We start from the raw sequence: 55,024 nt of genomic DNA on the forward strand, positions 1-55,024 counted from the left end.
GGCGTCGCGTATCGGTTGCAGGGCTTTGCCGATATGGGCATTGGCTTGCAAACGCACGGCCTTGACCATGTTCAGGGTTTGCTCGGCCTTGGCGGCGGCCCCAGGGACGTATTTGACTTTGCCCAGCAAAGTGTTGAGCAGGGCAATGCCCCGGTCGAAGGCGTGCAGCAACCTCAAGACGTCTATCTGGTTGCGCACCTTCTTGATGGCGTCAGCCAGTTCCTTGAACACCTGGCCCCATTTCATGCCACGCCAGTACTTCAACACTTCCTTTTTGCGCAGCAAGGTAATGACCCAGGTCATCGCCTCGTCCACGGCCTGCTCCACGGCATGGCCGCCCGAGCGGCGGATGAACAGGAAGAAGATTTTCAGCACGCCCTTGACCAGGGAACCGAGCACCGGAAACAGGCCGATCAGGGTCAGGCACAGGCCGACCCAGGCCCAGGTGTTGCTGTGGTCTTTTTGCAGTTCGCGGCAGTTGGCGACCAAGTCGCGCATGTCGCAGACCTGGTCCACCAAGGGCACCATGGAGACCGCCGCGTCGAAGGCGATTTGCCCGGTGCTGCGGTCTTGGTTGAAGTCCCCCTGGATCGCCTCCCACACCCAGAGGGCGGTATCGACACTGGCGTCGAAGAGTTTTTCCGGGGCGCCGGTGATGTACGCCAGGGCGACGCGCATGTTGTCGGCGGGAACAGTGGGTTCTGGGGTAGAGGATGGCGGCATGGCACGCACTCGCGCAGGACAAAACGCGATGCTAGCGAGGCAATTTATTGCGCGAAATCAGACCAAACGGACGCGATTGGTGGGAATCGGCCTACGACAATTTATGACCGCAGCGAGCGCCAGCCGTGAGGGGCGATAGCCTGGGGTGAACCCGCCTACTGCCCTGCAGCTGACCCGTTAACCCACTTGCCCCTCCCGCTCCCGCGCAAACGCCACCAGGATCTCGACAAATACCCGCGCCGCTTCGCTGGGCAGTTCGTCTTTGCGGGTGATGATGCCGTAGTCCTGGGGTTCGACCTTGAAGGGGGTGTCGAGGACCTTGAGCAAGCCGCTTTGCACCTGGGGTTGCACCATCGACTCGGGGAGCATGGCCAGCATCGGGCCCGATTGCAGAAGGTGCAGGAAGGTGGGCATGGAGATGGTTTCCACCGTGTCGGTGGGGGTGGGCAGGTTGAAGCGGGCGAAGGCGGCGTCCATTTGCCGGCGCAGGGGCGCGTTGAAGGGGTACATGACCCACGGCCAGTCGCTCAGTTGCGCGATGGCCACCGTGTCGAAACGCGCCAGCGGGTGTTCGCGGTTGACCACCAGGCAGAACGGTTCGTGGCCCAGGGGGCGGAAGTCGTAAGGGGTCTGGTAACGCTCGTCGGTGAAGCGGGCGATTATCAGGTCGAGTTTTTTGTGTTCCAGCATCTCCAGCAACTGGTTGCTGGTTTGTTCGATCACTTCGATGGACAACCGTGGCCGCTCGCGCTTGATGCGGGTGATGGCTTCGGGCAGCACCACCGAGGTGGCGGCGAAGATCGCGCCGATCTTCAAATGGCCGTGGCCGCCCTTGCGCACTTTGTTCAGTTGGTCGACGAACGACTGGGTGTCGTGCAACGTCATGCGGGCAAAGCGCACCACGAATTCCCCCAGTTCGGTGAGGGCCATGCTGCGGGTCTGGCGCTCGAACAAGGCAAAGCCCAGTAGCCGCTCGATGTCGCGCAGCATTTTGCTGATGGCCGGTTGGGTGAGGTTCATCAGCTCGGCGGTGGTGTGCATGTTGCGGGTCCGGGCCAGGGTGTCGATCAGCAGCAGGTGTTTGATTTTCAGCCACTTGCTGACGCTGGCGTAGGATATTTCGTCGTTTTCCATAGGGCACCCCGAGGCATTGATAACGAAACGATATCAAAGGTTGAAAATATGTCATTGGGATTTATCGGTGGGCTGCACTAGCGTGCCGGGGTCAGCGCTGCTGATAGCGGAAAAATCTAATAATAAGGCTCATACCATGACCCCAGAAAAGACACGATCAGACCACCTGGCTGCCATCGAAAGCGCCCTCGCCAAGTGCCGCTGGAAGCTGTTGCCATTCCTTGCCCTGATGTTCGCCCTGGCGATGATCGACCGTTCCAACGTCGGCTTTGCCAAGGCCGCGCTGCAAGCCGATATCGGCTTGAGCAACGCGGCGTTCGCCCTCGGCGCGGGGATTTTCTTCATCGGCTATGCGATTTTCGAGGTGCCCAGCAACCTCATGCTGCACCGGGTTGGGGCGCGGGTCTGGCTGAGCCGGATCATGATTACCTGGGGCCTGGTGTCGGCGGCGATGATGTTCACCCGCGACGAAACCACGTTCTACGTGCTGCGCTTTCTGCTGGGCGTGGCCGAGGCGGGCTTCTCTCCGGGCGTGATCCTCTACCTGACCTACTGGTTCCCGGCCCAGCGCCGTGGCCAGGCGATCGGCATCTACTACTTCGGCCTGCCACTGGCGCTGATGCTCGGCAGCCCGCTGTCGGGGTGGTTGCTGGAAATGCACGACATGTTCGGCCTGACCAACTGGCAGTGGATGTTCCTGGTCGAAGGCCTGGCCGCGGTAGTGGTGGGGATCATCGCGCTGTTCTACCTCAAGAGTAAGCCCGAGGAGGCCAACTGGCTGACCGCCCAGGAGAAAGCCGCGCTGAGCCTGGAGTTGCAGGCCGAGGACAAACTCAAGGTCAGCCACGGCCCGAAAACGTTGCTGGACCTGCTGCGCAACACCCGGGTGATGAAATTCATCCTGATCTACTTCAGCGTGCAGGTGAGTGTCTACGGGGTGATCTTCTACCTGCCCACGCGCATCGCCGAGCTGCTGGGCACCACGGTGGGGTTCAAGGTGGGCATGCTGATTGCCGTGCCCTGGCTGTGCGCGGCCATCGCCATGTACTTCGTTACCCGCTACGCCGACCGCCACGGTTCGCACCTGAAAATGGCCATGTGCATGCTCGCCCTGGCCGCCATCGGCATTGCCGCCTCGGCTTTGCTCAACAGCTTCGGCCCGGTGCTGTTGGCGTTCTGCTTTGCGGCGGCGGGGTTCGTCACCGTGCAACCGCTGTTCTGGACCCTGCCCACCAGTTACCTGGGCGGCGTGGCGGCGGCGGGAGGGATTGCCTTGATCGGTTCCATGGGCAACATCGGCGGTTTCGTCGCGCCGATGCTCAAGGCCAACATGGAGATCTGGTTCACCGACCCACGGGCGGGGATGTTGTCGCTCTCGGCCGCCGGTTTGGTGGGCGTCTACCTGCTGTGGACCCTGCGCACCCCGGCGCAGCCCGCGGCACAGGTACAAGGCGTGGCGACCAAGGCCTGATCGCCTACCGGCGCAGGCGCCAGGCCAGTGCCAAGCCCAGCCCCAACAGCACGGTGGCGCCGGTGAAGGTCCATTGCAGGCCTTGGCCGGCGCCACCGTGCTGTGCGGTGAGGGCATATACCGTGCCCATCAGTGACGCGCCGCTCAGCAGGCCCAGGTTGCGGGCCAGGTTGAGCAGGCCCGACACCACGCCACGTTGCGCGGCGGGCACATCCTGCATGACTGCCGTGTTGTTGGCCGCGAGGAACAACTGATAGCCCGGCGTCAGGATCGCCAACGCCACGAGGTAACCCACCACCCCCAGCCATGGCGCCAGCCAGCCCAGGGCCAACGCGCCCAGGGCCAGGGTGAATAAACCCAGGCGCAGCACCGCCAGCGCGCCCCAGCGGTCAACCAGTTTGCCCGCCGGCACCCCACTGAACGCGGCCATCAGCGGCCCCACCGACATCACCAGGCCCACGCTGGCCGGGGCCAGGCCCAGGGCGTCTGTCAGATAGAACGGGCCGACCACCAGGGTGGCCATCATCACCATCGCCACCAGCACGTTGAGCAGTAGGCTGGTACTCATCAATGGCGCCCGCAGCAGCGGCAAATGAACCAACGGCGCCGCCACCCGTGCCTCGACCCACAGGAACAGCGCCGCGCCCAGCGCCGCCGCCAGCAACAGCAGGGCATTAAGCAGGCCCAGGCTGCCGCGCCCCAAGGTCATGGCCAGAGCATAGGCGCCCAGCGCCAGGGCCAGCAGCAGGGTGCCGAAGGGGTCGAAGCCGCTGGGTGCGGTCCTGGGTGGGTCGGCGGGCAAGTAGCGATAGCCTAGGGCTAGGGTCAGCAGGCCCAGGGCAGCGCAGGGTACGAACAGCCCCCGCCAGCCGAACCCGTCGATCAACACGCCGCCCAGGGTCGGGCCCAGGGCGGTGCCGATGGCCGACAGCGTCCCGAGCAGGCCCATGGCGCTGCCGGTGCGGGCCTTGCCCACGGTGTCGCCGACCATGGCCAGGGTCAGGGCCATCATCAGCGCGGCGCCGACGCCTTGCAGGGCCCGTGCGCCGATCAATATCCCCAGGCTGGGCGCCACCGCGCACAGGGCCGACGCCAGGCTGAACAGCGCGACCCCGGCCAGCAGCACCCGGCGCCGACCCAGCAGGTCGCCCAGGCGCCCGGCGCTGACGATCAGGCAGGTGATGGCCAGCAGGTAGGCCAAAACCACCCACTGCACCTGGCCGAACGGGGCGGCAAAAGCCTGGGCCAGTGCGGGCAAACCGACGTTGGCAATGCTGGTGCCCAGGGCACACAGCAACAGGGTCAGCGCCAGGCTGGCGAGGGCGGGGGTCGGGTTCACATGGGGCTCCTGAGGCGCGCCCGGGGTGGGCGCATGCAGCAGCCTAAGGCGCGCCGGGGAGGGGCGGAAGACGCACGGGTTGCATATCACCTGTGCATGGGGCGCCATATCTCGATGGGCAACGTGCTATCGTCCGGCCATGACGAAACCTGATCTCAACCTGCTGTTCACCCTGGATGCCTTGCTCAGCGAAGGCAGCGTGACCCGTGCCGCCCAGCGCCTGCACCTGAGCCCCTCGGCGATGAGCCGGGCCCTGGCGCGCCTGCGGGCCACCACCGGCGACCCCTTGCTGGTGCGCGCCGGCCGCGGGTTGGTAGCGACGCCCCGGGCGTTGGCGCTACGCGAGCAGGTCAGCCAATTGGTGCGCGACGCCGAAGCGGTGCTGCGCCCGGCCACGGTGCTGGACCTGGGGCAACTGGCGCGCACTTTCACCTTGCGCAGCAGCGACGGTTTTGTCGAAACCTTCGGCCCGGCGCTGCTGGCCCGCGTCGCGGCCCAGGCGCCGGGGGTGCAGTTGCGCTTCGTCGGCAAACCGAACAAGGACAGCAGTGCGATGCGCGACGGCGATGTGGACCTGGAAACCGCGGTAGTGGGCCCCGGCACCGCGCCGGAGCTGATCGCCCAAGGGTTGTTCCGCGACCGTTTTATCGGCGTGGTCAGCCCTGAGCATCCCCTGGCCGAGGGCGTCGTCAGCGCTGCCCGTTACGCCCAGGGCCGCCACATCGGCGTGTCGCGCCCGGGCCTGCACAACGGGCCTGCGGCCATCGATCTGGCCCTGCAAACCCTGGGCTTGCAACGGCGCATCGTGACGGTGGTCGGCGGCTTTTCCACCGCCCTGGCCCTGGTGCGCAGCGGCGAATTGATCGCCAGCGTGCCCGAGCACCACACCACCGGCCTGCGCCAGGGCCTGCACAGCTTTGCCCTGCCGCTGGCGCTGGCGCCGATCACTGTCTCGCTGCTCTGGCCGCCACGGTTGGACGCCGACCCTGGCCACCGCTGGTTGCGCGGCTGTGTGCGTGAGGTGTGCGCCGGCCTGTCGCCAGCGGGGTCAAGTGAGGCATTAGCCTGATCTGGCGCAATAGCCGCCCTGATCGGGTCATTGCCGGTGTCTGTCGGCCGTCATAGCGGTGATAATGCCCGCCGCTTTCTTTCCTCCCCCTACTGGACGCCTTTGCCATGATGTTCGAGATCAAACACCAGGACCCCATCCTTTACCGGCGCGAAACCCGCCGCAGCACCCTGGTGATAGCCGTGGTGTTCGTGTTGCTGGGCCTGGTGCTGTCGGGTTTGGCGGTGAAGCTGTTGGGTGAGCCGGGCGGCGACAATTTCCGCTACAACCTGGGCGGTGTGATTGCTTCGGTGCTGGTGTGTGCGGCGCTGGTGCGTTTCAAGTTCTGGTCGCAGCCGTGGATGGCGTCTGCGGCCTATGGCTGGCAGCTCAAGCGCAACCTGATGCGGGTGACCAACGTCATGCACCACGTCACGGCCGGTGTCGCGGCGGGGGATGAAACGGCGATGAAACTGCTGCGCTTCTATCACCTGGGCCTGACCCAGATGCACCTGCTCGACGCCAACACCAGCGCCCTGAGCCAGTCGGTGCAGGAGATCGACCGCCACCGCGAGCGCATGCTGGAGCTGGGCCTGGAGCCCGAGCAAATCGCCCTGAACCCGCAGTGGCTGGCCCACGTCAAACAGATTCCGGCCGCCCGATAAAGGTGAACAGCGTGCTCGAACAGGGTTTTATCCTGACCCGCCATTGGCGCGACACGCCGGCCGGGACCGAGGTGGAATTCTGGCTGGCCACCGACCGTGGCCCGCGCCTGCTGCGCCTGGCGGTGCAGCCCTCGGTGGCGTTTGTCCTGGCCGAGCAGCGTGGGGCCTGTGAAGCGTTGCTGGCGGATGAGCGTGAGGTGGAGCTGCGCGAGCTGCAATTGGTGGACTTTCACCACCGCCCGGTGCTGGGCCTGTACTGCCGCCAGCACCGCCAGTTGATCCACCTCGACAAGGTGCTGCGCAAGGCCGGGGTGGAAGTCTACGAGGCCGACATCCGCCCGCCCGAGCGCTACCTGATGGAGCGTTTCATCACCGCGCCCGTGGCCTTCAGCGGCGTCGCCCAGGCTTCGGGCCTGCTCGCCGACGCTCAGCTCAAACCGGCGCCGGCTTATCGCCCGGCGCTGAAACTGGTGTCCCTGGACATCGAGACCAACGCCTTCGGCGAGCTGTACTGCATCGGCCTTGAAGGCTGTGGCGAGCGCCAGGTGTACATGCTCGGGCGCGGCGAAGACAACGACCCGGCCCTGGGCTTCAACCTGGCGTACTGCGAAAGCCGCGTGCTGTTGCTCGAACGCCTCAACCAGTGGCTGGCGCGCCACGACCCCGACGCCATCATCGGCTGGAACGTGGTGCAGTTCGACCTGCGGGTGCTTCACGAACACGCCCGGCGCCTCGGCGTGCCACTGCTGCTGGGGCGCAACGGTGGCGAAATGGAATGGCGCGAGCACGGCAACCGCAAAAACCACTACTTCGCCTCGGCCCCCGGGCGGCTGATTATCGATGGCATCGAGGCGCTGCGTTCGGCCACTTGGAGTTTCCCCTCGTTCAGCCTGGAAAACGTCGCCCAGACCCTGCTCGGCGAAGGCAAGTGCATCGACAACCCGTACCAGCGCATGGACGAAATCGACCGCATGTTCGCCGAGGACAAACCCTCCCTGGCCCGCTACAACCTCAAGGACTGTGAACTGGTCACGCGGATCTTCGCCAAGACCGAGCTGCTCACCTTCCTCCTGGAACGGGCCAGTGTCACCGGGCAACCGGCGGACCGCAGCGGCGGCTCGGTGGCGGCGTTCTGCCATTTGTACATTCCGCAGATGCACCGCCAAGGCTTCGTCGCGCCGAACCTGGGGACGTTGCCGCCCCAGGCCAGCCCCGGCGGTTTTGTCATGGACTCGCGCCCGGGCCTATACGAGTCGGTGCTGGTGCTGGACTACAAGAGCCTGTACCCGTCGATCATCCGCACCTTCCTCATCGACCCTTTGGGCCTGGTCGAAGGTTTGCGCCACCCCGATGACAGCGAGTCGGTGGCGGGCTTTCGTGGCGCTCGTTTCTCGCGCACCCGCCACTGCCTGCCGGCCATCGTCGCGCAGGTCTCCGAAGGCCGCGAAGTGGCCAAGCGCGAGCACAACGGGCCGCTGTCCCAGGCGCTGAAAATCATCATGAACGCCTTCTATGGCGTGCTCGGCTCCAGCGGTTGCCGCTTCTTCGACCCGCGCCTGGCCTCATCCATTACCCTGCGCGGGCACCAGATCATGCAGCAGACCCGCAAGCTGATCGAAGCCCAGGGCCATCAGGTGATCTATGGCGACACCGACTCCACCTTTGTCTGGCTCGGCAGCGTCCACAGCGAAGAGGACGCCGCGCGCATCGGCCAGGCCCTGGTGGCCCAGGTCAACCAGTGGTGGCGCGAGCACCTGCGGGCCGAAATGGGCCTGGAGAGCGTGCTGGAGTTGCAGTTTGAAACCCATTTCCGGCGCTTCCTCATGCCCACCATCCGCGGCGCGCAGGAGGGCAGCAAAAAGCGCTACGCCGGCATGGTGCGGCGCGCCGATGGCAGCGATGAGATGGTCTACAAGGGCCTGGAAACCGTGCGCAGCGACTGGTCGCCCCTGGCCCGGCAGTTCCAGCAGGAGCTGTACCTGCGCATCTTCAACCGCCAGCCGCACCAGGGCTATGTGCGCGATTTTGTGCAACGCACCCTGGCAGGCGAATTGGATGAATTGCTGATCTACCGCAAGCGCCTGCGCCGACGCCTGGACGACTACGAGCGCAACGTGCCGCCCCACGTGCGCGCGGCGCGCCTGGCCGACGCCTACAACGACCGCCAGGGCCGCCCGCGCCAGTACCAGAACGGTGGCTGGATCAGCTACGTGATGACCCAGGCCGGCCCCGAACCCCTGGAAGTGCGCACTGGCGCCATCGACTACGAGCACTACGTGGCCCGCCAGTTGCAACCGGTGGCCGACGCGATCCTGCCCTTTGTCGGCGACGATTTCTCGACCCTGGTGGGTGGGCAGTTGGGGTTGTTTTAAGCCGCGCCCCACCCAAGCTGCGGCCATCACTGTGGGAGCGGGCCTGCCCGCGAGGGTGGTCGCACAGCCGACATCTTCATTGCCTGGGCCAGCGTTATCGCGAGCAGGCTCGCACCAAAACCCACCGGCCCGCGCCCACTGACGGTGGGGCGGTGCTGGCTACAGGGGGGAGGCACTGGGGCTTAGGGGTTGAGGCGCTTTTGGAAGAAGTGCTGACAATGCCCTGGCGGGTAGTCGTCGATCTGGCCGTACTGGGTAAAGCCGAGTTTTTTGTAGAACTGCGGGGCCTGGAAGTCGAAGGTGCCGAGCCAGATGCCGGTGCAGTCCTTCTCCCGCGCCAGCTCTTCGACCATGTGCATCAAGCGCGTACCCACGCCCTGGCCACGGGCCTGTTCCGGCACGCTGAGCAGCTCGACGTACAGCCACTGGTAGGAAATCTTGGCATAGAGGCCGCCGAGGATTTCGTCGCTGTGTTCGTCGCGCACCACCAGGGCGAAGTTTTGAAAGTAAGGGTTGTTGACCTTGCTTTCGCTGTAGGCCAACAGCGGGTTGAGGATCGCCAGGCGATCTTGATCCGTGGGTTGGTCCAGTCGTTCGATACGCATACGCATCCTTGTTTTCTAGGGACGATGTGGCCGCCCAGAATGGCGCAGCGCGCGCCTTATGCCAAGGACAGGTTAAAGAGAAAAAATGCCAGGCTGACCCAGATCAGCAGCGCCAGGTGGGTCAGTTGCAAGCCTTCCTGGCGAATCCAGTAGCCGAACCACAACCCGCCCAGGTGCATGGCGAAGATGAACCCGGCGAACCCACTCAGGGCCAGGTTCAGCCAAGGCCGGGCGGCGGCCAGGTCGCCGCCCACCAACAACTGATAGGTGCCCACCAGGCAGGCGAGGGCGGCGAACACTTGCAGCGCCAGCACCCCCCCCAGCGCCAGGCGTGGCCACCACGGTGCCGCCAAGGCGCGGCCCAACAGCGGCGTATCGATGGCAGGGGCCTCTTTGAGCGGTGCCATCGACAGCGTGGCGCCCACCGCGCCGACGGAACCGGCAAAGCCTTTGCAGTTATTCAGCGCGGCGATCAGCAGCCACAGGCTCAAGCCTACGGCGTTGATTGCTTGGAATATCCAGACACTCAATTGCGTACTCATCTCAGCACTCCTTGGCCGTGGCCGCGTTGGTGGCCGCAGCCTTGGGGTTGATGCGCCGCGCCAGCACGAAGCTCAACACCGGCGCCAGGGCAAAGGTGGCGAACAACCATAGGGCGGCCGATTGAATACCGGCGACGCCGTTAGGGCCGTTGAGCCCGGCGGCGTTGGCCACCAGCCCGGCGACTGCCGCGCCCACCGCCATGCCATACAACTGCACCGTGGTGATCGCCGCCGAGGCCATGCCCTCTTCGCCGGCCGGGGCCAGGGTCAGGACGCGGGTCAGCAGGTGCGGCCAGCAAATCCCCACACCCGCGCCGGCACCGGCCAGGGCCAGGCCGCAAAGCAGGGTCACAATCGCTGGCGAAAACACCCCGGCCGTGGGCATCAGCAGCGCCAGGGCTGCCAGGCTCAGGGCGCAAAGGGCAGGGCCAACCCGCAGCAAGCGCTCGGCGCTGGCGCCGCTGCGCCCGGAGGAAAACACCGAAGCCAGGCTCCACCCACCGGCCATGGCAGCGGTCAGGTAACCCGCCGCCAGGGGGGTGTGGCCGTGCAGGGTTTGAAGGAAGTACGGCACGAAAATCTCGCAGGTAGTGCCCACCAGCAGCAGGGCGACACTGGCGTACACCGCGCCCAGTGGCGTGGTCAGCGCCGTGGCGCCGCGCGGCAGCATGCGCACCTCGGCGCGGCGGTCATGGCGCACCGCCGCCAGCCCCAGCAGCAAGCCGCCGACCACACCCAGCCCTTGCCAGAGCAGTTGTGGCGACAGGCTGCCCGCGGCAATGGCCAACACCGAAGCGGCGAGCAGGGCGATCTGCACAAAGGGAATGCGCACCGGGCCATCGCTGCCCCGGGCCTGGCCGGGTGCGGGGCGCAGTTGCAGCACGATCAGCAGGCCTTGCAGCAACGCCACCGGCAGCAGCGTCCAGAACGCCCAGCGCCAGTGCCCGGCCTGGGCGAACAGGCCACCGAGGGCCGGCCCGCACAGGGTGGCCACGCCCCACATGCCCGACACCAGCGCCACCGCCCGCGGCCACAGGCGCGGCTCGAACACCAGGCGGATCAGCGCATAACTGAGGGCCGCCAGCGTACCGCCGCCCAGGCCCTGCACGCTGCGCCCGAACAACATCCAGGGCATCGAAGGCGCCAGGGCGCAGATCGCCGAGCCCAGGGCGAACACCGCCAGCGCCGTGACACAGGCCCCGCGCTTGCCCGCCGCCGCCAGCAGCCACACCGAGAGGGCGGCGCCGATGATCGAGGCCACCACAAAGAGTGTGGTGTTCCAGGCGTACCAGGCGAGGCCGCCGATGTCCCGCACCACCGACGGCAGCACGGTGGTGACGATGTGCACGTTGATCGCGTGTAGCGCCACGCCGCCGACCAAAGCCAGGGCCAGCAGGCCATTGCGCCCGCTGAACAATTCGCCCCAAGTGGCGGTGGGGGTTGGGTCTGTGTGCATCAGGGTTTCCTCGACAGGTGAGCGGCCGGCGCCTAATATCCAAGCGTTGGCTTGGATATTAGGGGGATACATTGAGTTACACAAGTGAAAGCTTGGATAAAGCACAGGGGCAACCTACGTCAGAACGCATCCTGTTTCTGCTCAAAACCCGTGGCCCGTTGCCCAATGCGGCGATCGCCCAGGCCCTGGACATGACCGCCGAGGCGGCGCGCCAGCAACTGCAAAAACTCCTGGCCGCGGGGCTGATCGAAGGCCACCAGGACACCACCTCTGGCGTCGGCCGGCCACGGCAGAACTGGGCGTTGACCGAGGCGGGCAACCGGCGCTTCCCCGATGCCCACGCGCAGTTGACGGTGCAGTTGATCGGCTCGATCCGCCAGTTGTTCGGCGAAGAAGGCCTGGACCGCTTGATCGGCCAGCGCGAATGCGAAGCCCGTGCCACCTACCAGCAGCGCTGCAACGGCCAGACCCTGGCCGAACGCCTGGAGCAACTGGCGCGGGTGCGCACCGAAGAAGGCTACATGGCCCGGGTCGAGCGCGACGGCGACGCCTGGCGCTTGATCGAAGACCATTGCCCGATCTGCGCGGCGGCCCGCACCTGCCAGGGCTTTTGCCGCTCCGAGCTGCAACTGTTCCAGGAAGTCGCCGGCCCCCAGGCCCTGGTGCACCGTGAAGAACACCTGCTGGACGAATCCCGGCGCTGCGTTTACCGCATCACCCTATTACCCGCGTCGGTGTAGCACGCGGGCGAGCCCGGTTGCTACACCGACGCGGGGCGTGGCTTCTTGGCCGGGGTTTTGCGTTTGGGGCTTTTGCGTTTGTTTTTCCACGGCGTGGAACCGGGGCTGGCGGGGCCGCTGATGGTCAGGCTCAGGCCGGCGCAGCGGGCCACTTGCTTGCTCATCCAACCGGCCTGTTTGGTGACGAATTCCTCCAGGCTCATTTCCCCGCTTTGCACCATGTCCAGCGCCTGTTCCCAGATGGCGGTGGTGCCGGGGTCGGCGATGGCCCGGGGCACGGCATCGATCAGGCTGAACGCCGGCGCGGTGGCGGCCAGGGCCTTGCCGTGCTTGCTCAGGTAGCCGCGGTCCAGCAGGCCCTGGATGATCCCCGCGCGGGTGGCTTCGGTGCCGATGCCGGTGGTGTCCTTGAGCTTTTGCTTGAGCAGTGGGTCTTGCACCAGTTTGGCGACGTTTTTCATCGCTTTAATCAGGTCGCCTTCGGTGTAGGGCTTGGGCGGTTGGGTCCACAGGTCTTTGGGGATGACCTTGGCCACCGCGCAGTCCAGGCCTTCGGCCAGGGCCGGCAAGGCCTGGGGCGCTGGGGCTTCACGACCCTTGGCCGGGGCCAGGGCTTCGGGCAGGGCGCGTTTCCAGCCCGGCTCCACGATCACTTTGCCCACCGCCCGCAGGGCGTGGCCGGCACAGTCGAAATCGGCCTGGGTGCGGTCGTATTCGTGGTCGGGGAGGAACTGCGCCAAATACCGTGCGCGAATCAAGGTGTACACCGCGCGGTGTTTGCCGCTCAGGCGCGCCAATTGGCCGGCCGCAGCGGTGGGGATGATGCCGTGGTGGGCGCTGACCTTGGCGTCGTTCCACGCCCGCGAGCGGCGCTGGGCCCGCAGGTGCGGGGCCAAAGCCGCCAGCGCCGGGTCGGCGGCGGCCAGGGCAGCGAGGATCGCCGGCGCCTCGCCGTGCTGGCTCAGGGGCAGGTAGCCGCAGTCGCTGCGCGGGTAGGTGATGACCTTGTAGGTTTCGTACAGGGCCTGGGCGACATCCAGGGTTTCCTGGGCGCCGAGGCCGAGTTTCTTCGAGCAGATTTCCTGCAGGGTGCCCAGGTCGAACGGCAGCGGCGCCACTTCGCGCAGGCGTTCGGTGCGCAGTTTGGTGACCCGGGCGCTGGCGGCGTTGGCCATGGCCTGGGCGGCGTTGTGGGCCAGGGCCTGGTTGAGGCAGCGGTCCTGGTCGTCGCAGGCATCGCCGGGGGCGCGCCACTGGGCGGTGAACAGGGTGTCGGCATGGCGCAACTGCACGTCGATGGCCCAGTAGGCCACGGGCACAAAGTCAGCGATGCTGCGGTCGCGGTCCACCACCAGGCGCAGGGTTGGGGTCTGTACCCGGCCCACCGGCAGCACGCCTTGGTAGCCAGACTGGCGCCCCAGCAAGGTGAACAAGCGGCTCATGTTCATGCCGATCAGCCAGTCGGCGCGGGAGCGGCCCAGGGCCGAGTGGTACAGGCTGAAGGTCTCGGCGCCGGGCTTGAGGGCGCCCAGGGCCTTGCGGATCGACGCGTCGTCCAGGGCCGACAGCCACAGGCGCTGGATCGGCCCCCGATAGCGGCAATGTTCCACCAGTTCGCGGGCGATCATCTCGCCTTCGCGGTCGGCGTCGGTGGCGATCACCAGTTCCTGGGCCTCGCCCAACAGGCGTTTGACCACTTTGAACTGGCTGGCGGTCTTGGGTTTGACGCGCATTTTCCATTGGGCCGGGACGATGGGCAGGTCGGCCAGCACCCAGCGTTTGTAGCGTTCGTCGTAGGCGTGCGGCGGGGCGGTTTCCAGCAAGTGGCCAATGCACCAGGTGACGGTGGCAGTGGCGCCCACCCAGCAGCCGTCGCCCCGGCGTGTGGCGCCGAGCACCGCGGCGATGTCTTTGGCCTGGGAAGGTTTCTCACATAGGAACAGCCGCATAACCACCCTCATTTGCAACGTTTGCGCAGGCCTACAGCATGGCCAGAGATGGCGCATCGGGCAACCTTTATCTGTATGGATATACAGATAAAGGTGTTTTGCCGCCCTGTGTAGAAAGCGGGTTGATAGCGCTTGGCTATTGCCATTGTCGGGACTCTACTCGACAATGCGAGTCATTATCACTCACGACTTTTTGCCGTTATGCCTTCCGACGAGTTGTCCCTGCGCAGTGCCGTCAACGACCTCTATTGCACCCATCAGGGTTGGTTGCACGGCTGGTTGCGCCAGCGCCTGGGTAACGGCAGCGACGCGGCGGACCTGGTGCAGGACACCTTCGTGCGCATCATCAAGGCGCGCAATGCCCTGGACATCCGCGAGCCGCGCCCGTACCTGTCGCGGGTGGCCAAGGGCTTGCTGGTGGACCTGTTCCGCCGCCGCTCCCTGGAGCAGTCCTATCTGCAAGTGCTGGCCAGTGCGCCGCAGTGGGAGCAGCCGTCCCTCGAGGAGCAGGCGATCATGGTGCAGGCCCTGGTGGACATCGACCGCATGCTCGAAGGCCTGGGCGCGAAAGTGCGCCAGACCTTCATCCTGTCCCAATTCGATGGCCTGACCTACGTGCAGATCGCCGCGCAGTTGGGTATCTCGGTGCGCAGCGTGAACAACCACATGGCCCGGGCCATGGAGCATTGCTGCCTGATGCAACTGCAGGTGCAGGCGCCATGAGCCGTTTGTTGTCGTCTTTGCCCGCCGCCGAACTGGCCGCCCTGAGTGCCGCGGCGCAGTGGTTCGCGCGCTTGGAGTCCGGCACTGCCACGGCCGAAGACCAGCAGGCCTGGCACCGTTGGCGCGGCGCCGACCCGCTGCACGAACAGGCCTGGCAGCGCATGGAATCGGTGCGCGAGCAACTGGCCGGGGTGCCGGGCAAGTTGGCGGCGCCAGCCCTGCGCGGGGCCGAGCGCTCGCGCCGCCAGGTGCTGCGCAGTGTGCTGGTGCTGGCGTCGGCTGGCTCCGTGGGTTGGCTGGGCTGGCGCAGCGAGGCGTCGCAACAGCGCTTTGCCGATTACCACACCGCCGTCGGCGAGCGCCGCGAAGTGCGCCTGGCGGACGGCAGCTCGCTGCTGCTTAACACCAATACCTCGGTCAATGTGCGCTTCGATGGCCAGCAGCGCTTGTTGCACCTGCTGGCCGGGGAAATCCTTGTCAGCACCGCCGCCGACCCGCTGCGCCGGCCGTTTCGCGTCGAGACCCGCCAGGGCCGCGTGCTGGCCCTGGGCACGCGGTTTATCGTGCGCGCCGAGGGCGCGGGCGGTGAAGTGGCGGTGTTGGACAAAGCCGTGCAAGTCAGCCTGGCGGGGCAGCGTACGGCGCTGCGCCTGGAAGCGGGGCAACGGGTGGCCCTGCAAGCGCAGGGGTTGGGGCCGGTGCGGGCCAACGATGCGTCGGTGGGCGCCTGGCAGCAGGGCAGCCTGATTGCCATCGACCGGCCCTTGGGCGAGTTGCTGGCCGAACTGGCGCGTTACCGGGTGGGCGTGTTGCGCTGCGACCCGGCGATTGCCGGGCTCAAAGTCTCTGGCGCGTTCCCGCTGGACGACACCGACCTGGCCCTGGCCGCGCTGCACAGCGCCTTTGGCCTGAACATCACGCGCTACACCCGCTATTGGGTCAGCGTTAGCGCCTGAGTAACCGGTGGCTGAAAATTTTTTTGCGGCCTTTGCACTTTTGCCGCCCATCGCTCGGCTTATCCCCCAGTGAGTTTAATAATCGTTATCGGGGAAGGGCACGCATGTCTCATATTCAAAAACCGCGGGCGGGGCGCTTGGCCCACGGGGTCAAGATCGCGCTGTTGGGCATGGTCGTGGGCAGCACCGGGTTGGCCTTGCCGGCGGCGGCCCAGGTCGCCCAGGAACAGGGTGCGGCGCGCACGTTCGAGGTGGGCGCTGGCAGCCTGGCCGAAGTGCTCAGCCGTTTTGCCAGTGCCGCCGGGGTGGCGCTGTCATTCGACGCCCGCTACACCGAAGGCCGCCGCTCGGCCGGGCTGCGGGGCGCCTACGGCGTTGCCGAAGGTTTTGCCCGCATCCTGCAGGGCAGCGGCTTGCAGGCCGAGGCGCAAAGCAACGGCAGCTACGTGCTGCGGGCGGTGGCGGCCGACGGCGCGGCCCTGGAACTGGGGGCCACCACCATTTCCGCCGAGCAACTGGGGGCCACCACCGAGAACAGCGGCTCCTACACCACGGGCGCGGTGACCATCGGCAAGGGCGCCCACAGCCTCAAGGACACGCCCCAGTCCCTCACCGTCATGACCCGCAAGATGCTTGACGACCAGAACCTGACCACCATCGACCAGGTGATGGAAAAAGTCCCCGGTATCACCGTCTACGACTCGCCCATGGGCGGCAAATACTTCTACTCCCGTGGCTTCCAGATGCTCGGCCAGTACCAGTACGACGGCGTGCCCCTGGACATGGGCAACAACTACGTACAGGCCGACAGCTTCAGCAGCGACATGGCCTACTTCGACCGCGTGGAAGTGCTGCGCGGCGCAGCGGGCATGATGAAAGGCGCGGGCGGCACCTCGGGCGCGGTCAACTTTGTGCGCAAGCGCGGGCAGAGCAGCGCCCACACCGAGCTGTCGCTCAGTGGCGGCACCTGGGACAACTACCGTGGCCAGGTGGACACCGGCGGCCCCCTCAACGACGCCGGCACCGTGCGCGGCCGGGCGGTGGTGGCCGAGCAGTCGCGGCGCTACTTCTACGACAACGCCGAGCGCCGCGACCAGACCTACTACGGCGCCCTGGATTTCGACCTCAGCCCCGACACCACCCTGGGCGTCGGCCTGGCCTATGAAGACCTCGATGCCACACCGTGCTGGGGCGGCCTGCCGCGCTACAAGGACGGCAGCGACCTCAAGCTGCGCCGCTCCACCTGCCTGGACCCGGCGTGGAACAACTGGCGCAGCAAACGCACCACGGCGTTCGGCGACATCAAGCATCAGCTCAACGACGACTGGGCGCTCAAAGTGGCCGGCGTGTACACCAAGAACACCCAAGACATCAAATACGCCTTCGCCTCAGGCGCGGTGACCCCGGGCGTCAACGAAACCCGCATGCTCGGCAGCTTCTATGACTACGACCAGGTCGACTACGGCTTCGACGCCTACCTGGACGGCAAATTCGATGCCCTGGGCCAGCAACACGAACTGACCGTGGGGGTCAACGCCAGCCGTTCCCACAAGGACGACTTCTACTCCGTGGCCTTCGTGCCGCAGAACCAGAACGTGTTGCACCCGGACAAAAACATCATCGAGCCCAGCGATGATTACTTCACCAAAAACTCCACCCGCGGTGGCCCGGTGGATTCGCTGACCAAGCAGTACGGGGCGTATTCCACCCTGCGCCTGAAACTGGCCGACCCGCTGACCCTGATCGTCGGCAGCCGGGTCAGTTGGTACAAATCCGACACCGACTCGTTCTACTTGCGCTCGCAAACCCGTGAAGTGTCCAACAGCACGGAAACCGGCCAGGTCACGCCGTTCGCCGGGGTGCTGCTGGACCTCAACGAGCACCTCACGGCTTACGCCAGCTACTCCGACATCTTTACCCCGCAGGGCAATTTGCGCAGCGACAGCGGCGCCTCCCTCAAACCGATGGTGGGGCAGAGCTATGAGCTGGGGATCAAGGGCGAGTGGCTGGACGGGCGCCTGAACAGCTCGGTGAACCTGTTCCGCACCCTGCGCAAAGACCAGGCGCAAACCGACTACGCCTCCTCCGACTGCGCCACCCCGGACGGCTACTGCTACCTCAACGCCGGCAAAGTCCGCGCCCAGGGCTTTGAAGCCGAAGTCAGCGGCCAGGTGCTCGAACGCCTGCAACTGCTGGCCGGCTACACCTACACCCAAACCAAGACCCTGGACGACATCGACACCACGAAAAACGGCGTGGCTTTCAACACCTACGTGCCCCGGCACATGCTGCGCCTGTGGGGCGACTACAGCCTGGGCGGGTCGCTGGAGCGCTTCACCCTCGGCGCCGGCGTCAACGCACAAAGCGACAACTTCCGCGCCTCGCCGGCCACCGGGCAGAAGTTCAACCAGGCCGGCTACGCCATCTGGAACGGGCGCATCGGCTACCGCATCGACGACACCTGGTCGCTGGCGCTGAACGGCAACAACCTGTTCGATAAGCGCTACTACGCCACCATCGGCACGGAGAACTTCGGCAACTTCTACGGCGAACCGCGCAACTTCATGGTGTCGGTCAAGGCCGCGTTCTAAGCCCCATCCCCTGTGGGAGCGGGCCCTTGCCCGCGATGAGGCCGGTCCAGGCCATGCGGTTATCGTGGCTGGAATACCGCCATCGCGAGCAGGCTCGCTCCTACAGAGGAACACCCACCATTCCAACGGTGGGAGCGGGCCTTACCCGCGATGAGGCCGGTCCAGGCCATGCAGCTATCGAGGCTGGAATACCGCCATCGCGAGCAGGCTCGCTCCTACAGAGGAACACACCACCATTCCAACGGTGGGAGCGGGCCTTGCCCGCGATGAGGCCGGTTCAGGCCATGCAGTTATCGAGGCTGGAGTACCGCCATCGCGAGCAGGCTCGCTCCTACAGAGGAACACACCACCATTCCAACGGTGGGAGCGGGCCCTGCCCGCGATGAGGGCGGTTCAGGCCATGCAGCTATCGAGGCTGTAATACCGCCATCGCGAGCAGGCTCGCTCCTACAGAGGAACACCCACCATTCCAACGGTGGGAGCGGGCCTTACCTGCGATCAGGCCGGTTCAGGCCATGCAGTTATCGTGGCTGGAATACCGCCATCGCGAGCAGGCTCGCTCCCACTCTGGTGTCGATCACTTATGCTGGCTGGCCCGCCGCTCCGCTGTGGGAGCGGGCCGGGCGGTGCTCCGCTTGCTACGACGCGCGGGTGGGTTTGCGGGTCAGCCAGTTGGCGGCCAGGTCGAGGCTGGCGCAGAACAGGAAGTACACCAGGGCCACGAACAGGAAGATCTCCGTGGGATGGACCATGACCCGGTTGCTGACCTGGGTGGCGACGAACGACAACTCACCCACTCCAATGACGTAGGCCAGGGAGGTGTCCTTGATAAGGCTGATCCACTGGTTGAGGAACGAGGGCAGCATGATCGGCAGGGCCTGGGGCAGGATTATCAGGCGCAGCACCTGCCAAGGCTGCATGCCCAGGGCGCGGGCGGCGGCCCATTGGCCTGTGGGCAGGCTCTGGATGCCGGCGTGCACCGAGTGCGCCAGGTAGGCCCCACCGATCAGCGACAGGGCGCAGACCACCGTGGCCAGGGCCGGTACGTCCACCTTGAAGACGATGGGCAGGAGGAAGTAGCTCCAGAAAATCAACATCAGCACCGGGATCGCCCGTAAAAAGCCCAGCACCGCCAGCAACACGCCCCGGGGCCAGCCTTTGAGCAGGGTCAGGCCCAAGCCCAAGGCCAGGCCCAGGGCGGCGGCGATGGTGCCGGACAGCAGGCTCAGCACCAGGGTCAGCGCTGCACCGCCAAGGGGGCCGTTGGGGTAGGCGCCGATCAGGAAGTAGTCGAGGTTGTCGCTGATAACGGAAAAGTCCATGGCTCAAGCCGCCCCCTGGCGATAGCGCTTGCTGTGCTGCACCCACTGCCCGATGGCTTCGATCAGGGCAATGCTGAGCACGTAGAGCAGGGTGGCGAAGCCGAAGGCCTGGAAGGTCTTGAAGGTTTCGGTTTCGACCTGGCGCGAGGCGTAGGACAACTCGGCCAAGCCGATGGCCATGGTCAGGGACGAGTTCTTCAATGCGTTCATGTACTGCCCCAACAGCGGCCCGAATGCGGTGCGCAAGGCTTGCGGCAACACCACGTACAGCCACACCTGGGCGCTGCGCAGGCCCAGGGCGAACCCGGCCTCGCGCTGCTGGGTGCGTACCGAGGCGATGCCGGCACGGAATTCTTCGGCGATAAAAGCCGCGGTGTAGAGCGTCAGGCCCCAGAAACCGGCGATGAACTCAAAGGACGGCCAACCGATGACCCAGCCCGCGAGGCTGATCTCGTGGGGCATGTTCAACCACATCACCAGGGCTTCGGGCAGCAGGGCGCTGACGCCGAAGTACCAGAAAAACAGCTGCACCAGCAGCGGCGTATTGCGAAACAGCGCCAGGTAGGCGTGGGCCGGCCAGGCCAGCAGCCGCGAGGGCGACAGGCGCGCCAGGCAGACCACGAAACCCAGGGCTGTGGCCACCAGGCAAACCACGGCGCTCAGGGCCAGGGTCAGGACAAATCCATCGAACAACCAGTGCAGGTATTGCGGGCCGAGCAGTTCACCGAACATCACAGCAGTGTCCATGCAGAATCAAAAACGCCCGCGCGGTGATCCGCTGCGGGCTGTTGGTGGCATTACACAGCGCTGGGCTCAGCTCTTGTCGCCGATCTTGTAGAGGCGGGTTAGCGGGGTCTTGGTGTCGGGGCCGAACCAGGTGTCGTAGATCTTCTGCGCCTGGCCTTTGCTTTCCAGCTCCAGCAGGGTTTGGTTGACCACTTCGGTCAGGGCGGTTTCGCCCTTGGGCACGCCCACGCCGATCAGGTCGTTGGAGATGGTGAACGGCGGTACTTCGTACTTGTCCTTGTCCGGCACGTTGGCCAGCAGGCCGATGAGTTTCGGGCCGTCTTGGGTAATGGCTTGCACGTTGCCGTTGCGCAGGGCGGTGAAGGCGAACGGGGTGTCGTCATAGGCGATCACTTTGGCGCCGGGGAACTTGTCGCGCAGCACGCCTTCGTTGACGGTGCCTTTGTCTACGCCGACGCGCCATTTGTTCAGGTCTTCAGGGGACTTGAGGGTGCCTTTCTTGACGATGAACTGCTGGCCGGAGCTGAAGTAAGGAATGCTGAAGTTGACCTGCTCGGCGCGCTCGGGGGTGATGGTGAAGTTGGCCAGCACCAGGTCGACCTTGTTGGCCACCAGCAACGGCACGCGGTTGGCCGGGTTGGTCGGTTGCAGTTGCAGCTTCACCCCGAGCTTGTCGGCGATGGCCTTGGCGTAGTCCACGTCCAGGCCTTCGATCTGCTTGCTTTTGGCGTCGATGAAACCGAACGGTGGGTTGCTGTCGAACGAAGCCACGCGCAGTACGCCGGATTTCTTGATGTCATCCAGGCGATCGGCGTGGGCCAGGCCGGACAGCACGGCGAGGGTGAGGGCGGGGAGGGCAGTCAATTTTTTCATGGGGTTCTCAACACTTAATGGATGATTCTGGTGCCGAGTCTTGCAGCCTGTTGCAAAACGTTAAAGGAATATAAAAGAATTTACTGATTCCTAAATCGCATAAGGTGGCTTTTTGATCTCAGCGCCAAAGCCGCGAGCCAGAGCGCTCGCGGCGTTGCGTGGGGGCAAGGGGCAAAACGCCGCAGCGGTTTTTTTCAGCCGGGGAACAAAAACGGGTTGAGGCCGCTGCGGGCAAAGCCCTGGCGTTCGACTTCGCCGTCCAGGGCCAGGCTGGCCAGGTCGTCGGCCACCAGCTCCAAGGCGCTGTCGTGCTCGGGGTAGAACACCTTCAGGTAGCTGTGGCAGTCGCCGCAACTCTCGGCCTTGGCGGCGGCGTTGTGCTGCTCCAGGCTCCAGTAGTCGAGGTTGCCGGTGGCTTCGCAGTTGCTGCACTTGACCCGCACCATGTGCCAGCGGCTCTCGCACAGGCCGCAGTGCAGGTAGCGCAGGCCGGCCTGGGCGCCGCTCATTATCAGGCTGGCCACCGGGGTACTGGCGCACACTGGGCAATGCTGGCGGTGCTCGCCGACACAGGCCTTGGCCGAGGCCGGCAAATGCGCCGCCAGTTGGGTGAAGTACAGCGCCAGGGCCGCCCAGATAAACAGCGCCTGGCCGCTGTCGACCTCGGCGAAACGCCCCGCCAGCAGGGCCTGGGCCTTGGCGTGCAGGGCGGCGGCGTCCAGCGCGGTGACGGCATCGAGGGTGGCGCGGATGGTCGGCGAGCTGTCGATGTACAGCGCTTCGCACAGGTGGCGCAGCAGTTCTTGCCAGTAGGGCTCGCTCAGGTCGGCGTTGCCGGCCAGGGGCGCGCCGGGATGCTCCAGGCGCGCAGCCAGGGAGGCCTTGAGGGCGGCGGGCAGCGGTGCGCTGTCGAGCAGTTGCTGCTGCACGTCGGCGATGCGCGCGACAAAGCGCAGGTAGTCGCCCATCGCATGCTCCGCCGCCAAGTGGCGCAGGCGCTGGGCCCGCAGGCTGTAGCGCAGGCCCAGTTCGGGCAGCAGCAGCGCGGTGATTTCGCCGATGCCGGGGCTGCGCTCCTGCACCGGGGTCAGGTGGATGCTGTTCATTTCGGGCCCCGCGCCTTGCGCTGTTTGGCGTTGAGTTGGCGATACCAGCGGTCGTGGTGCTGCTTGGCCCAGTTGCGGGTGACGTAGCCGGTGACCATGCCGCGGATCGAGCCTTTGACCCAGAACGCCAGGTACGCGTGGCCGATCACCAGCAGGATCAGCGACAACCCGGCCAGGGCATGCACGAACAGGCCGACGCGGATCACCGGTATGCTGAACAGCGGCGCGAAGTACGGCCGCCAGATCACCACGCCGCTGAGCAACAGCAGGCTAATCAGGCCCATGATTCCCCAGAACAACAGCTTCTGCCCGGGGTTGTACTTGCCGATGTGCAGGGGCTTGTCGTGGCGCGCGCTGATGACCCGGTCGAGGTGGGTGAACCACTCCTTGTCCTCGGGTTCGGGCAGGTTGTAGTTGACGAAGCGGATAAACAGGAACACCAGGGCCAAAAACACCGCCACACCGAAGAACGGATGGAGGATGCGCGCCAGTTGCGGCGTGCCGAACACGGCGTTAAGGCCGTTGAACGAAGGGAAGAACCACGACAGCCCCGACAGGGCCACCGCGATGAAGCACAGCACCATCAGCCAATGGCAGGCGCGTTCCAGGAACGGCGTGCGCAGGATCATTTTGTCCTTGTTCATACCAGGGTGTCCTCTTCGTGTTCTTCCTGCTCGTCCACTTCGTTGGGCCCGGTGGCGATGTAGTGGAACATCGTCGCGCCGAGGGTGGCGAAGAACGCGGCGGCGGCCAGGGGTTTCATCCAGCCTTTCCAGCCCTGGATCGCTGTGCTGATACGCGGGTCGGTGGGCAGCTTGTGGTACAGGTGCGGCTTGTCGGCGTGTTGCAGCACGTACATCACGTGGGTGCCGCCCACGCCTTGCGGGTCATACAGGCCGGCGCCGGCAAAGCCGCGGCCCTGCAACTCCACCACGCGCTCGCCGGCCAGGTGCTGCATGTCTTGCTTGCTGCCGAAGTTGATCGCGCCGGTGGGGCAGGTCTTGACGCACGCCGGCTCCTGGCCGACCGCCACGCGGTCCACGCACAGGGTGCACTTGTAGGCCTTGTTGTCCTTCTTGTTGATGCGCGGCACGTCGAACGGGCACCCGGCGATGCAGTAGCCGCAGCCGATGCAGTGCTCGGACTGGAAATCGACGATGCCGTTGGCGTACTGGATGATCGCCCCCGGTTGCGGGCAGGCCTTGAGGCAGCCCGGGTCGGCGCAGTGCATGCAGCCGTCCTTGCGGATCAACCATTCGAGCTTGCCGCTTTCGTCCTCGACTTCGTCGAAGCGCATCAGGGTCCAGGTGTCGGCCGAGAGGTCGGCCGGGTTGTCGTAGACACCGACGTTGTGCCCGACTTCGTCGCGCAGGTCGTTCCACTCGTTGCACGCCACCTGGCAGGCCTTACAGCCGATGCAGATGCTCACGTCGATCAGCTTGGCCACTTCCATTTGCTGGTCGCGGGCGTGGGGCGCCGGGGTCAGCACGTGGGTGGCGGAGCGTTTGATGATGTCTTGGGATTGCAGGGACATAAGGGCGCTCCGTTAGACCTTTTCAATGTTGACGAGGAAGGCCTTGTACTCAGGCGTGTGGGTGTTGGAGTCGCCGATACCGGGCGTCAGGGTGTTGGCCAAAAAGCCTTTGCGCGTCGACCCTTCGTAGCCCCAGTGGCAGGGGATGCCGATGGTGTCCACGTCCTGGCCGTCGATGGCCAGGCGCCGGATGCGCTTGGTCACCACGGCTTTGGCCTTGATGTAGCCACGCTTGGTGCTCACGCGCACGGTGTCGCCCTGGACGATGCCTTTTTCCGCCGCGAGCTTTTCGCCGATCTCGATGAACTGCTCGGGCTGCACGATGGCGTTGAGGCGCGAGTGCTTGGTCCAGTGGCGGAACAACTCGGTGATCGAGTAGGTGGTAGCCACGTAGGGGAACTCGTCCCGTTTGCCCATGCGCGAACGGTCGTGCTCATACAGGCGCGCCGTGGGGCTGTAGGTGACGTTGGGGTGCAGCGGGTTGTTGAGCAGCGGGCTCTCGGTGGGTTCGTAGTGCTCCGGGAACGGCCCGTCGTTGAGCGCGCCCACCGAGAACAACCGGCCCACGCCTTCGGGCAGCATGATGAAGGGGCTGGTGCTGGTGCCCGGTGCCACGCCGACGGGGAAGTCCGGTACGTCGCTGCCGCTCCAGCGGGTGCCGTCCCAGCCGATGATTTTGCGTTTGGGGTCCCATGGCTGGCCCTGGGGGTCGGCCGAGGCGCGGTTGTAGAGGATGCGTCGGTTCTGCGGCCAGGCCCAGGCCCAGCCCGGGGTGCAGCCCAAGCCGCTGTCAGCGTTGTCGCGCCGGGCCATCTGGTTGCCTTGCTCGGTCCAGGAACCGGCGAAGATCCAGTTGAAGCACACCGTGCTGCCGTCGTCGCGCAATTGGGAAAAATCGTTGAGCAACTGGCCCTTGCGCAGTATCAGCGCGCCTTTGTCGTCGTACAGGTCGGCCAGGGCATAGCCGTTGGATTCCTTGGCCACTTCTTCGGGGGCCGGGTCCAGCGGGTCTTTGTAGTCCCAGGCCATGTTGAGGATCGGCGCCGGGTTGGCGCCGCCTTCTTTGGCGTATAGCTCACGCAGTTTGAGGAACAGGTGGCCGAGGATCTTGCCGTCGTGCCAGGCCTCGCCCGGCGGCGCGGCGCCGGCCCAGTGCCATTGCAGCCAACGCCCGGAGTTGACGATCGAGCCGTTCTCCTCGGCAAAACAGGAGGAGGGCAGGCGGAACACTTCGGTCTGGATGGCGGCGGTGTCGACGTCGTTCTGCTCGCCGTGGTTTTTCCAGAAGCTGGAGGTCTCGGTGGCGAGCGGGTCGATAATCACCAGAAACTTGAGCTTGGCCAGGGCCGCCGAGGCTTTGTTCTTGTCCGGGAACGCGGCCACCGGGTTGAAGCCCTGGGCGATGTAGCCGTTGACCTTGCCTTCGTACATGCGGTTGGTGAAGTTGATGATGTCGTAGCTGTCATCCCACTTGGGCAGCCAGTCGAAACCCCAGTCGTTGGCCTGGGTGGCTTTGTCGCCCCAGAAGCTCTTCATCATGCTGACGAAGAATTTCGGCGTGTTCTTGTAGTAGTTGACCTGGTCGGCCTGCAACGCGGTGGGCGTGGTTTGCTTGAGGTAGGTGGCCAGGTCGGTCTGTTCGTCCGAGGGCAGGTTCATGTAACCGGGCAGGCGCAGCGACAGCAGGCCCAGGTCGGTGTAGCCCTGGATGTTGGAGTGGCCGCGCAAGGCGTTGACGCCGCCGCCGGCCATGCCGATGTTGCCCAGCAGCAATTGCAGCATGCCCGAGCCGCGGATCATCTGCGCGCCGTTGGTGTGGTGGGTCCAGCCCAGGGCGTAGAGGAAGGTCGCGGTTTTGTCCGGGGCGCTGGTTTCGCCCAGGATCGCGCAGATCTTCAGGAAGTCGTCCTTGGGTGTGCCGCAGATGTTGGTGACCATTTCCGGGGTGTAGCGGCTGACGTGGGCCTTGAGCAGGTTCCACACACAGCGCGGGTGGCTCAGGGTCGGGTCGCGCTTGGCAAAGCCCTGGGCGTCGAGTTCGTAGGTCCAGGAGCTGCGGTCGTAGCTGCGTTTTTTCGCGTCGTAGCCACTGAACAGGCCATCGTCGAACGCATAGTCGGGGCGCACGATGAGGCTGGCGTTGGTGTAGGCGCGCACGTACTCATGCTGGATTTTGTCGTGGGTAATCAGGTAGTTGACCATGCCCATGAGGAAGGTCACGTCGGAGCCGGCGCGGATCGGCGAGTAGATGTCGGCCACCGCTGCGCTGCGGTTGAAGCGCGGGTCCACGACTATCACCTTGGCGCCGTTGCGGATCTTGGCTTCGATCACCCACTTAAAGCCCACGGGGTGCGCCTCGGCGGGGTTGCCGCCCATGATGAGCACCACGTTGGCGTTCTTGATGTCCACCCAGTTGTTGGTCATGGCGCCACGGCCAAAGGTCGGCGCCAGGGCCGACACCGTCGGCGCGTGGCACACCCGGGCCTGGCTGTCGGTGCCCAGGATGCCCAGGGCGCGGGTGAAGCGCTGGTCCAGCGAGCCGGTTTCGCTGCTGGCCGCCGAGGAGCAAAGCATGCCGGTGCTGAGCCAGCGGTTGACCGTGGTGCCCTTGGCGTTTTTCTCGATGAAGTTGGCGTCGCGGTCGTCCTTCATCAGGCGCGCGATGCGCTCGATGGCGTGCTCCCAACTGATGCGCTGCCAGGTGTCGGAACCCGGCGCGCGGTATTCAGGGAACAGCAGGCGCTGCTCGCTGTGGATGTAGTCCACCAGGCCCGCGCCCTTGGGGCACAGCGAGCCACGGCTGACCGGGTGATCGGGGTCGCCTTCGATGTGGAAAATCCGCGCCTTGGCGTTCTTCGCGCCGTCGCCCAGGCTGTACATCAAAATGCCGCAGCCGACCGAGCAGTAGGTGCAGTTATTGCGGGTTTCCTTGGCCCGCAGCAGCTTGTACTGGCGCGACTGCGTTGCCTGCGCCACGCCAGGGGCAAAGCCCAGGGTCGCGGTCGTAGCCGTAGCCACGCCGACAGTACAAAGCTTGAAGAACTGTCTTCTGCCAAGGTCCATTTAAATCTCCTGGTTCAGGCGGCGTTACGACTCATCAGGCAAGCGCCTATATAACGAGGTAACCCCCGCAAGGATTTCTTATTCACGGTTAATACAAAATCCGGACAAATACCGAGCGCGCGCCGTGAGGTTATTAGTTATTCGGCGGGCGTTTTGCAGAGGGTAGTTGGTAGTGCCGGATAACCCATTAAAACACTGAGTTATTTGGCGTATATACGACTTTGGTGGTAGCGGTATGGGCGCCAAGCCCCGGTTTACAAGGTGCGCAGTGTAAGTGCGAAGTTTTTTGGGTGCCAATCAAGCTTGTCGATAGTATTATCGATAGCGTCTATGATGGCGATAGAAAGTTGCTGGCCTACAAGTTTTTGCTGTTTCTGAGGCTGGAAAGTTAATTAAGTTTGGTTTTGTTGACCTGGGTCAATTTATATATAAGAAGTTGTGCTTGGAGTGTCGCCAAGTTTGCTCAGGCAATAACCGCCTCACGGTGGGGACGAGGTTGTGGGAGCGAGCCTGTTCGCGATAGCGGTGTAACAGACAGGCCGCTATCGCGAGCAGGCTCGCTCCCACAGGCAGTTCCCGCTACAGAGAGTCCTCCCACAGCCCTCTCGGGCTCAATGACCCACCAACTCCTCCAGCAATTGCTCCTTGTAGCCTTGCAGCACGGGCGATGCGCGGTCGCGGGGGTGGGGCAGGTCGACGTGGATCTGGCGCTTGATCCGCCCTGGGTGGGCGTCCATCACGATCACCCGGTCGCCTAGGTACAGGGCTTCTTCGATGTCGTGGGTGACCATGATGACCGTGCAGCGCTGTTGCACCCAGATGCGCTGCAACTCGTGCTGCAAGTGCACCCGGGTCAGGGCGTCGAGGGCGCCCAGAGGTTCGTCCAGCAGCAGCACTTTGGGTTTGTTGATAAGCGCCCGGGCAATGGCCGCGCGCTGCGCCATGCCGCCGGAGAGCTGGTGCGGGTAGGCGTCGGCGAAGCCGTCGAGGTTGACCAGGGCAATGTGCTCGGCCACCAGGCGCGCCTTCTCGGCCTGGGGCAGGGCGTGGTTTTTCAGGGCCAGGGCGATGTTCTGGGCCACGCTCATCCAGGGGAACAAGCGGTGGTCCTGGAACACGATGCCGCGCTCCAGGCTGGTGCCGGTAATGAGCGCGCCGTCGAGGCGGATCTGCCCCTCGTACTCGGCCTCCAGGCCCACGATCAGGCGCAGTAGGGTGGATTTGCCGCAACCGCTGGCGCCGACAATGCTGACGAACTCGCCGGGGCGCACGTCCAGCTCGATGTCGGCAAGCACCGGCAGGGCCTTGCCCTGCAGGCGGTAGGTCTTGTTCAGGCCACGGACCTGCACGGCGCCGCTGGCGGCGGCCAGCGCGGCAGGTGCGCCGGTGTGTGTGGCGAATGGGGCGATGGCGTTCATGGGCAGGCCTCTCAACGGGTCGGGCGCCAGCGCAGCAGGTGGCGGCTCAAACGGGTAAACAACAGGTTCATCACATAACCGAGCAGGCCGATGCACAGCACGCACAGCACGATCACCTCCATGCGCGAGCCGGCCTCGGCGTTCATCATCAGGTTGCCCAGGCCGGCACCGGAGGCCAGGAACAGCTCGCTGCCCACCGCTGTCACCCAGGCAAACGCCAGTGCATGCAGCACCCCGGTGCACAGGCTCGGCAGTGCGGCGGGCCACAGCACATGGACAAACTGCTGGCGGCGGCTAAGCACCAGCACCTGGCCCACCTCGCGGTAGCGCTGCTCGACGTGATGAAAACCCTGGTAGGTGTTGAGCGCCATGGGGTAGAACGCGGCGAGGGAGACGATCAGCACCTTGGAAAACTCGCCATTGCCGAACCACATGGCGATCAGCGGGATCCAGCCGAGCATCGGTACCTGGCGGATCGCATGAAACAGCGGCCCGATCAAGCGATTGGCCCGTGCCGACAGGGCCATGGCCACCCCCAGCGCGACGCCGGCGACAATGCCCACGGCCAGGCCGGTGCAGGTGCGGGCGAGGCTGGCGAGCAGGTTGACCAGCAACTCGCCGTTGCCCAGCAGTTCCAACAGGGCGGCGCCGATGGTCGATAGCGGTACAAAGGCGTAGGCCCCGGCGGCGTCCTGGCGCGAGGCGTATTCCCAGGCGCCGAGCAACAGCAGCGGCAGCAAGAGCCCGCGGGTTCTTTCAAGCAATGTGGGCATCAGCGCCTCCTAGCGGGTTTGCCAGCGCAACAAGCGCTGTTCGAGGGTGCGAAAGGAAAAATCCAGGGCAAAACCGACGACGCCGGTGACCACCACCCCGACCATCACGATGTCGATGCGCAGCATCTGCCGGCTCATCTCGATCATCTGCCCCAGGCCGCTGTCGGCCGCCAGCAACTCGGTGGCCACCAGCACCACCCAGGCGCGGGTCAGGCTGATGCGCAGGCCGGTGATGATCGGCGGCGTGGCGGCGGGCAGGGCGATGCGCCAGACGAACGTGGGCCAGGGCAAGCGATACACCTGGGCCACCTCGAAATAGCTGCGCGGGATCGCCCGTACCCCTTCGCTGGCGGCCAGCGCCACGGGAAAGAACGCGGCCTTGGCGACGATGATGATCTTGAAGGTTTCGTCGATGCCAAACAGCAACACGAACATCGGGATCAGGGCGATGCTGGGGATCTGGCGCAGGGTGTGGAACAGCGGCCCGCAATAGGCGTCGACGGTTTTCGACAGCGCCATCAACACCCCCAACCCCAGGCCACCGAGGGCGCCAAAGACAAAGCCCAGGCCCAGGCGCGACAGGCTGCTGTGCAGGTGTTCTTGCAGTTCGCCACTGGCCAGCAGCTCGGCGAAGGTCTGCACCACCGCCAGCGGCGGCACCAACAGGTTGCGCGGGAACACACCGGCGGCCGCCACCGCCGCCCATAGGGCAAGCAGGGCCAGGGGCGAGATCAGCCAGGTCAGGGCAAGCAGTAAACGGCGAGGGCGATTGGGCATGGTCAGCCTTAAATGAGCGAAGTACCGGGGGGGCTATCGCAAGAGCTGTGCCAGGGCCGTGTACCTATGGCCCTGTGGGAGCAGGCTCGCCCGCGATTGCACGGTGTCAGCGGCCAAAGTGGGGAACTGGCCGGCCGCTATCGCGGGCGAGCCCGCTCCCACACATAGCGGGAGGGGGCCGCGACTGCTGCTGGAGCAACACCCCATCAGCAGCCCGTCACCAGGCCCGCGTGCTACCTACAAATAGCCAGGAAATCAGAACCGGCTCGTCACACTCAGGCCCACGGTGCGCGGGTCGCCGTAGGTGATGACGTACTGGCCGACCGGGCCGTTGGGCCGCCCGTGCACCTGGTAGCGGCGGTCGGTGACGTTGTTGACAAACCCCGTGACGCTGAGTTTTTCGTCCGGGCTGAACCAGGTCAGGCGCGTGTTGGCCAAGGTGTAGTGGGGTTGGTTGAGGGTTTTGTCGGCACCGCCACCCTGGCGGTCGGCGAGGAAGAATTCCTTGTCGCGGTAGCTGACGTCGCCGCCGGCCACCAGTTTGCCGCCCACCTGCAGGGGGATGGTGTAGTCGGCGCCCAGGGCCACCACATGGCGCGGCGAGCGCACGAAGCGGTTGCCGCTGTAGTCGCCGGTGACGGCGCCGGTGTTGGGGTTGGTGTTCTTGAAATCGGTGTATTCGGTGTCCAGGAACGACACCGCCGCGCGCAGGTGCAGGTAGTCGGTGGGTTGGCCTTCGAGTTCCAGCTCCGCGCCCTTGACCTTGCCCTTGGCGCCGTTGGTGAGGGCCGTGGTGAGCACGCCGTTGTTGACGGTCAGCAGGTTGACCTGAATGTCGCTGTAGTCGTAGTAGAAAATGTTCGCGTTGGCGCTCAGGCGATTGTTGAACCACTCGGACTTGACGCCGATTTCGTAGGCGTCCAGTTGCTCCGGATCCACCGAGGTCAGCTGCGCGAGGCTGGTGGACAGCCCGGTGTTGAAGCCGCCGGAACGAAAACCGTGGGCGTAGCGCAAAAACACCCGCACGTTGTCGTTGATCCGGTATTCGGGCGTGAGGTCGTAGGTCCAGGCTTCCCAGGTTTTGTTGTCCTCGCGGCTGCCGTTGCTGCCAGCGGCGCTCAGGGGGATCAACGGGCCGTTGGCGCTGGCGCGGGTCAGTTGGGTGAGGTTGAGGTCGATGTCTTTCTTTTCCTGGGTCCAGCGCAGGCCACCGGTGACGGTGAAGTTGTCGGTGAAGTCGTAGGTCAGGTTGCCGAACAGCGCGTAGCTGTCGGTTTGGTGGTCGTAGTTGAGGTCACGAAAAACCGTGGCGCCGCCTGTTTGGTTGGAGCCGCTGCCATTGGGCGTCGGGCCTGGGGTGATGGTGCGCACGCTGCTGCTGTCCAGGTCTTCGTGGAAGTAGTGGGCGCCCACCAGCCAGCGCAGGGTTTCCTGCTGGGGCGAGGCCAGGCGCAGCTCCTGGGAATACTGGGTGTATTGGTTGTCGTTGTCGGCGGCGCCGTTGACTTCGTAGGGCGTGTAGTCGGCGTCGCTCACCGACTGCCCGCGGAGGTGGTCGTAGGCGCTGATGGCGGTGAGGGTGTAGTCCCCCAGGTTCCAGTTGAGGGTCAGGGAAGTGCCGTCGTGGTTGAGCTTGGCGTCTTCGTCCACGTTCAGGTCGTTGTCGCGGCCATGGGGGCGCTGGTAGCCGACGTTGTAGTAGCGGCCCACCGGCAGCGAGCCGTTGCTGCCGTCGCCCTTGTGTTCGCGGCTGTGGATTTTCAGCAGGGCTTGCAAGTCCGGGTTGAGCTGGGCGAGGAACTGCACGCGCACGGCTTTTTTGTTGACGTCGCCGTAGCTGTGGTCGTCATCGAGGTTCTTCTGGAAGCCGTCGCGCTCCTCGGAGTACAGCGCCACCCGCGCCGCCAGGCGTTCGTCCACCAGGGCACCGCCGAGGGCGCCGCTGAGGATGCGTTCGTTCTTGCTGCCAACACCGAGCGTGCCGTAGCCGTCGGTGTCGAAGGTGGGTTTTTTTGAGATCACATTGACCGCGCCGGCCGTGGTGTTCTTGCCGTACAGGGTGCCTTGGGGCCCGCGCAGGATCTCGATGCGTTCCAGGTCGAACAGCGGGCCGCCCCCGGCAATCGGCGCGTTGAGGTACACGTCGTCGGCATAGATGCCCACCGGGAACACCGTGGCCGCGCCGGTATCGCCGGTGCCCAGGCCACGGATGTACCAGCGCGGGCGGCCGTCGCCGTCGGGGTTCTTCGCCGAGGCGTTGGGAATGAACGTGGTGATATCGCCCATGGCGCGCACGCCGTCGGCGGTGATACGGGTGCCCTGCACGGCGGACACGGCCACCGGCACTTCCTGCAAGGTTTGCTCGCGGTGCTGGGCGGTCACGGTCACGGTTTTGAGTGCCGGCTCGCTGCTTGCCGCGTCACTGCCCAGCGCCTCGGCGGCCAGCGTCAGATCGCTGGCCGCGCCCCCGGCCAACAACAGGCTGAGCCACAGGCCCTTGGTAATCGGATTAAGTTGGTGCATGTCTGTCTCCCCCGGAAAAAATTCACTGAAGGGGCTAGAGCAGAGATCGTGCCAAGGGAAAAATGGCTGTTTTTTGAGCCGGCTATTGGGTGATAAGCAACTGATAAATAATGCTTTTACTGGTTTCTAGAAACGTTGTGGCGAAGCCTTTGGCCCTCAGCAAATCCAACAGCCACTGCTTGCCCACTGTTGCTGGAGCAACAACCCGGCCACCCCAGACGCAAAAAGCCCTGTCACCAGGACAGGGCTTTCGTGGAGCCGCAAGCTTCTAGCTTTTAGCTGCAAGTTGCGCGCGGCGAGCCAAGAGCTTACCGCTTAAGGCTTGTCGTGGCTGGCCTAGATCAGCACACCTTGGCTACGCAGGTAGTCGTCATAGGTGCCGCTGAAGTCGATCACGCCGCTTGGGCTCAGCTCGATGATGCGCGTGGCCAGGGACGAAACGAACTCGCGGTCGTGGCTGACGAAAATCAGCGTGCCGGGGTAGTTCTCCAGCGCCAGGTTGAGCGCCTCGATCGATTCCATGTCCAAGTGGTTGGTCGGTTCGTCCATCACCAGCACGTTGGGCTTTTGCAAAATCAGCTTGCCGAACAGCATGCGGCCTTGCTCACCACCGGAGATGACCTTGACCGACTTGAGGATCTCGTCGTTGGAGAACAGCATGCGGCCCAGGGTGCCGCGTACCAGTTGCTCGCCGCCCTGGGTCCAGCGACCCATCCAGTCGAACAGGCTCGACTCGTCTTCGAAGTCCGAGGCGTGGTCCTGGGCGTAGTAGCCGATTTCGGCGGCGTCGGTCCATTTCACCGAACCGGCATCCGGGCTCAGCTCATTGACCAGGGTGCGCAGCAGGGTGGTCTTGCCAATACCGTTGGGGCCGATGATCGCCACGCGCTCGCCGGCTTCGACGGTGAAGCTGAAATCCTTGAACAGGGGCTTGCCGTCAAAACCCTTGGCCATGCGCTCGACGATAACGGCCTGGCGGTGCAGCTTCTTGTTCTGCTCAAAGCGAATGAACGGGCTGACCCGGCTCGATGGCTTGACTTCGGCCAGTTGGATCTTGTCGATCTGTTTGGCGCGGGACGTGGCCTGCTTGGCTTTGGAGGCGTTGGCCGAGAAACGGCTGACGAACGATTGCAGTTCGCTGATCTGGGCCTTCTTCTTGGCGTTGTCCGAGAGCAATTGCTCACGCGACTGGGTAGCCACGGTCATGTACTCGTCATAGTTGCCCGGGAACAGGCGCAACTCGCCGTAGTCCAGGTCAGCCATGTGGGTGCACACGCTGTTGAGGAAGTGACGGTCGTGGGAAATGATAATCATCAGGCTGTTGCGCTGGGTCAGCACGTTTTCCAGCCAGCGGATGGTGTTGATGTCCAGGTGGTTGGTCGGCTCGTCGAGCAGCAGCACTTCCGGGTCCGAAAACAGCGCCTGGGCCAGCAACACACGCAGCTTCCAGCCTGGCGAGACTTCGCTCATCGGGCCCAGGTGCTGCTCGATGCCGATGCCCAGGCCCAGCAGCAGTTCGCCGGCGCGGGACTCGGCGGTGTAGCCGTCCATCTCGGCGAACTCGGTTTCCAGCTCGGCCACGGCCATGCCGTCTTCTTCGGTCATTTCCGCCAGCGAGTAGATGCGATCGCGCTCGGCCTTGACCTTCCACAGCTCCTCGTGGCCCATGATGACGGTGTCGATCACGGTGAATTCTTCGTAGGCGAACTGATCCTGGCGCAGCTTGCCCAGGCGCACGTTCGGCTCCAGCATGACCTGGCCGCCGGACGGCTCGAGGTCGCCGCCGAGGATTTTCATGAACGTCGACTTGCCGCAACCGTTGGCGCCGATCAGGCCATAACGGTTACCTGCACCAAACTTGACCGAGACGTTCTCGAACAACGGCTTGGCGCCGAACTGCATCGTGATGTTAGCTGTGGAGATCAATTACCTTACCTTTCAATAGCTTATGGAGCGCTTATTGGATCTGGGACCAATTTGGGACCAAGTTGGAGTTTTTCAAGCTCACTCCAATCCGAGCTTGAGTTGATCCATCGCGCATAGGTCGACAGCAGCATCTGCACGCTATGGCCGAGCTGCTGGGATATAAAAGCGGGATTCATGCCAGACATTATGCATATTGTCGCATAGGTGTGACGACAGTTGTACGGCGGTCTGTACCGGACCCCGAGCGCAGAAAGTGTCGGGCCCCACTGTTTATGGAGGTCAGATGTCTGTTTGACGTACTCGCTGTTCTTCGAGGGAGGGAATACATAGGGGGTTTCGAGTATCTTTCCCGAGCCTTTTTTCCGACGTTCTGCATAGGACTTGGCAAATTCCAGAGCGTGCAGTGCTCGTTCGTTGAGCAAAACGAACCGATCCCCGCCGGTCTTTGTACGTTCCACCACTTCCCCCAGGGCAATGCCGCGACAAACGTGGGCGGTCCTTTTCTCAATGCTCACCGCATCCCACCGCAACGCCAGGGCTTCGGATAGTCGCATGCCCGTAAAAAACACAAACTCGAAAAAAGCTGCGTAGATTGTGCTCGGCCAGTGATCGTGCTGGTACATCTTCTCGATGATGGTGTTGGCCTCCTCTTGTGTGAAGGGGTCTATTTCTTTCTTGCTGCGTTTCGGCAGCTCAATAAGGGCGGCTGGGTTCTTGGCCATAAATTCTTCAGCCACCGCTGACTTGAGAATTGTGGAGAGCTTGATAATGGCGTTGCGCTTTACTGCCGGCGATGACCACTTGATGGACGCAATCGTCCTGCGCAGGAGCGTGGTGGTGATGAGGTCGATCCGAACCAAAGCCAGAGTAGGCATCCAATACAGGTTCAGTGCTCCGGTGTAGTTGCCCTTTGTTCCTTTGACGACCGCACGGCTGTCCAACCAGAGTTGGGCATACTCACCAAAGTTGATCTTTCCACCGGCAATCTGGCTGGAGTTGGGGAACAGCTCGGCGTATTTGTCGTCGTCGAGCAGCCCCAATTTAATTAGGTTGATTACCTGATTACTAACCTGTGCGGCTGATTTGATCCCTTTCGGTGTCGCGGGATAGGGGAATGTTTCACTGCGCCGGATGCCGTTCCACCTGAATCGGAAGCGGATTGAGCCGTGGTGGATGTCCAATCCAGGGGGGAAACCCACTGACTTTCGAGCCATTCGTAGTATCTCCTGACGCTATAGATGATGCGGCTCTCGTGTTTATTCCAGACCCCCATCGGGATTTGTTTGCGTGCACGTTTTGAGCGCAGTGCTGCAATGGTTGTCCCAAGTATTTCCGCCATCTTGGCTTCGGGTACTTTGTCGCCGAGATAGGCGTCAGGGCGTTGCTCTGCTGCTGTCATGATGGCTACCTCTGCCCTGGTCGGGCGATGATTGCTCCTTGCCGCGCGCGTCGGCAGAAGGTGTTTGTTGGGTGATATTGCTGCGGCGTGCGAGCCCTTCGGCCTGGCGCAGCCTGCTGCATTGTTCATGGTTGCCGTGCGCTCGCGACTTATTGCACTTGTCGCAGATGGTGACCAGGTCGAGGGGTGGCATTTGCCCGCGGCGTATACGTACGGTTCGGCGAAGGGCTGTCATATCGCCCCCTTGTAGGTTTTGGTCAACAATGCATTCACGGTTTTGCCGCGCATCAATACGGCCTTTGCCAGCTTGCGGCGATCGGTATGGCTGTGGGTGGCCTGGGTGAGTAGGCCGAAGTAGCTGTTGGCGACTTCGGTCAACTGGCCCTTGGGGGCTGTAGCCACTCGTTTCAGCGCATAGTCAACGGTGCGGCGGCGGGTGGTGCGGTGCCAAGGCTTGATTACTTGGCCGACAAAGTCCACGCCGCGGCTGATAGGTTGTTGAATGGTTTTGCTGGGGTTCAGGCGAACACCCAGTTGCTCAGGCAGAAAAACGGTGAGTTCTTTCAGCCAGGCACTGAGCTGTTCTGATGATTCATGCAGCAGCACGAAGTCATCGACGTAGCGGATGTAATGCCGTGCATGCAGCTGGTGCTTCACATGCTGGTCGAGGGTATCGAGGTACAGGTTCGCAAAGAACTGGCTGCTCAGATTGCCGATTGGCAGGCCGAGGTAGCTTGGTTGGCTTGCCAGGCGTTTGTGCTGCGGCACTCGATTGACCAGGCGTGGGGTGCTGTGAAGGCGGTAATTTTCCCTTGGGTCGTGCATCAGGATCCGCTGAGCCAAGTCCAGCCACATCGGCTCCTTGATGCGGGCTGCTAACTGTTGATTGAGCACCCGCTTATCAATGCTGACGAAGAAGTTGGCCAGGTCGCATTTCAGGTAGTGCGCTGGCTGGCTCCAGTTCTGGGTGATGCTCCGGATCTTGCCCTCCAGTCGTTGCACGGCGTAGAGCGTTCCGCGGCCCGTGATACAGGCGCAGCTATCGGCAATAAAGGAGCGCTCAATGCGCGGGCCGATGTGGTTGTAGAGCAGGTGGTGTACGATGCGATCGCGAAAGTCGGCCGCCCAGACTTCTCTTGGTTTCGGGTGCGTCACCACGAAACAAATAGAGGGGCCTGGCCGGTAGCTGCGGTCAATCAACTCTGTATGGAGTTGCATGAGATTGCGCTCCAGGTTGAGCTCAAATGCCAGGGCGTTCCGACTGCTGCGCTTGTTGCGCCGGCAATCGAGGTAGGCCTGCACCAAAGCCTCAAAAGAAAAATCAGCATGGCCTGCTACAGCGGATGTATCTGCGGACGGCACGGGCCCGACGGGCGTTGTCCTTGTGGTCGTTGTTCTGGTTGCCATCATCGAAGTTCTGGATCCACGCGTTGTTCGGGCTGTACTGCGCCAAGTCGTGCTATCTACGTCAGCCTGCCGAAGACCAGGGCCGATCAGCGGGTCAACTGCGCAGGGCCTGCACGGATGCATTCCGGCGGTTCCCTTGGTGCGCATGGCGGTGGCCAGAAAGGCCAGCGGCACGACCAGATTCAAAATCACACAGGCTTGAGCGCCTTGACGCTCAAGCAGCAGGCGACGTTGCGGCATGTTTTTTCCACCCAGTGGCCTGACGTCCAAGAGGATCAGTTATCTCTATTGCCCTGGAGTAGTGCTTGGTGCTTATCACACGCTTATCCACCGCGAGGCGCAGCATCAGCTCAATGATCTGGATATGCTCCAGAAGCTTGCTGATGTGTTGCACCCGGTCAGTGCCAGTGGTTACGTTGGCCCTGAAAATCAGGGTGACCACGTCGAAGCATTCAATCAGCACCTTCTCGCCAAGGGTCCGCTTCCAGTCGCGCGGCATGTTCTTGGTGAGGTCGGCTGCCAGGCTGGCAAGATCACTGGCCAACTTGTAGATCGGTAATTGGTGGTGTAAGGCCATGCTGAAAAACTCGCGGAACACGGGCTACGCCCGTGCCCCTAAGGGTTAAAGGGGTGAAGTGGTAACGACTCTGCGGACGGCACGGGCCCGACGGGCGTGGCCCTTGTGGCCGGTGCCCTGGGTGCCACCATCGAAGTTCTGGATCCACGCGGTGCCCGGGCTGTACTGCGTGCTGCTCAGGTACCACGCCTTATCAAACAGCTCTGGCACTGACGCGTAGCACAGCGCCAGTTCGGAAAGGGCGGGTAGGTACCAGTCGCTGTAACCCTCTATCGTCTGAGCTGTAATCCAGTCAGCGGCAGGGTGATCGTTCGACGAGCTGAGCATCGCCCTGGTGTTGGCCGCGCCGTCTCGCTGATGGGTTGCGCCTTTCAGGTCGTCGCCTGATGGTCCCCAGGTTGCGGAATCGATCTGGCCGTACTCTTTGTTGGAGACGACCAGGGGATAGTCAGGCTGACCGTCTTCGCCACGCGTCAGGCCCACATAAATGCCGCCTTGTTCGGGCCAGTGCTGCCCGATACTCGGTGTACCGTAAGCTCGGCAGAGTTGCGCCGTTGCAAATGGCTGGGCGGCGGGCAGGCCTGACAGCTTTTCCAGGATTTGATGGATCAGGTGTGGATCTGAGGACTCTACGTTAGTTTCGCCCGACTCCAGCCGATAGAGATTTGACATGGTGATAGCCTCAAAAAATTGCGCTAACCGCGCTACGCGCGGTATCAATGACTGAAGTGGTTAAGGGGTAACCTTCACTCTGCGGACGGCACGGGCCCGACGGGCGAGGCCCTTGCGGTCGAAGTCCTGGCTGCCAACACCGAAGTGCTGGAACCACGCGAGGTTCGGGCTGTACTGCGTGCTGCTCAGGTACCAGTCATTATTGAACGCCTCTACACCGCCTGCCTGAAACGCGTGCGCAAGTGTTTGGTGCGGGCTTTGCTCTGTGTATGGGTAGCCGGTGGGCACGCTGCTGGGGTTATCACCGTCTCGGAAACTCGCCCAGTTTTCTTGGGTGGAGGGCTTGAGGCTTCGGTAGCAAAGTTCAAGCTCGTCGCGGCTCGGCAGGTACCAGTCGTTGTGGTCGTTGATGACCAGATCGAGTATCTGGGCGGCGACATCGCTACCGGCTTTTTCCATGCCGCGGGTGTTGCTTAGACCGTCGTTGAAGGTGCGGGCCTCTGCAACGTCCTGGCCGCATTTGCCCCAGTAGACGCTGGCGATCTCACCTTCGTTTTTGGGGGAGACAACCAAGGCGTACTCGCAGTCATCACACTGGAAGCGCGCAACATAAAAGCCACCAGCAAAGGGGGTGCCGGAGATGGATGGGATGATGTTGGTCGTTGTCATGTCAAATGTCCTCGGCGAGAGTGCTGGAGTGGCCCAGGCAGTGGCCCTTGCTGTTGTGGTTGTCGCAGCCAAGCGGTATGGCCTCAAAACCTTGACTGGCGAGGTCGATGGCGTGGGCCAGAACCTGTTCGCCCGTCATGGGCTTGCCGCTGTCAGCGTGTTTGAGTACGCCATCCAGTTGCCGTGGGGTGCGAGCGAGGCGGATCACGCCGTTGGGGATGTCGAGACAGCAGTGATAGGTCGTCATGCCGCTTCTCCTGGCTGTCCGGTGTTCGCGGTACCAATGAAGCGGCTGGCTAGCTGGACGAACTGCTGCTTTTGAACTTTTGCTCGGTGCTGGATAGGTTCGGTGCCGACCATGGGTTGCCAGGTTTGCAAAGCCAGGTCGAGGGTCTGGACGATCCCGTGCAGCAGGGCATGGTCGCTAATGGTGAAGGCGGATGCCTTAAGGTTCTGGATCTGAATGTCTTGCAGGTTTAGCTTCTGCTGGGCCTCTGCGAGTGTTGCCATCAGTTCCGACTTTTCGGTTTGGTGTTTGCGCCGATGGCGTACCAGGTCGAGATTGAGCGCTTCGATTCGGGTGCTCTGCAGCGTGAGCCCGGCTTGGTGTCCTAAGGCGTAGCCGTTGGCCGTTGCGTGAAGTAAGGCCTTGCGGATGTAGTAGGCCAGGGCAATGAAGCCTAAGGCCATTCCTACAACGATGATCGCGATGTGTTGTGCGTGCATGTGCTGTGCTCCTCGCTAGAACCCGCCGCCGGAATACTGGTGAGAGGACGGCGGCGGGGTGTTGCAGTGGTGGTTAACCCAGGTTGAAGCTACCGATGGTCAGGGTCGCGGCGCCGCCTACTTCTTTTTGCACGACGTCCTTGAATTCCTGGGCCAGGTCTTCGCGCAGTTGCTCTTCACCAATCCAGCGCAGGCGCAGCGCAGGTTTGTCGCCGCCAGTTAGGACGGCGACGCGCAGACGGATGGTTTGGGTGTTGAGCCCTTCATATGGCTGCGTGGTAAACAGGAATTCAGCAGGCAGACCCTCGGCAGATTTGGCTTCGATCTGATCCATTGCAGAGCGGGAGGCACTCATGTCGCCGACAACGTGCTCGCTCTTGCGGGCTTGCTCGATGCTGATCGAGCGAATCGCGGCCGCTGCTCTACGCAGGTCAACGTAAGCATCGTTAGGGTCCAGGGCCTTGAGGTTGGGTGCCCAGTCCTCGATCCAATCGCTCAGATCTTTCTGTGCGAAGGTAGTGCTTGCGGCGCGTTCCAGGGCTTTGAACGCGGCCGTTTTCTTGAGGGTCAGTGTCGCAGTGTGGTCGCCATGGCCTGGGGCAACGATATCGCCCAGGTTGAAGTACACCGAGCAGGACATGTCGTCTGCATTAACGAACCCAGCCGCAGTGATGTCTTCGTTCTCGCGCATCACGTAGTTGCCGAAGTCGAGCAGCGAGTGAGTGTGCAGCGCGCCACGAAAGCGGCTACGGCCTGCCTGGAATTTTTCGATGCTGTGGATCTTCTGGTCAGACGGCAGCACCAGCGTAGGGGTGAAAGTATCAAGCGGCTTGGCGTAAGCCAGTACGGCGGTGTCTTGGATCAGTTGAATTGCTTTGGCTTCCATTGGATCGACTTCCTATTGGTGAGAGGTATGGAGTTGAATGGCTTGATTTAGAGCTGCGCGTGAACCGGTGCGGCGTCTTTGCTGAACAGTTGCCCGGCGCGTGGTGCCTCGGCAAAGAGGGTTAGGCGGCCACCCTCGTTGACGTGCATGGGCGTATCGAGCGTGGTGTCTTCGCTCCGGCTACCGCGCTTGGTCGGTACCTTGTAGGCGAGTTTGTGGTTGACGGTGACCTGGTGGCTGTCAGCGATCTGCTTGAGCGTGAAGGTCAGGGTGACCGACCCGACTTTTCCGTTGTCGACAACGCCTGCTGCTACCTCGGAGAGGGCGTGGCCGATCTGGTTGGCGAATACGCCGGCGTTGAGCTCGCTAATGAACTCGGTGGTATCTGTAGCTTTCATGTGCTGTGCCTCATTGAGTGCGAGTTGTTTACCCCTGGACGGCAGGGGCCACCGTTGAATCAGGCCGCCTGCTGTTGCGCTTGAGCGTCCAGGTAGGTGGCCAGGTCGTGCAGGTACACCACGCGCTGGGCGCGCACTGACGGGTGCAGCTTCTTTACGATCAGCTTGATGCGTCCCCTCTTGATCTCGGCCAGCAGGTGCCGGTCGGTTCGGATGTGCGGGAAGTACTCCAGGCGCACGGCTGTCAGCGTTGGGCATGGGGTTGCGAACTGGCGGCGCAGTTGTTCGAGCGTGGCGCTCATGGACCGGCCTCCCCATACCCCACCTCTGGGGGCAGCAACTTGAGGCGGATCAGCTCGGCTAGCCCTTCCTTGCTCGCGCCCGCCGCGACGGCGCACACCTGGCCGTGTTCGTCTGCCACAACGGCGCCATAGGGCGTTTTGGGCGAATTAGTAGGGGTGACATAGGCGGTTTGCCCAGGGCGGATCACGTCGTTCACGCAGCGGAATACATCGGCCAGTTCAAGCGCGTGGCAAGGCACGTTCCCTAACAGAGCAACGGATTCACTCGCGGCGCCGAGAAGGTTCGCGCGGCTGACAATGCCCGGGCTGTTCAGGTAGATCGGTACCAGTTGCAAGGTGCCCATGGCATGGGTGTACGCGTTGACGTAGTTGGTTCTCATGCGGCGGCGTCCTTGTGCGTGATGGTGATGCCAAGTTTTTTCGCCAACCACTGCACCCCGGCCTCGGTGACCATCACCACGGCGTAGTGCTTGAAGCGGTTGGTCTTGCCGATCTGGACGCAGCGCGGATCTGAGAACAGGTGCCCGCCGTCACGGTGGTGGCTGGCAAGGTCGCCGCTCTGGGTCAAGATGCGCAGGTCGCGGAGCTTGGCGCGGAACGCCCGGGGCTTTAGCCCCAGCACGGCCGCTGTTTGGTCCAGGGTGCGGTTCATGGCAGCGGGCCTCAGGCTGAGAGCTGTTCGGTGCGTTGATGGCGCTCGCGAATCATGAGGAACACTTCATCCAGCGAGCGCAGGAACTCGTCAATCGTGCCGTTGTTGCGCAGGATCAGATCGTCCTTGCGAACACCTACACCGGCCTCGCTGATGTGTGGGTTCACCGCTTGCGCGTCGTTGCGGGCGATGTGAATGACGGTGCCGCCCCGGCGTCGAATGAGGTGCGCCTCGTTTTCAAAGCGCACGTCGCTGATGACGAAACCGAGCACCGCGCCCAGAGCGTTGGTCATGTAGTCGAGGTTTTGCGTGGCAAGCTTCACCCAGATATCCGGGTGAACGGTGTTACGCGCCCACTCAGTGCCCATTGATTGCATCAGTTGGCGAGGAGAGCGCTCAAGCCAAGCCAGTGGTTGTTCCTTGCGGTCGCCTTCAAAATCGGTCGGGTCGAGGTTGAAGATCGCCATCAGGCCGTCGCGGAGCGGGTCAGCGAAGGCGTAGTGCTCCAGCAGGTATGTGCCCACCAGGTATTCGGCGGCAGTAGTTTTGCCAGAGCGAGCACGTCCGGTGAGGCCAATCAGGAGCGGCTTCATGCGGCGTTACCCCCGAATGGGCCCTGGTCGTCGACCTGTGGCAGTGGGGGGGTGGCCATGATGCGGTGGCCGGTGCTGACGATTACCAGCAGGCCGGTACGCCGCTGGATGGCTTCCACTGCGGCGGGGCTGGTGCAGACCGCTGGGTGTAGATACACCGGGCAGCGGGTAGGGCTGTGCTGTGTGGTTTGCATGTCTCGTACTCTTGGTGAGAGGGGTACGAGATAAAAGTTAGCAACGGCTAATGTTTATTGCAATAGCGAACGCTAACTTATTTTTTCTGTAATGCAAAAATGCACCTCGCGAAGGTTGTTGTGTAGGGGGTGGCAAAGGCAGGGAGGGCGGGGTATTGATGTATTGAGGGGGTGTTGCTTGTCGGTATGGGTGATGGGGATTTTTTGCTAGGCTACTTACTTTCTGAGCTACTGGATCAAATGGATATGATTACGCGAACTCTGCTTCTTGCGCTAATTCTGGTACCCGTCGTCTCAGCTCAAGCAGCCAAGAAGGTTGCAGCAGATGAGGAGTTTGAGTACTTGATTCCGGAGGATTGGGAATCGAAGAAAAACGAACCTCAAGCGCCTCGAACCTTGGAGCTTACTCCCAACTCCCTTCGAGCAGGTTTAGTCAAACACTTGAGAGAGGTTCCGCAGTGCGCATCCGCGAAGCTTGGCAAGGCGCACTCTATGAAGGAAGGCCAGGTAGTTTATCAAGAGCTTAAACAGGGTGGTGCTGAGGTCGATATTTTTCTGGATGTTGCCGAGACGGGAAAAATAACCAACGCCAAGTTCACCGGACCGAAAGGGGCTAAGGATGATCCGCAGTTACGTCTCATGATGTGTTCGACCTACGCGATCATGCGCACGCTTCAACCTAATCTTGAGTCCTCGGAGGCCGCAAGCGAAAGCATGAAAACTGCGTGGGTGCGAGCTGAAAAAGAACCCTTCAAAATGGCGTTCTATTTCAATAACATCAAAACGCAGTTTGTCCCATTTGAAATGAACGTGTTCTAACGCTTCGGGGCGGCCGAAGGCCCCATAAATTGGCATCCTTACAGGATGGAAAAGCGCCGCTATCCCTTCACGGGAATAGCGGCGTTCTTTGTTGCGAGAGGTTATTACGTCTTCACCTGGCTCGGCGGAACGATACCGCCAACGTAGTGAATTTTTTTGATCTCGGAGCGAGGCAGGGTCAATCGGCCGAACGTATCGTTGACGGACATGAGGCTGACTTCGGTATCGTTCGCATACAGCAGCTCCTTAATCATGGTATCGCCGTCGTTGCGGGTAACTACCACGTATTCACCAGGTACCAAGGCTCGGCGCGGCTCGCACCAGACCACCCAGCCATTCCTGATTGCCGGCGCCAGGGAGTCTCCCTTTATGCGTATTGAGTAGACAGTCGGATCCGATGTTGGGACGTCTACCCAGCCGGTGGTAGGTGCTAGCTCACTCCAGAATCCATCTTGATTCAATTGCGCGACTCCTTGCATGGGAGCCCGCCGGAATGGGGTAGTGAGGCTTGGACCTGGGTGAAGTCCGTCCGCCAAGCCGTCCTGGGCTGAGCGCGCGGGCATCAAAAGTGTTCCGCCAGTAAGCCCGATCTTATCTTCAAGCGTCTTCGCGGCCTTATCGCCCATTGGTCTATGGCCGTTCAGCAATTGAGAAAGGTAAGACGGATCAAGATTGTGCTGCCCTGCAAACTCTTTGATTTTGAGGTCGCCGATCAGAGCCTTGAGGGTATCAATGCGTAGCTGGTTGATATTCATCTATGCATCTTAAAAGCGTTTAGCATTTTGTAAATTGCAAGCTGCTATTGTTAGTTGCGTTAGCGGCTGCTATCTTTTTGCGAAACGGAGGTGCACATGAGTCTGCATGCATACATAAAAGTTCTCGATAAGGCGGCGCTGGCTGACCTAGCTGCGCGATGTGCCACGACAGCGGGGCAACTGAAACAGATCGCGTATGGGCATCGTCGCGCCAGCGGCGGTTTGGCCGTTTCAATTGAGCGCGAAACGCAGGGCAAGGTCACGTGTGAACAGCTACGGCCTGATATTGATTGGGCCTATCTGCGCGGCTCTCAGGCTGCCTAAAAGGGTGCCGGGCTGGGGCCTCTCACCAAAGATCCCCCAGCCCGGCTACGACGATACACAGCACATGCACATCGGTCGTGGTCGTAGGATAGGGCGTGCCCGTTCCTCTGGCTAGACCGTAAAAGAGGTATTTACGGTTATGAGTCCTACAGAACATTCGCCGGCCCATGGGCCGGTTCTTTCCCTTCGCAAGGCCCTGTACCGGGCTGGCCATGACTACAAGGGCGGTGTTACTGCCTTGGCGCTGGACATGGTGATCGATTACGACACGCTCCAGAAGAAACTCAAGCACGACTTCGAGAAGCGCTGGCTTGAGCCCGACGAGCTGGAAGAGGTCATCCGGCTGACCGCCAACCCGATGCTGCTCGATGCGCTGATGCGGCCCGCTGGCATGGTTTGGTACAAGCCCGAGCCGGCGGCGCCCACCAAGCAGGCACTGTTGTCGGTTGGTAAGTTGTTGCATGAAACCGGCGAGTTTGTTTCCAGCATGCACGAAGGGGCGGCCGACAATATCTGGGAGGCGCATGAGGTAGCAGCCCTGGAGAAGCACGGTGTTGATGTCATCCGCGCGGTACTGGGCATCATGGCTGGGGCGCGCGAAGCGATGGAGGGTCACGACCATGGCTGATGTGAATCGCTGGCTGCGGGAAATCGCCCAACATGACCGTCTTCTTGCTGAAAAGCTGCAAGTCAGCAATGGGTGTCTTGTCTTCACCGGGTATTGCAATCATGGCGGCTATGGCAAGGTTCATCGCGATGGAGGTGTGCAGTTCGCTCATCGTTATCTCTGGGCTGTTCTGAATGGTGAGATCTCTGCTGGTATGAGCGTGTGCCACTCCTGCGATAACCCGCCTTGTTGTAACCCGGATCACCTTTTTTTGGGGGCCCATCGAGACAACATGCAGGACATGGTAGCGAAGGGGCGAGGCCGCTGGCCGGGCAAGAAAGGAAAGATAGGTATGCGGGGTGTTTTGAATCCGCGGGCCAAGCTAGCCGTTCAAGATGTCGAATGGATTCGAAAGAATCACTCCCCAAAACATGGCTCGGATACAGGCACGATGGCGCTGGCGAAGAAGTATGGCGTCTCTCGCAGCACGATTCTGTCTGTAGTCAAAGGCCAAACCTGGAGGGCGATTTAATGGACGACATCGACCGCGCCAATGATCAGGCGGAGTACCTGTTGCAGGTTGCCCTTGAACAGCGCCAGCGCCCCGTCACTGGCGTCGCCAGCGCTGAGATCTGCGTTGATTGCGACGAACCCATCCCGTTGCTTCGCCAACAGACGATTGTGGGGTGTCAGACCTGCGTCAGTTGTCAGGGGTTGCGGGAGCGGCGCAGATGACTGAGCAAGCCAGCACTTTACCGACTGCCGACTGGGCTCAGTTCTACATCGATACGTTTGGGTTGGCCCTGGTGCCGGTTGAGCCCGGCGAGAAAGGTCCAAAGGGGAAGGGCTGGAACCGGCCCGGTGGTTACTTCACTGAGGCGGCGAAGGCCGCGGCGTTCTGGAACAAGAAGCCCGGGCACAACCTGGGTGTTGTCCTGGGGCCAAGCCGCGTCTGCTCCTTGGATGTTGATGATGTGCAGTGGACGCGGCATGTCCTGTACGACCAACTGGAAATTGACCTGGATGCCATGGCGCTGGTGTTCCCGACAGTCGTCGGCAACCCGGCGCGCTTTCGCATCATGTTCCGCGTGCCCGAGGGCATTGAGCTGAATCGGCATTCGCTGGCCTGGCCCAATGAGAAAGACCCGGACGGTTCGATCCATAAGGCGCTTATCGCCAAGGCGAAGGCGGCGAAGGATGCGGGTGATGCGGCCGGCGAGGCCCAGGCAAAGGCTGAGGCCGAAGAATACCAGCGTATCACCGTGTTCGAGCTGCGCGGGGGCGCAGTGCAAGACCTGTTGCCGCCCTCGATCCACCCGGGTACTGGAAAGCCCTATACCTGGCGCACGCCGCCGAGCGGCGCCGAAGGCCTGCCCATTCTCACCCCTGAGTTGCTGAAGATCTGGAACAACTGGGACATCTTCAAGCGCGATGCCGAAGCGGCGTGCCCATGGGCGCCCAAGCCCAAGACGCCACCGGCCAAGGTCATCAAGCGCCCGGCGCCGGCGGGGGGCAAGCCGTCGGTGATTGACGAGTTCAACCGTAGCCATGACGTTGAAGAGCTGCTGCGTGCGCACGACTACATCAAGCGCGGCAGCAAGTGGTTGTATCCGCACAGCAGCACCGGGCTACCCGGGATCACGGTCAGTGATGACGGCAAGGTGTTTTCGCACCACGGCGCCGATCCGCTGGCGAACGGGCATCAGAACGATGCTTTCGAGGTGTTCTGCCTGTTGCAGCATGGCGGCGATCAGTCCCGGGCGGTGAAAGAAGCGGCCCGGATGTTGGGTATGCAGCATTCGTCGCGCCCGGATCCGGCTGATCTTCCCCCGGCCCCATCTGCGGTGGCCAGTGAGCAGGGCTCCGCCGATGCCCCTGGCGAGGGCGCTCCGGCTGCTCACGGGGGAGCGGGGGAGGCACTGACCTATGAACAAGTACTGCGGCGTTTCGCGCTGGTTGAGGGCACCACGCAGGTGTGGGACCTGGACAAAGCGCGGGTGATGAAGAAAACCGCTTTCGAGGCCCGAGTGGGAAAGCCGCTGGCCAAGGAGTGGATGGACGACACCGAGAAGAAGTTGATCGCGGACGACAAGGTTCGGGAAATCGAGCAAGCACGGAAAATGGAGGGCAAGAAGGGGGGCGCGCTCGGTTTGCGGCCGATTGAGCGCTACGTGTACATCGACGGCACCAAGGATGTCTGGGACCGGGAAAAGAAGCGCCGGGTGGCTGAGGGCGCAGTCAAAATGGCGTTGGGCGAAATGTACCCCATGTGGCTGAACAGCCCAGAGCGGCGTGTGGTTGACGTGGAGAACATTGTGTTTGACCCGACAATGACCAAAGACCCCAACCTGTATATCAATACCTTTGATGGGTTACCGATGGAACCGGTGCGTGATGATGCTGCCTGCGAGAACCTGCGGTGGCTGATTTCGTTTCTCTGCAACCATGACCCCTCGTCTTTCGACTGGTTGGTTCGTTGGCTGGCGTACCCGTTGCAGCACCTTGGCGCCAAGATGGACACCGCGGTACTGGCTCACTCCACCATGGAGGGCTCCGGTAAAAGTCTGCTGTTCGCCGATGCCTTCGGGATGCTGTACGGGCAGTACGCCGCGACGGTCGGACAGACGCAGTTGGAAAGCAGTTTCAACGCCTGGCAAAGCCGAAAACTGTGGTCAGTGTTCGAGGAGGTCGTCAGCCGCGACCAGCGTTACAACCAGGTGGGCAAGATTAAGCACTTGGTGACGGGCAAGACGGTGCGGATGGAGTCGAAGTTCATCAATGGTTGGGAGGAAGACAACTACATGAATGCGGCGTTCCTCAGCAACGAGATCATGCCCTGGCCGATTGCCCCCAGTGATCGGCGGATGTTGGTCCTGTGGCCCGAAGAGACGTTGCCGGTGGAGCGCCAGAAGGCGGTTGGCCGAGAGCTGGTGAACGGCGGGGTCGCGGCGCTCTATGGTTGGTTGCTGTCTGTAGACCTGGGCGATTTCGACCAGCGAACCCGACCACCGAGCACCGATGCGCGTGAACGCTTGGTTGCGTTGAGTCGGGCCAGTTGGCAGACGTTCCTCAACCTTTGGCAGTACAGCGAGCTGGGGCGCGACATGTGGGGTGCCTGCCTTTCGACTGATCTGTATGCGATGTTCCTGGAATGGTGCCACCGCAACAAAGAGCATGTGATGAGCCAGACGAAATTTTCGTTGTTCATTAGCTCGGAGGTGGACAAGACCCGTTCTATCCCCTGGACCGACGGAAACAACCGCAAGTTCGGGGCGTTCTTTTTCCCTCGAGGCAAGGACGCTTCCCAGCCCCCATCCCTTAAAGCGGCCGATCTGGGGGCCACTGTGGTCGCTTGGCGGGCCCAGGCGCGTCTGGCGGGCTGGAACGTCGATAACTGGGATCACGTTAAGGGGTCTACAACATGAATCCGGCCACAAGTGTGTTGGGTGTGTCGGGTATGTGTTGGGTTGTTTTTCGGCACCCCACACAATTTACAGCCCTCTGTTTCGCGGCTTTGCGCCTGCTGTGTCGGGTGTGTTGGGTTTCGCTTCGCGCACGCGCATGGGCGCATGAATTTGCTTTCACTGTGTCCAAATTTTTTTTCCATGCGAGAACCATTAAACCCAACACACTCAACACACCTAAAACAATTGATTTGAAGATATTGAATTTAAAGAGATTTATTTGTGTTGGGTTTGTGTGGGGTCAATCGATTTCTGTGTTGGGTTCGGTTTTGGGTGGGGGAGCGGGGCGATGATCGAAGAAATGGAAACACTGTTGCAGCATTGGGGCGAGCAGTGTCGGCGCTGTGGCTCGGCCGGCGGTCTGGGCAGCCCAATGGCAACCATTATGGAATGGGGCGGCTGTGCGCCGCGGGGAACACCTGGGTCACGGATCATTCTCGATGCGGGTGCTGGCATTGATGCGGTTGCACAGGAGGTCGGCGCGGCGCTGTCCGAGGTGGGGCGGCAGGATGCGCGGGGCGAGCGGCTATATCGGCTGGCCATCCTGCGCTACTCCGATGATCCGGCGCCGACCTGGTTGATGCAGATGCACCTGCTTGGGTGTGCGTCCGTCGCTAAGCAGACCTATTACGACCAGGTGCATAGCCTGCACGTGCTGCTGTTGCAGGTGCTTGCTGACCGGTCAGGTGCACGTCATTGGCTTACCACTGGTCGGGGTGATTTACCTCAAAGTCTCCTCAAAGGTGCGTCAAAGTTGCGTCGAACCGACTAACCGAAATTGCCCCCTTTTCGGTTCCGTACTCAGGGGGTAAAAAGTCCCCACGATATGCGACTTGTACCTGAGTCATACACAGAGCACGGTGCTGTGCAGCTTCACCCGGCATTCCTCGGCCGGTCACCTAACCCCGCTTCGGCGGGGTTTTCATTTTCGGCCCGATGGGTGTCTGCAATGGAGAATAAGCATGAGCGAGCCGGCAACTGTTGTCGTGGCCGGTGGTGTGGGATTGGCTGCAACTGGCCTGCTAGCGGGAGTGGACATGCTCGCGGTGATCGGGGCGTTGGCTGGCTCGCTGGTGTTCTTCACCACGACTGAGGAATTGCCCGTCTGGAGGCGTGTGCTGTTCCTGCTGGTGTCTTTCGTGATGGGTTACATGTTTGCCCCTGGCATGGCCGAGGTTGAGTTGTTCGGCGCCAGGCCCTTCAAGTACACCGGGCCAGCGGCGTTCGGTGCGTCGGTGGTGGTTGTCACCGTCGCCCTGGCCGTCATCAAGCGCCGCGGCCTCATTGCCGAGCAGCAAGGGAGGCAGGATGGATAGTCAGCTTTTGCCGCAGATCCTGACGCAGGCAACCTTCTGGTTGTGTGTCGCGTTGTTCGTGCGGCTGTTCACGTTCCGTCGCCGTGGCTCCCGGTTCCGCCGGGACATGAGCTGCCTTGCCTGGCTGGTGATGGTCGCCGCCGGGTCGGTCGTGGCGTACATCGGCAAGGGCCAGCTCGTTATGCCGCGCAACTCCTGGCCGCTGGTGGTGTTGCTGGCGGTGTTCGTTGGGTCTGTCTGCCAGAGCGCAGGCAACTTGGCGCGTGTATGGAAGATGGGGTGATGACGAACGTATCTGACGACAGGCGCGGCAGCAGCACGGAACGTGGCTATGGGTACAAGTGGCAGAAGTCCCGCGATGGTCACCTGCGACTGCATCCCTACTGCACCATGTGCTCGACCGATGATCGGCCGGTAGCTGCGGTGATTGTCGACCACAAGGTTGCGCCAAAGTTGAAGGACGCCAAGGACAGCGGCGATCCGGTGCGCCTCAAGGCAGCGTGGAAGCTGTTCTGGGATCCGAAGAACTGGGCGAGCCTGTGTAAGTTCTGCCATGACTCCACCAAGCAGCGGATGGAGAAGAGCGGCAGGCTGCCTGGGTGCACCGCCGACGGCAAGCCGTTGGATCCGGGACATCACTGGAATCGGTGACCTGTGGCGCCACGCGCACCAATAAATGGCACTCCCCCGGGTAGGGGGGGTGAAAAACTTTTTTCCGACTTCCTTCTAGACCGCTCGCCCCCCTCTTTACGCAAAGTCGGGAAAAATGAGGGAGGGGGGGTATCAGCAGGTAAGGGGTTGTTTTATGGCCGGAAATGGAAACTCCGGGCGCCCGGGAATGCCAGCGGCGCTCAAACTTTTGCAAGGTAACCGTAGTCGAGAAAATCGCAACGATCTGCTGGCCGAAGTGGCGAAGCCAGCGGTGCCGGTGGGCGCGCCGCCAATGCCAGACGTGCTAACCCCGGACGCCGTTGCAGAATGGGAACAAGTGCTCCCCGCGCTGATCTCCTTGGGCATCGTCTCTAACCTGGACTCGATGGCGTTGGCCACCTACTGCCAGGCGGTTGCCGACTGGCGCCGCCATCAGCGACACATCGCCCAGCGAAATGCCGCGTCCACCGATGAACTGGGCGGTGATGTCCAGACCTTCAAGACCGGCGCCCAGCAAATGCACGTCCTTCGTCAGCTCGCGAACGACGCTGAGAGACGCGCGAACGCCGCCGGCGCCCAGTTCGGCCTGTCGCCCATGTCCCGCCGCAATTTGAAAACGGCGCCGACGCCACAAGGTGATCTATTCCCTCATGAACAACGAGACGCCGCAGACAAGTACTTCAAGTGATCGTGTTACCGAGTTCGCCCATGCTGTGCTCGCGGGCAACATTGTTGCCGGGCCCAATGTGCGCAACGCTTGCAAGCGTCACCTGCGAGACCTGGAGGGAGGCCCGGCGCGCGGCTTGATCTGGGATCTGGATAATGCCAACCGGGCCATCGGCTTTTTCGAGGACGTGTTGTGCCTCAATGGTGGCGACTATGAGGGCATGCCCTTCCTGCTTGCGCCGTGGCAAGCCTTTGTGATCGGTAGCTTGTTTGGCTGGATGACTGTTGATGGTTTCCGGCGCTTCCGATTGGGCTACATCGAGACGGGTAAGGGCTCTGGTAAAAGCCCGTTGGTGGCTGGCATCGGCCTGTACGGTCTTGTGGCAGATGGTGAGCAGCGAGCCGAGATCTATGCCGCTGCCACCAAGCGCGATCAAGCGATGATCCTGTTTCGCGATGCCGTGTCGATGGTCGACATGTCGAAGAAACTGAGTTCGCGCCTGGTGCAGTCGGGGCGCGATGAAAAGGTCTGGAACCTGTTTTACCCGAACACCAACTCATTCTTCCGTCCCATCAGCGCTGACGAAGGTAAGTCTGGCCCACGTCCGCACATTGGCCTGCTCGACGAACTGCATGAACACAAAACCGCCGCCACAGTGACCATGATGCGTGCTGGTACGAAGAACCGCCGCAAAGCCATGGTGGTGATGATTACCAACAGTGGCTCGGACAAGAAGACGGTTTGCGGTCAGTACCATGACCTGGGCGTACGCATCTGCGCGCAGATCGAGGACAACGACAGCTTCTTCGCTTTCATCTGCTCCCTGGACGAAGGGGACGATCCACTCAAGGACGAAGCCTGTTGGGCCAAGGTCAACCCTTCGCTGGACCACATCGCCGAAGGGCAGAGTGATGGTATCCCCGGCCGTAAGTACCTACGGGAACAGGTCCAGTCAGCCCGGGGGTTGCCTGCGCAAGAGTCGGTGGTGCGCCGCCTGAACTTCTGCGAGTGGACTTCCGCCGATGCGCCGTGGATTTCTTGGGAGGTCTGGAAGCAGGCCGAAGAGCGCGTGCCGATGCGGGCCCTGCGGAACCGGCGCTGCGTTGGCGGTCTCGATCTTTCCAGTACGACGGACCTGACGGCATTCGTCCTGATTTTCTGGCCCACGGTCCACGATCCCCACTGGCGTTTGCTGCCGTACTTCTGGATTCCCGATGACGATCTGCAAGGTCGTGAGGACCGCGACAAGGTGCCTTACTCCATGTGGATCAAGCACGGTCATCTGGAAACGACGCCGGGACGGGCCATCAGCAAGCGTCACGTGCTGTTGCGGTTGGTCAAGATTTGCGCCTACTTCGACGTTGAGCGCATCGGCTATGACCGTTGGCGGGTCGAAGACCTGCTGCAACTGATGGCTGACGAAAACATCACACTGCCGGAAATGGTGGGGTTTGGTCAGGGTTTCAAGGACATGGCCCCGGCCGTGGACGAGTTCGAGCGGCGGTTGCTAGGCCGCTCACCCGAACCGGACGTCATCGATCTTGATCCGGCTGATTACGAAGTCATTGGTAGTGAGACAGTTGAGACGCTGCGCCACGATGGCAACCCGGTAATGACCTGGTGCGCCGGCAACGCCGTGATTGTTTCGGATCCTGCCAACAACCGTAAAGCCGATAAGGCCAAGGCCACGGGCCGGATCGACGGCATTGTCGCTTCCATCATCGCCATCGGCACCAGCACCAAAGCTGGCGGCTCCGGTGGCAAATCCATCTACGACGAATGGGCGGGTATATGAAGTTGAGCATCTTGTCATGGGTGGCCGGCTTGCTGGGCTTCGGGTTGCTGATCTGCGGCACGGCGCTGTTCAGCGGGCCCATCGCGTGCATTGTTGCGGGCATCGGCTTGATGGCCTGGTCCTACCTTGCTGATCGCGCATCGGCGGCACTGCGGGCCAAACCCAAGCCTCAAGGAGGTTGAGCATGTTTTTTTCAAGTGTGCTCGGCGAAGGGCGTGGCAATCTGACCGAAGCTGGCGGCGGCTTTTGGCGCAGTCTTATCGGCAGTGGCCGCAACAGCTCGGGAGTGAGGGTGACGCCTGAGTCAGCGCTGGGCCTGCCCATCCTGCAGAACTGCGTCACCTTGCTGGCCGAAACGATGGGGCAACTGCCCTGCGAGATGTACCGTCGTCTGGACCTGGGCCAGCGTGAGGCCGCCATCCACCACCCGGCCTATGACGTTTTGCGTTACCAACCCAATGGTTTTCAAACGCCATACGAGTACCGCGAGTGCACCCAGATGGCGGCGGGATTGCGCGGTAACGGCTTCAGCTTCATAGAGCGCCGCGATGACGGCAACATCGCTGGGCTGTGGCCCTTGTGCAATGACAAAGTTCAGGTGTTAAAGGGTGGCGACTTGCTGCCGTACTACCGAGTCGGCGCCGGCGAGGCTCTGCCGATGCGCATGATCCACCACGTGCGCTGGGTTAGTACCAACCACTACATGGGGCTTTCGCCAATTGAGGTTCACGCCGAGTCAATTGGCTTGGCCCAGGCGGTGCGACAGTACACCGGCAAGAGCTTCGCCAACGGCGTGAGTGTCTCCGGTGTGATTGAGCGCCCACGTGAAGCGCCCGCGATCAAGGACAAAACCAGCATCGACAATATCGTCGATCAGTGGGGCCAGAAGTTTGGGGGCATGGATAACGCCAAGAAAGTCGCCTTGCTGCAAGAGGGCATGACCTTCAAACCCGTCTCCATGAACAACGTCGACGCCGAAATTCTCGGGATGCTTAAAACCACCGGAACCGACATCGCTCGGATGTACAAGATCCCGCTGCCCATGGTCAACGACCTGGAGAAGTCCAACTACAACACCCTTGAACAACTGATGATTCAGTTCGTGGTGTTTGCGTTGCTGCCCTGGGTCAAGCGTCACGAGCAATCGATGATGCGCGACTTCCTGTTGCCGGCCGACCGCCGCGACTACTTTATTGAGTTCAACCTGTCCGGCCTGTTGCGCGGCGACCAGAAGAGCCGTTACGAGGCGTATGCCATCGGGCGTCAGTGGGGGTGGCTCAGTGTCAATGACATTCGGCGCCTGGAAAACATGCCCCCTGTGCCGGGTGGCGATATCTACCTGCAACCGCTGAACATGGTGGACGCAGGCAAGGGCGCCCCTGGTCCGACCAACCCCAGTGTGCGAGCGCACCTTGAACTCCAGCACGCTGAAATAGAAAGGATCCTGGCGCAATGAAACATTACTTACGAGCATCCAACCTGCTGTTCAATCAGCCGCTGCTGGTGACTCCCGACATGTTGGACCTGGGCGTGCGCTGGGCCAACCAGGCCATGAGCCTGAATATCGTCAACATCGGCGCCCGGGATGTTGCCGGGTTGTGGTCCGATGACGGCATGGACCGAATTGCCCAGCGCGAAGAGGATCGCCGCACAGCAATTGCGCGCACCGGCATCGAAGTGATTGCGGTCAGCGGTGTGTTGGTCAGCCGCGGCAGTCACGTCAGCATGTGCGAGACGATGACCAGTTACGAGTCGCTTCGGACTCAGCTGCGCAA

The 55,024-nt window shown here is 62.6% G+C and carries 57 protein-coding genes (2 of these 57 only partly in view); 23 read left to right on the forward strand and 34 right to left on the reverse strand.

Going from position 1 to position 55,024, the window contains the following annotated elements:
• Both AC19YT_RS03395 and AC19YT_RS03400 read right to left on the reverse strand, forming a co-directional pair.
• On the reverse strand, positions 1–723 hold the 5' end (the start) of the coding sequence (locus AC19YT_RS03395; RefSeq protein WP_500609718.1) for a hypothetical protein. It extends 903 nt beyond the left edge of the window; the window shows 723 of its 1,626 coding nt (coding positions 1–723); the start codon lies at positions 721–723; the stop codon falls past the left edge of the window.
• Positions 724–900: 177 nt separating this feature from the next.
• The gene (locus tag AC19YT_RS03400) at positions 901–1,857 is read right to left on the reverse strand and encodes a LysR family transcriptional regulator (protein ID WP_095108553.1); all 957 of its coding nucleotides are present in this window, start codon (positions 1,855–1,857) and stop codon (positions 901–903) included.
• A 136-nt stretch (positions 1,858–1,993) separates the two neighbouring features.
• On the opposite strand from AC19YT_RS03400, the gene AC19YT_RS03405 reads away from it, so the two are divergent.
• Complete coding sequence (locus tag AC19YT_RS03405; RefSeq protein ID WP_500609719.1) at positions 1,994–3,328, forward strand: MFS transporter; 1,335 nt, start codon at positions 1,994–1,996, stop codon at positions 3,326–3,328.
• Between the two features lie 4 nt (positions 3,329–3,332).
• Here AC19YT_RS03405 and AC19YT_RS03410 read toward each other — a convergent pair whose 3' ends face one another.
• Positions 3,333–4,667: an MFS transporter gene (locus tag AC19YT_RS03410; RefSeq protein WP_500609720.1), complete on the reverse strand. Its 1,335-nt coding sequence runs from the start codon at positions 4,665–4,667 to the stop codon at positions 3,333–3,335.
• Positions 4,668–4,806: 139 nt separating this feature from the next.
• Here AC19YT_RS03410 and AC19YT_RS03415 point away from each other — a divergent pair, with 139 nt between their 5' ends.
• The 3 genes from AC19YT_RS03415 (at position 4,807) to AC19YT_RS03425 (ending at position 8,752) form a co-directional block, all read left to right on the forward strand.
• Positions 4,807–5,736, forward strand: a complete 930-nt coding sequence (locus tag AC19YT_RS03415) for a LysR family transcriptional regulator (protein ID WP_500609721.1) — start codon at positions 4,807–4,809, stop codon at positions 5,734–5,736.
• Between the two features lie 110 nt (positions 5,737–5,846).
• Entirely contained in the window at positions 5,847–6,380 is a 534-nt protein-coding gene (locus AC19YT_RS03420; RefSeq protein ID WP_095108613.1) for a DUF3087 family protein, read from the forward strand.
• A gap of 11 nt (positions 6,381–6,391) precedes the next feature.
• Positions 6,392–8,752 (forward strand): DNA polymerase II, encoded by a 2,361-nt coding sequence (locus AC19YT_RS03425; RefSeq protein WP_500609722.1) that lies wholly within the window; start codon positions 6,392–6,394, stop codon positions 8,750–8,752.
• A 182-nt stretch (positions 8,753–8,934) separates the two neighbouring features.
• Here AC19YT_RS03425 and AC19YT_RS03430 read toward each other — a convergent pair whose 3' ends face one another.
• The 3 genes from AC19YT_RS03430 to AC19YT_RS03440 are packed head-to-tail and all read right to left on the reverse strand — an operon-like array spanning position 8,935 to position 11,355.
• On the reverse strand, positions 8,935–9,363 hold the full coding sequence (locus tag AC19YT_RS03430; RefSeq protein ID WP_500609723.1) for a GNAT family N-acetyltransferase: 429 nt from the start codon (positions 9,361–9,363) through the stop codon (positions 8,935–8,937).
• Positions 9,364–9,413: 50 nt separating this feature from the next.
• The gene (locus tag AC19YT_RS03435) at positions 9,414–9,899 is read right to left on the reverse strand and encodes a DUF2165 family protein (protein WP_095108548.1); all 486 of its coding nucleotides are present in this window, start codon (positions 9,897–9,899) and stop codon (positions 9,414–9,416) included.
• 1 nt (position 9,900) lies between these two features.
• Positions 9,901–11,355 carry an MFS transporter gene (locus AC19YT_RS03440; RefSeq protein ID WP_500609724.1) on the reverse strand — a complete coding sequence of 485 codons (1,455 nt, stop codon included), beginning with the start codon at positions 11,353–11,355 and terminating at the stop codon, positions 9,901–9,903.
• Between the two features lie 92 nt (positions 11,356–11,447).
• Between AC19YT_RS03440 and AC19YT_RS03445 the strand changes: the two genes are divergently transcribed.
• Positions 11,448–12,095, forward strand: a complete 648-nt coding sequence (locus AC19YT_RS03445) for a helix-turn-helix transcriptional regulator (RefSeq protein ID WP_500609725.1) — start codon at positions 11,448–11,450, stop codon at positions 12,093–12,095.
• A gap of 20 nt (positions 12,096–12,115) precedes the next feature.
• On the opposite strand, the gene AC19YT_RS03450 is transcribed toward AC19YT_RS03445, so the two are convergent.
• Positions 12,116–14,044, reverse strand: a complete 1,929-nt coding sequence (locus AC19YT_RS03450; protein WP_500609726.1) for a DNA topoisomerase III — start codon at positions 14,042–14,044, stop codon at positions 12,116–12,118.
• A 201-nt stretch (positions 14,045–14,245) separates the two neighbouring features.
• Between AC19YT_RS03450 and AC19YT_RS03455 the strand changes: the two genes are divergently transcribed.
• The 3 genes from AC19YT_RS03455 (at position 14,246) to AC19YT_RS03465 (ending at position 18,314) form a co-directional block, all read left to right on the forward strand.
• On the forward strand, positions 14,246–14,767 hold the full coding sequence (locus AC19YT_RS03455; protein WP_095108544.1) for a sigma-70 family RNA polymerase sigma factor: 522 nt from the start codon (positions 14,246–14,248) through the stop codon (positions 14,765–14,767).
• Positions 14,764–15,723 carry a FecR domain-containing protein gene (locus AC19YT_RS03460; protein ID WP_500597103.1) on the forward strand — a complete coding sequence of 320 codons (960 nt, stop codon included), beginning with the start codon at positions 14,764–14,766 and terminating at the stop codon, positions 15,721–15,723. The genes AC19YT_RS03455 and AC19YT_RS03460 overlap by 4 nt, the downstream gene beginning before the upstream one ends.
• 104 nt (positions 15,724–15,827) lie before the next feature.
• Positions 15,828–18,314 carry a TonB-dependent siderophore receptor gene (locus AC19YT_RS03465; protein WP_500609727.1) on the forward strand — a complete coding sequence of 829 codons (2,487 nt, stop codon included), beginning with the start codon at positions 15,828–15,830 and terminating at the stop codon, positions 18,312–18,314.
• Between the two features lie 638 nt (positions 18,315–18,952).
• Here AC19YT_RS03465 and AC19YT_RS03470 read toward each other — a convergent pair.
• From AC19YT_RS03470 to AC19YT_RS03595, 26 genes are all read right to left on the reverse strand, one after another.
• Positions 18,953–19,636, reverse strand: coding sequence for an amino acid ABC transporter permease (locus AC19YT_RS03470; RefSeq protein WP_095108541.1), 684 nt, complete (start codon positions 19,634–19,636; stop codon positions 18,953–18,955).
• 3 nt (positions 19,637–19,639) lie between these two features.
• Positions 19,640–20,368, reverse strand: coding sequence for an amino acid ABC transporter permease (locus AC19YT_RS03475; RefSeq protein ID WP_095108540.1), 729 nt, complete (start codon positions 20,366–20,368; stop codon positions 19,640–19,642).
• 81 nt (positions 20,369–20,449) lie between these two features.
• The gene (locus tag AC19YT_RS03480; RefSeq protein WP_500609728.1) at positions 20,450–21,256 is read right to left on the reverse strand and encodes an ABC transporter substrate-binding protein; all 807 of its coding nucleotides are present in this window, start codon (positions 21,254–21,256) and stop codon (positions 20,450–20,452) included.
• Positions 21,257–21,450: 194 nt separating this feature from the next.
• Positions 21,451–22,362, reverse strand: coding sequence for a formate dehydrogenase accessory protein FdhE (fdhE, locus tag AC19YT_RS03485; RefSeq protein WP_500609729.1), 912 nt, complete (start codon positions 22,360–22,362; stop codon positions 21,451–21,453).
• A complete protein-coding gene (locus AC19YT_RS03490) occupies positions 22,359–23,006 on the reverse strand; it encodes a formate dehydrogenase subunit gamma (protein ID WP_500609730.1) in 648 nt (215 codons plus the stop codon). The genes fdhE and AC19YT_RS03490 overlap by 4 nt, the downstream gene beginning before the upstream one ends.
• Complete coding sequence (fdxH, locus tag AC19YT_RS03495; protein WP_095108536.1) at positions 23,003–23,896, reverse strand: formate dehydrogenase subunit beta; 894 nt, start codon at positions 23,894–23,896, stop codon at positions 23,003–23,005. Before fdxH ends, AC19YT_RS03490 begins: the two co-directional genes overlap by 4 nt.
• A 12-nt stretch (positions 23,897–23,908) precedes the next feature.
• Positions 23,909–26,959 (reverse strand): formate dehydrogenase-N subunit alpha, encoded by a 3,051-nt coding sequence (gene fdnG / locus AC19YT_RS03500; protein WP_095108535.1) that lies wholly within the window; start codon positions 26,957–26,959, stop codon positions 23,909–23,911.
• Positions 26,960–27,570: 611 nt separating this feature from the next.
• Positions 27,571–28,377, reverse strand: coding sequence for an ABC transporter ATP-binding protein (locus AC19YT_RS03505; RefSeq protein ID WP_095108534.1), 807 nt, complete (start codon positions 28,375–28,377; stop codon positions 27,571–27,573).
• Between the two features lie 11 nt (positions 28,378–28,388).
• Complete coding sequence (locus AC19YT_RS03510) at positions 28,389–29,150, reverse strand: ABC transporter permease (protein ID WP_095108533.1); 762 nt, start codon at positions 29,148–29,150, stop codon at positions 28,389–28,391.
• A 9-nt stretch (positions 29,151–29,159) separates the two neighbouring features.
• Positions 29,160–29,927, reverse strand: coding sequence for an ABC transporter permease (locus tag AC19YT_RS03515; RefSeq protein WP_095108532.1), 768 nt, complete (start codon positions 29,925–29,927; stop codon positions 29,160–29,162).
• A 255-nt stretch (positions 29,928–30,182) separates the two neighbouring features.
• Positions 30,183–32,450, reverse strand: coding sequence for a TonB-dependent receptor (locus AC19YT_RS03520; protein ID WP_500609731.1), 2,268 nt, complete (start codon positions 32,448–32,450; stop codon positions 30,183–30,185).
• Between the two features lie 336 nt (positions 32,451–32,786).
• On the reverse strand, positions 32,787–34,376 hold the full coding sequence (locus AC19YT_RS03525) for an ABC-F family ATPase (protein WP_095108530.1): 1,590 nt from the start codon (positions 34,374–34,376) through the stop codon (positions 32,787–32,789).
• A gap of 20 nt (positions 34,377–34,396) precedes the next feature.
• A complete protein-coding gene (locus AC19YT_RS03530) occupies positions 34,397–35,590 on the reverse strand; it encodes a tyrosine-type recombinase/integrase (RefSeq protein WP_500609732.1) in 1,194 nt (397 codons plus the stop codon).
• Between the two features lie 416 nt (positions 35,591–36,006).
• Positions 36,007–37,185: an RNA-directed DNA polymerase gene (locus AC19YT_RS03535; RefSeq protein WP_500609803.1), complete on the reverse strand. Its 1,179-nt coding sequence runs from the start codon at positions 37,183–37,185 to the stop codon at positions 36,007–36,009.
• 211 nt (positions 37,186–37,396) lie between these two features.
• Entirely contained in the window at positions 37,397–37,780 is a 384-nt protein-coding gene (locus AC19YT_RS03540) for a four helix bundle protein (RefSeq protein ID WP_500609733.1), read from the reverse strand.
• A 24-nt stretch (positions 37,781–37,804) separates the two neighbouring features.
• On the reverse strand, positions 37,805–38,431 hold the full coding sequence (locus AC19YT_RS03545) for an Lcl C-terminal domain-containing protein (protein ID WP_500609734.1): 627 nt from the start codon (positions 38,429–38,431) through the stop codon (positions 37,805–37,807).
• Positions 38,432–38,491: 60 nt separating this feature from the next.
• Positions 38,492–39,100: an Lcl C-terminal domain-containing protein gene (locus AC19YT_RS03550; RefSeq protein WP_500609735.1), complete on the reverse strand. Its 609-nt coding sequence runs from the start codon at positions 39,098–39,100 to the stop codon at positions 38,492–38,494.
• A gap of 1 nt (position 39,101) precedes the next feature.
• A complete protein-coding gene (locus AC19YT_RS03555; protein WP_500609736.1) occupies positions 39,102–39,347 on the reverse strand; it encodes a hypothetical protein in 246 nt (81 codons plus the stop codon).
• Complete coding sequence (locus AC19YT_RS03560; protein ID WP_500609737.1) at positions 39,344–39,826, reverse strand: hypothetical protein; 483 nt, start codon at positions 39,824–39,826, stop codon at positions 39,344–39,346. The genes AC19YT_RS03555 and AC19YT_RS03560 overlap by 4 nt, the downstream gene beginning before the upstream one ends.
• Positions 39,827–39,899: 73 nt before the next feature.
• Positions 39,900–40,712: a DUF2303 family protein gene (locus AC19YT_RS03565; protein ID WP_500609738.1), complete on the reverse strand. Its 813-nt coding sequence runs from the start codon at positions 40,710–40,712 to the stop codon at positions 39,900–39,902.
• A 47-nt stretch (positions 40,713–40,759) separates the two neighbouring features.
• Positions 40,760–41,110, reverse strand: a complete 351-nt coding sequence (locus AC19YT_RS03570) for a YfdP family phage-associated protein (protein ID WP_500609739.1) — start codon at positions 41,108–41,110, stop codon at positions 40,760–40,762.
• 59 nt (positions 41,111–41,169) lie between these two features.
• Complete coding sequence (locus tag AC19YT_RS03575) at positions 41,170–41,412, reverse strand: pyocin activator PrtN family protein (RefSeq protein ID WP_500609740.1); 243 nt, start codon at positions 41,410–41,412, stop codon at positions 41,170–41,172.
• Positions 41,409–41,792, reverse strand: a complete 384-nt coding sequence (locus tag AC19YT_RS03580) for a hypothetical protein (protein ID WP_500609741.1) — start codon at positions 41,790–41,792, stop codon at positions 41,409–41,411. The genes AC19YT_RS03575 and AC19YT_RS03580 overlap by 4 nt, the downstream gene beginning before the upstream one ends.
• A complete protein-coding gene (locus tag AC19YT_RS03585) occupies positions 41,789–42,064 on the reverse strand; it encodes a hypothetical protein (protein WP_500609742.1) in 276 nt (91 codons plus the stop codon). Before AC19YT_RS03585 ends, AC19YT_RS03580 begins: the two co-directional genes overlap by 4 nt.
• Before the next feature lie 11 nt (positions 42,065–42,075).
• Positions 42,076–42,657, reverse strand: a complete 582-nt coding sequence (locus tag AC19YT_RS03590; protein ID WP_500609743.1) for a deoxynucleotide monophosphate kinase family protein — start codon at positions 42,655–42,657, stop codon at positions 42,076–42,078.
• A complete protein-coding gene (locus tag AC19YT_RS03595; protein WP_500609744.1) occupies positions 42,654–42,851 on the reverse strand; it encodes a hypothetical protein in 198 nt (65 codons plus the stop codon). Before AC19YT_RS03595 ends, AC19YT_RS03590 begins: the two co-directional genes overlap by 4 nt.
• 174 nt (positions 42,852–43,025) lie before the next feature.
• Here AC19YT_RS03595 and AC19YT_RS03600 point away from each other — a divergent pair, with 174 nt between their 5' ends.
• Positions 43,026–43,670 (forward strand): hypothetical protein, encoded by a 645-nt coding sequence (locus AC19YT_RS03600; RefSeq protein WP_500609745.1) that lies wholly within the window; start codon positions 43,026–43,028, stop codon positions 43,668–43,670.
• A gap of 104 nt (positions 43,671–43,774) precedes the next feature.
• Here AC19YT_RS03600 and AC19YT_RS03605 read toward each other — a convergent pair whose 3' ends face one another.
• On the reverse strand, positions 43,775–44,425 hold the full coding sequence (locus tag AC19YT_RS03605; protein WP_500609746.1) for a S24 family peptidase: 651 nt from the start codon (positions 44,423–44,425) through the stop codon (positions 43,775–43,777).
• Between the two features lie 96 nt (positions 44,426–44,521).
• Here AC19YT_RS03605 and AC19YT_RS03610 point away from each other — a divergent pair, with 96 nt between their 5' ends.
• From AC19YT_RS03610 to AC19YT_RS03675, 14 genes are all read left to right on the forward strand, one after another.
• Positions 44,522–44,749, forward strand: coding sequence for a transcriptional regulator (locus tag AC19YT_RS03610; protein ID WP_500609747.1), 228 nt, complete (start codon positions 44,522–44,524; stop codon positions 44,747–44,749).
• A gap of 139 nt (positions 44,750–44,888) precedes the next feature.
• Positions 44,889–45,377, forward strand: a complete 489-nt coding sequence (locus AC19YT_RS03615; protein ID WP_500609748.1) for a phage regulatory CII family protein — start codon at positions 44,889–44,891, stop codon at positions 45,375–45,377.
• Positions 45,370–45,888, forward strand: a complete 519-nt coding sequence (locus AC19YT_RS03620; protein ID WP_500609749.1) for an HNH endonuclease signature motif containing protein — start codon at positions 45,370–45,372, stop codon at positions 45,886–45,888. The genes AC19YT_RS03615 and AC19YT_RS03620 overlap by 8 nt, the downstream gene beginning before the upstream one ends.
• Complete coding sequence (locus tag AC19YT_RS03625; protein WP_500609750.1) at positions 45,888–46,091, forward strand: TraR/DksA C4-type zinc finger protein; 204 nt, start codon at positions 45,888–45,890, stop codon at positions 46,089–46,091. Before AC19YT_RS03620 ends, AC19YT_RS03625 begins: the two co-directional genes overlap by 1 nt.
• On the forward strand, positions 46,088–48,781 hold the full coding sequence (locus AC19YT_RS03630) for a bifunctional DNA primase/polymerase (protein WP_500609751.1): 2,694 nt from the start codon (positions 46,088–46,090) through the stop codon (positions 48,779–48,781). The genes AC19YT_RS03625 and AC19YT_RS03630 overlap by 4 nt, the downstream gene beginning before the upstream one ends.
• A 328-nt stretch (positions 48,782–49,109) precedes the next feature.
• Complete coding sequence (locus AC19YT_RS03635; RefSeq protein ID WP_500609752.1) at positions 49,110–49,592, forward strand: hypothetical protein; 483 nt, start codon at positions 49,110–49,112, stop codon at positions 49,590–49,592.
• 190 nt (positions 49,593–49,782) lie between these two features.
• Complete coding sequence (locus AC19YT_RS03640; RefSeq protein ID WP_500609753.1) at positions 49,783–50,136, forward strand: putative holin; 354 nt, start codon at positions 49,783–49,785, stop codon at positions 50,134–50,136.
• Positions 50,129–50,419: a phage holin family protein gene (locus AC19YT_RS03645; RefSeq protein WP_500609754.1), complete on the forward strand. Its 291-nt coding sequence runs from the start codon at positions 50,129–50,131 to the stop codon at positions 50,417–50,419. The genes AC19YT_RS03640 and AC19YT_RS03645 overlap by 8 nt, the downstream gene beginning before the upstream one ends.
• Positions 50,419–50,787 carry an HNH endonuclease gene (locus tag AC19YT_RS03650; RefSeq protein WP_500609755.1) on the forward strand — a complete coding sequence of 123 codons (369 nt, stop codon included), beginning with the start codon at positions 50,419–50,421 and terminating at the stop codon, positions 50,785–50,787. The genes AC19YT_RS03645 and AC19YT_RS03650 overlap by 1 nt, the downstream gene beginning before the upstream one ends.
• 187 nt (positions 50,788–50,974) lie before the next feature.
• Positions 50,975–51,475 carry a phage terminase small subunit P27 family gene (locus AC19YT_RS03655; protein ID WP_500609756.1) on the forward strand — a complete coding sequence of 167 codons (501 nt, stop codon included), beginning with the start codon at positions 50,975–50,977 and terminating at the stop codon, positions 51,473–51,475.
• Entirely contained in the window at positions 51,438–53,249 is a 1,812-nt protein-coding gene (locus tag AC19YT_RS03660) for a terminase large subunit (protein ID WP_500609757.1), read from the forward strand. Before AC19YT_RS03655 ends, AC19YT_RS03660 begins: the two co-directional genes overlap by 38 nt.
• Positions 53,246–53,431, forward strand: coding sequence for a hypothetical protein (locus tag AC19YT_RS03665; protein WP_500609758.1), 186 nt, complete (start codon positions 53,246–53,248; stop codon positions 53,429–53,431). The genes AC19YT_RS03660 and AC19YT_RS03665 overlap by 4 nt, the downstream gene beginning before the upstream one ends.
• A 2-nt stretch (positions 53,432–53,433) precedes the next feature.
• Positions 53,434–54,705, forward strand: coding sequence for a phage portal protein (locus tag AC19YT_RS03670; protein ID WP_500609759.1), 1,272 nt, complete (start codon positions 53,434–53,436; stop codon positions 54,703–54,705).
• Positions 54,702–55,024, forward strand: partial view of a S49 family peptidase gene (locus AC19YT_RS03675; RefSeq protein ID WP_500609760.1) — the 5' portion only. Its footprint extends 625 nt past the window's final position; only the first 323 of its 948 coding nucleotides appear in the window; it begins with the start codon at positions 54,702–54,704; the stop codon falls past the right edge of the window. The genes AC19YT_RS03670 and AC19YT_RS03675 overlap by 4 nt, the downstream gene beginning before the upstream one ends.

It is taken from the genome of Pseudomonas sp. MF08875 (assembly GCF_059862525.1).

What these genes read in the sequence shown, in the direction of transcription:
- AC19YT_RS03400 (WP_095108553.1), bottom strand. Translation starts at nt 1,857, where the DNA reads ATGGAAAACGACGAAATATCCTACGCCAGCGTCAGCAAGTGGCTGAAA.
- AC19YT_RS03405 (WP_500609719.1), top strand. Translation starts at nt 1,994, where the DNA reads ATGACCCCAGAAAAGACACGATCAGACCACCTGGCTGCCATCGAAAGC.
- AC19YT_RS03415 (WP_500609721.1), top strand. Translation starts at nt 4,807, where the DNA reads ATGACGAAACCTGATCTCAACCTGCTGTTCACCCTGGATGCCTTGCTC.
- AC19YT_RS03420 (WP_095108613.1), top strand. Translation starts at nt 5,847, where the DNA reads ATGTTCGAGATCAAACACCAGGACCCCATCCTTTACCGGCGCGAAACC.
- AC19YT_RS03430 (WP_500609723.1), bottom strand. Translation starts at nt 9,363, where the DNA reads ATGCGTATGCGTATCGAACGACTGGACCAACCCACGGATCAAGATCGC.
- AC19YT_RS03435 (WP_095108548.1), bottom strand. Translation starts at nt 9,899, where the DNA reads ATGAGTACGCAATTGAGTGTCTGGATATTCCAAGCAATCAACGCCGTA.
- AC19YT_RS03440 (WP_500609724.1), bottom strand. Translation starts at nt 11,355, where the DNA reads ATGCACACAGACCCAACCCCCACCGCCACTTGGGGCGAATTGTTCAGC.
- AC19YT_RS03450 (WP_500609726.1), bottom strand. Translation starts at nt 14,044, where the DNA reads ATGCGGCTGTTCCTATGTGAGAAACCTTCCCAGGCCAAAGACATCGCC.
- AC19YT_RS03455 (WP_095108544.1), top strand. Translation starts at nt 14,246, where the DNA reads ATGCCTTCCGACGAGTTGTCCCTGCGCAGTGCCGTCAACGACCTCTAT.
- AC19YT_RS03460 (WP_500597103.1), top strand. Translation starts at nt 14,764, where the DNA reads ATGAGCCGTTTGTTGTCGTCTTTGCCCGCCGCCGAACTGGCCGCCCTG.
- AC19YT_RS03465 (WP_500609727.1), top strand. Translation starts at nt 15,828, where the DNA reads ATGTCTCATATTCAAAAACCGCGGGCGGGGCGCTTGGCCCACGGGGTC.
- AC19YT_RS03470 (WP_095108541.1), bottom strand. Translation starts at nt 19,636, where the DNA reads ATGGACTTTTCCGTTATCAGCGACAACCTCGACTACTTCCTGATCGGC.
- AC19YT_RS03475 (WP_095108540.1), bottom strand. Translation starts at nt 20,368, where the DNA reads ATGTTCGGTGAACTGCTCGGCCCGCAATACCTGCACTGGTTGTTCGAT.
- AC19YT_RS03480 (WP_500609728.1), bottom strand. Translation starts at nt 21,256, where the DNA reads ATGAAAAAATTGACTGCCCTCCCCGCCCTCACCCTCGCCGTGCTGTCC.
- fdhE (WP_500609729.1), bottom strand. Translation starts at nt 22,362, where the DNA reads ATGAACAGCATCCACCTGACCCCGGTGCAGGAGCGCAGCCCCGGCATC.
- AC19YT_RS03490 (WP_500609730.1), bottom strand. Translation starts at nt 23,006, where the DNA reads ATGAACAAGGACAAAATGATCCTGCGCACGCCGTTCCTGGAACGCGCC.
- fdxH (WP_095108536.1), bottom strand. Translation starts at nt 23,896, where the DNA reads ATGTCCCTGCAATCCCAAGACATCATCAAACGCTCCGCCACCCACGTG.
- fdnG (WP_095108535.1), bottom strand. Translation starts at nt 26,959, where the DNA reads ATGGACCTTGGCAGAAGACAGTTCTTCAAGCTTTGTACTGTCGGCGTG.
- AC19YT_RS03505 (WP_095108534.1), bottom strand. Translation starts at nt 28,377, where the DNA reads ATGAACGCCATCGCCCCATTCGCCACACACACCGGCGCACCTGCCGCG.
- AC19YT_RS03510 (WP_095108533.1), bottom strand. Translation starts at nt 29,150, where the DNA reads ATGCCCACATTGCTTGAAAGAACCCGCGGGCTCTTGCTGCCGCTGCTG.
- AC19YT_RS03515 (WP_095108532.1), bottom strand. Translation starts at nt 29,927, where the DNA reads ATGCCCAATCGCCCTCGCCGTTTACTGCTTGCCCTGACCTGGCTGATC.
- AC19YT_RS03520 (WP_500609731.1), bottom strand. Translation starts at nt 32,450, where the DNA reads ATGCACCAACTTAATCCGATTACCAAGGGCCTGTGGCTCAGCCTGTTG.
- AC19YT_RS03530 (WP_500609732.1), bottom strand. Translation starts at nt 35,590, where the DNA reads ATGGCTCGAAAGTCAGTGGGTTTCCCCCCTGGATTGGACATCCACCAC.
- AC19YT_RS03535 (WP_500609803.1), bottom strand. Translation starts at nt 37,185, where the DNA reads ATGATGGCAACCAGAACAACGACCACAAGGACAACGCCCGTCGGGCCC.
- AC19YT_RS03545 (WP_500609734.1), bottom strand. Translation starts at nt 38,431, where the DNA reads ATGTCAAATCTCTATCGGCTGGAGTCGGGCGAAACTAACGTAGAGTCC.
- AC19YT_RS03550 (WP_500609735.1), bottom strand. Translation starts at nt 39,100, where the DNA reads ATGACAACGACCAACATCATCCCATCCATCTCCGGCACCCCCTTTGCT.
- AC19YT_RS03555 (WP_500609736.1), bottom strand. Translation starts at nt 39,347, where the DNA reads ATGACGACCTATCACTGCTGTCTCGACATCCCCAACGGCGTGATCCGC.
- AC19YT_RS03560 (WP_500609737.1), bottom strand. Translation starts at nt 39,826, where the DNA reads ATGCACGCACAACACATCGCGATCATCGTTGTAGGAATGGCCTTAGGC.
- AC19YT_RS03565 (WP_500609738.1), bottom strand. Translation starts at nt 40,712, where the DNA reads ATGGAAGCCAAAGCAATTCAACTGATCCAAGACACCGCCGTACTGGCT.
- AC19YT_RS03570 (WP_500609739.1), bottom strand. Translation starts at nt 41,110, where the DNA reads ATGAAAGCTACAGATACCACCGAGTTCATTAGCGAGCTCAACGCCGGC.
- AC19YT_RS03575 (WP_500609740.1), bottom strand. Translation starts at nt 41,412, where the DNA reads ATGAGCGCCACGCTCGAACAACTGCGCCGCCAGTTCGCAACCCCATGC.
- AC19YT_RS03580 (WP_500609741.1), bottom strand. Translation starts at nt 41,792, where the DNA reads ATGAGAACCAACTACGTCAACGCGTACACCCATGCCATGGGCACCTTG.
- AC19YT_RS03585 (WP_500609742.1), bottom strand. Translation starts at nt 42,064, where the DNA reads ATGAACCGCACCCTGGACCAAACAGCGGCCGTGCTGGGGCTAAAGCCC.
- AC19YT_RS03590 (WP_500609743.1), bottom strand. Translation starts at nt 42,657, where the DNA reads ATGAAGCCGCTCCTGATTGGCCTCACCGGACGTGCTCGCTCTGGCAAA.
- AC19YT_RS03595 (WP_500609744.1), bottom strand. Translation starts at nt 42,851, where the DNA reads ATGCAAACCACACAGCACAGCCCTACCCGCTGCCCGGTGTATCTACAC.
- AC19YT_RS03605 (WP_500609746.1), bottom strand. Translation starts at nt 44,425, where the DNA reads ATGAATATCAACCAGCTACGCATTGATACCCTCAAGGCTCTGATCGGC.
- AC19YT_RS03610 (WP_500609747.1), top strand. Translation starts at nt 44,522, where the DNA reads ATGAGTCTGCATGCATACATAAAAGTTCTCGATAAGGCGGCGCTGGCT.
- AC19YT_RS03615 (WP_500609748.1), top strand. Translation starts at nt 44,889, where the DNA reads ATGAGTCCTACAGAACATTCGCCGGCCCATGGGCCGGTTCTTTCCCTT.
- AC19YT_RS03620 (WP_500609749.1), top strand. Translation starts at nt 45,370, where the DNA reads ATGGCTGATGTGAATCGCTGGCTGCGGGAAATCGCCCAACATGACCGT.
- AC19YT_RS03625 (WP_500609750.1), top strand. Translation starts at nt 45,888, where the DNA reads ATGGACGACATCGACCGCGCCAATGATCAGGCGGAGTACCTGTTGCAG.
- AC19YT_RS03630 (WP_500609751.1), top strand. Translation starts at nt 46,088, where the DNA reads ATGACTGAGCAAGCCAGCACTTTACCGACTGCCGACTGGGCTCAGTTC.
- AC19YT_RS03635 (WP_500609752.1), top strand. Translation starts at nt 49,110, where the DNA reads ATGATCGAAGAAATGGAAACACTGTTGCAGCATTGGGGCGAGCAGTGT.
- AC19YT_RS03640 (WP_500609753.1), top strand. Translation starts at nt 49,783, where the DNA reads ATGAGCGAGCCGGCAACTGTTGTCGTGGCCGGTGGTGTGGGATTGGCT.
- AC19YT_RS03645 (WP_500609754.1), top strand. Translation starts at nt 50,129, where the DNA reads ATGGATAGTCAGCTTTTGCCGCAGATCCTGACGCAGGCAACCTTCTGG.
- AC19YT_RS03650 (WP_500609755.1), top strand. Translation starts at nt 50,419, where the DNA reads ATGACGAACGTATCTGACGACAGGCGCGGCAGCAGCACGGAACGTGGC.
- AC19YT_RS03655 (WP_500609756.1), top strand. Translation starts at nt 50,975, where the DNA reads ATGCCAGCGGCGCTCAAACTTTTGCAAGGTAACCGTAGTCGAGAAAAT.
- AC19YT_RS03660 (WP_500609757.1), top strand. Translation starts at nt 51,438, where the DNA reads ATGAACAACGAGACGCCGCAGACAAGTACTTCAAGTGATCGTGTTACC.
- AC19YT_RS03665 (WP_500609758.1), top strand. Translation starts at nt 53,246, where the DNA reads ATGAAGTTGAGCATCTTGTCATGGGTGGCCGGCTTGCTGGGCTTCGGG.
- AC19YT_RS03670 (WP_500609759.1), top strand. Translation starts at nt 53,434, where the DNA reads ATGTTTTTTTCAAGTGTGCTCGGCGAAGGGCGTGGCAATCTGACCGAA.